The 55,656-nt window shown below is 56.2% G+C and carries 58 protein-coding genes and 1 pseudogene (1 of these 59 only partly in view); 27 read left to right on the top strand and 32 right to left on the bottom strand.

Features of this window, described 5'->3' with window-relative positions; all coding sequences use genetic code 11:
• The 6 genes from ACR0AM_RS18230 to ACR0AM_RS18205 all read right to left on the bottom strand — a co-directional run.
• Window positions 1–613 carry the 5' portion of an ABC transporter permease gene (locus tag ACR0AM_RS18230; protein WP_480555711.1) on the bottom strand. Its footprint begins 146 nt before the window's first position, so 613 of the gene's 759 nt are visible here — the first part of the coding sequence; it begins with the start codon at window positions 611–613; the stop codon falls past the left edge of the window.
• Between the two features lie 104 nt (window positions 614–717).
• Window positions 718–1,659 carry an ABC transporter permease gene (locus ACR0AM_RS18225; RefSeq protein WP_480623634.1) on the bottom strand — a complete coding sequence of 314 codons (942 nt, stop codon included), beginning with the start codon at window positions 1,657–1,659 and terminating at the stop codon, window positions 718–720.
• Between the two features lie 54 nt (window positions 1,660–1,713).
• Complete coding sequence (locus tag ACR0AM_RS18220) at window positions 1,714–3,300, bottom strand: ABC transporter substrate-binding protein (RefSeq protein WP_480623633.1); 1,587 nt, start codon at window positions 3,298–3,300, stop codon at window positions 1,714–1,716.
• 220 nt (window positions 3,301–3,520) lie between these two features.
• Window positions 3,521–4,090, bottom strand: a complete 570-nt coding sequence (locus ACR0AM_RS18215) for a helix-turn-helix domain-containing protein (RefSeq protein WP_480623632.1) — start codon at window positions 4,088–4,090, stop codon at window positions 3,521–3,523.
• A gap of 724 nt (window positions 4,091–4,814) precedes the next feature.
• Window positions 4,815–5,747 (bottom strand): phosphotransferase, encoded by a 933-nt coding sequence (locus ACR0AM_RS18210; protein ID WP_480623631.1) that lies wholly within the window; start codon window positions 5,745–5,747, stop codon window positions 4,815–4,817.
• A gap of 15 nt (window positions 5,748–5,762) precedes the next feature.
• On the bottom strand, window positions 5,763–8,186 hold the full coding sequence (locus tag ACR0AM_RS18205) for a GcvT family protein (protein WP_480623630.1): 2,424 nt from the start codon (window positions 8,184–8,186) through the stop codon (window positions 5,763–5,765).
• Between the two features lie 146 nt (window positions 8,187–8,332).
• On the opposite strand from ACR0AM_RS18205, the gene ACR0AM_RS18200 reads away from it, so the two are divergent.
• Entirely contained in the window at window positions 8,333–9,094 is a 762-nt protein-coding gene (locus tag ACR0AM_RS18200; protein WP_480623629.1) for a DeoR/GlpR family DNA-binding transcription regulator, read from the top strand.
• 346 nt (window positions 9,095–9,440) lie between these two features.
• Here the strand turns inward: ACR0AM_RS18200 and ACR0AM_RS18195 are convergent, their stop codons facing one another.
• The 3 genes and pseudogenes from ACR0AM_RS18195 to ACR0AM_RS18185 all read right to left on the bottom strand — a co-directional run.
• Window positions 9,441–10,172, bottom strand: coding sequence for an amino acid ABC transporter ATP-binding protein (locus ACR0AM_RS18195; protein WP_480623628.1), 732 nt, complete (start codon window positions 10,170–10,172; stop codon window positions 9,441–9,443).
• Window positions 10,169–10,423: an ABC transporter permease subunit gene (locus ACR0AM_RS18190; RefSeq protein ID WP_480623627.1), complete on the bottom strand. Its 255-nt coding sequence runs from the start codon at window positions 10,421–10,423 to the stop codon at window positions 10,169–10,171. The genes ACR0AM_RS18195 and ACR0AM_RS18190 overlap by 4 nt, the downstream gene beginning before the upstream one ends.
• Window positions 10,424–10,550: 127 nt before the next feature.
• Window positions 10,551–10,760 (bottom strand): annotated as a pseudogene (locus ACR0AM_RS18185) (ABC transporter permease subunit); the annotation flags it as partial.
• Window positions 10,761–10,813: 53 nt separating this feature from the next.
• On the opposite strand from ACR0AM_RS18185, the gene ACR0AM_RS18180 reads away from it, so the two are divergent.
• Window positions 10,814–11,074 carry a hypothetical protein gene (locus ACR0AM_RS18180; protein ID WP_480623626.1) on the top strand — a complete coding sequence of 87 codons (261 nt, stop codon included), beginning with the start codon at window positions 10,814–10,816 and terminating at the stop codon, window positions 11,072–11,074.
• 17 nt (window positions 11,075–11,091) lie between these two features.
• Here ACR0AM_RS18180 and ACR0AM_RS18175 read toward each other — a convergent pair whose 3' ends face one another.
• From ACR0AM_RS18175 to pobA, 10 genes are all read right to left on the bottom strand, one after another.
• Entirely contained in the window at window positions 11,092–11,250 is a 159-nt protein-coding gene (locus ACR0AM_RS18175; protein ID WP_480495854.1) for a hypothetical protein, read from the bottom strand.
• Between the two features lie 12 nt (window positions 11,251–11,262).
• Complete coding sequence (locus ACR0AM_RS18170; protein ID WP_480623625.1) at window positions 11,263–11,424, bottom strand: ABC transporter permease subunit; 162 nt, start codon at window positions 11,422–11,424, stop codon at window positions 11,263–11,265.
• 153 nt (window positions 11,425–11,577) lie between these two features.
• The gene (locus tag ACR0AM_RS18165) at window positions 11,578–11,925 is read right to left on the bottom strand and encodes a type 2 periplasmic-binding domain-containing protein (protein WP_480623624.1); all 348 of its coding nucleotides are present in this window, start codon (window positions 11,923–11,925) and stop codon (window positions 11,578–11,580) included.
• A gap of 421 nt (window positions 11,926–12,346) precedes the next feature.
• Window positions 12,347–13,408 (bottom strand): 3-carboxy-cis,cis-muconate cycloisomerase, encoded by a 1,062-nt coding sequence (locus ACR0AM_RS18160; protein ID WP_480623623.1) that lies wholly within the window; start codon window positions 13,406–13,408, stop codon window positions 12,347–12,349.
• A gap of 66 nt (window positions 13,409–13,474) precedes the next feature.
• Window positions 13,475–14,296, bottom strand: a complete 822-nt coding sequence (locus tag ACR0AM_RS18155; protein WP_480484628.1) for a 3-oxoadipate:acetyl-CoA acetyltransferase — start codon at window positions 14,294–14,296, stop codon at window positions 13,475–13,477.
• Between the two features lie 48 nt (window positions 14,297–14,344).
• A complete protein-coding gene (pcaG, locus tag ACR0AM_RS18150) occupies window positions 14,345–14,962 on the bottom strand; it encodes a protocatechuate 3,4-dioxygenase subunit alpha (RefSeq protein WP_480484629.1) in 618 nt (205 codons plus the stop codon).
• Between the two features lie 2 nt (window positions 14,963–14,964).
• On the bottom strand, window positions 14,965–15,693 hold the full coding sequence (pcaH, locus tag ACR0AM_RS18145; RefSeq protein ID WP_480484630.1) for a protocatechuate 3,4-dioxygenase subunit beta: 729 nt from the start codon (window positions 15,691–15,693) through the stop codon (window positions 14,965–14,967).
• A gap of 52 nt (window positions 15,694–15,745) precedes the next feature.
• Window positions 15,746–16,123: a 4-carboxymuconolactone decarboxylase gene (pcaC, locus tag ACR0AM_RS18140; protein ID WP_480477645.1), complete on the bottom strand. Its 378-nt coding sequence runs from the start codon at window positions 16,121–16,123 to the stop codon at window positions 15,746–15,748.
• Window positions 16,116–16,904, bottom strand: a complete 789-nt coding sequence (pcaD, locus tag ACR0AM_RS18135) for a 3-oxoadipate enol-lactonase (RefSeq protein ID WP_480484631.1) — start codon at window positions 16,902–16,904, stop codon at window positions 16,116–16,118. The genes pcaC and pcaD overlap by 8 nt, the downstream gene beginning before the upstream one ends.
• Entirely contained in the window at window positions 16,904–18,073 is a 1,170-nt protein-coding gene (gene pobA / locus ACR0AM_RS18130) for a 4-hydroxybenzoate 3-monooxygenase (protein ID WP_480623622.1), read from the bottom strand. Before pobA ends, pcaD begins: the two co-directional genes overlap by 1 nt.
• A gap of 97 nt (window positions 18,074–18,170) precedes the next feature.
• Between pobA and pcaQ the strand changes: the two genes are divergently transcribed.
• From pcaQ to ACR0AM_RS18085, 9 genes are all read left to right on the top strand, one after another.
• Entirely contained in the window at window positions 18,171–19,112 is a 942-nt protein-coding gene (gene pcaQ / locus ACR0AM_RS18125; RefSeq protein ID WP_480623621.1) for a pca operon transcription factor PcaQ, read from the top strand.
• Window positions 19,113–19,156: 44 nt separating this feature from the next.
• Window positions 19,157–19,864 (top strand): class II aldolase/adducin family protein, encoded by a 708-nt coding sequence (locus ACR0AM_RS18120; protein WP_480520860.1) that lies wholly within the window; start codon window positions 19,157–19,159, stop codon window positions 19,862–19,864.
• 197 nt (window positions 19,865–20,061) lie between these two features.
• Window positions 20,062–21,087, top strand: a complete 1,026-nt coding sequence (locus ACR0AM_RS18115; RefSeq protein WP_480520858.1) for a LacI family DNA-binding transcriptional regulator — start codon at window positions 20,062–20,064, stop codon at window positions 21,085–21,087.
• A gap of 93 nt (window positions 21,088–21,180) precedes the next feature.
• The gene (locus tag ACR0AM_RS18110; RefSeq protein ID WP_480477635.1) at window positions 21,181–22,485 is read left to right on the top strand and encodes an ABC transporter substrate-binding protein; all 1,305 of its coding nucleotides are present in this window, start codon (window positions 21,181–21,183) and stop codon (window positions 22,483–22,485) included.
• Between the two features lie 106 nt (window positions 22,486–22,591).
• Entirely contained in the window at window positions 22,592–23,458 is an 867-nt protein-coding gene (locus tag ACR0AM_RS18105; RefSeq protein ID WP_480477633.1) for a carbohydrate ABC transporter permease, read from the top strand.
• 12 nt (window positions 23,459–23,470) lie between these two features.
• On the top strand, window positions 23,471–24,301 hold the full coding sequence (locus ACR0AM_RS18100) for a carbohydrate ABC transporter permease (protein ID WP_480477631.1): 831 nt from the start codon (window positions 23,471–23,473) through the stop codon (window positions 24,299–24,301).
• Between the two features lie 12 nt (window positions 24,302–24,313).
• Window positions 24,314–25,318: an ABC transporter ATP-binding protein gene (locus tag ACR0AM_RS18095; RefSeq protein ID WP_480623620.1), complete on the top strand. Its 1,005-nt coding sequence runs from the start codon at window positions 24,314–24,316 to the stop codon at window positions 25,316–25,318.
• Window positions 25,315–26,088, top strand: a complete 774-nt coding sequence (locus ACR0AM_RS18090) for an L-iditol 2-dehydrogenase (RefSeq protein WP_480623619.1) — start codon at window positions 25,315–25,317, stop codon at window positions 26,086–26,088. The genes ACR0AM_RS18095 and ACR0AM_RS18090 overlap by 4 nt, the downstream gene beginning before the upstream one ends.
• A complete protein-coding gene (locus ACR0AM_RS18085) occupies window positions 26,088–27,587 on the top strand; it encodes a mannitol dehydrogenase family protein (RefSeq protein ID WP_480623618.1) in 1,500 nt (499 codons plus the stop codon). The genes ACR0AM_RS18090 and ACR0AM_RS18085 overlap by 1 nt, the downstream gene beginning before the upstream one ends.
• Window positions 27,588–27,677: 90 nt before the next feature.
• Here ACR0AM_RS18085 and ACR0AM_RS18080 read toward each other — a convergent pair whose 3' ends face one another.
• Genes ACR0AM_RS18080 through ACR0AM_RS18070 form a run of 3 tightly spaced genes read right to left on the bottom strand, consistent with a single transcriptional unit; the run spans window position 27,678 to window position 30,905 of the window.
• Entirely contained in the window at window positions 27,678–28,556 is an 879-nt protein-coding gene (locus tag ACR0AM_RS18080; RefSeq protein WP_480623617.1) for a DMT family transporter, read from the bottom strand.
• A 3-nt stretch (window positions 28,557–28,559) separates the two neighbouring features.
• On the bottom strand, window positions 28,560–29,717 hold the full coding sequence (argE, locus tag ACR0AM_RS18075; protein ID WP_480623616.1) for an acetylornithine deacetylase: 1,158 nt from the start codon (window positions 29,715–29,717) through the stop codon (window positions 28,560–28,562).
• A gap of 3 nt (window positions 29,718–29,720) precedes the next feature.
• Window positions 29,721–30,905, bottom strand: a complete 1,185-nt coding sequence (locus ACR0AM_RS18070) for a M24 family metallopeptidase (protein WP_480623615.1) — start codon at window positions 30,903–30,905, stop codon at window positions 29,721–29,723.
• A gap of 492 nt (window positions 30,906–31,397) precedes the next feature.
• On the opposite strand from ACR0AM_RS18070, the gene ACR0AM_RS18065 reads away from it, so the two are divergent.
• The 7 genes from ACR0AM_RS18065 to ACR0AM_RS18035 all read left to right on the top strand — a co-directional run bounded on the left by ACR0AM_RS18065 (window position 31,398) and on the right by ACR0AM_RS18035 (window position 38,666).
• Window positions 31,398–31,772: a hypothetical protein gene (locus ACR0AM_RS18065; protein ID WP_480488825.1), complete on the top strand. Its 375-nt coding sequence runs from the start codon at window positions 31,398–31,400 to the stop codon at window positions 31,770–31,772.
• Window positions 31,773–32,075: 303 nt separating this feature from the next.
• Window positions 32,076–33,659 carry an ABC transporter substrate-binding protein gene (locus ACR0AM_RS18060; protein ID WP_480495867.1) on the top strand — a complete coding sequence of 528 codons (1,584 nt, stop codon included), beginning with the start codon at window positions 32,076–32,078 and terminating at the stop codon, window positions 33,657–33,659.
• Window positions 33,660–33,727: 68 nt separating this feature from the next.
• Window positions 33,728–34,822 carry a M24 family metallopeptidase gene (locus ACR0AM_RS18055; RefSeq protein WP_480495869.1) on the top strand — a complete coding sequence of 365 codons (1,095 nt, stop codon included), beginning with the start codon at window positions 33,728–33,730 and terminating at the stop codon, window positions 34,820–34,822.
• Window positions 34,822–35,829 carry an ABC transporter permease subunit gene (locus ACR0AM_RS18050; RefSeq protein ID WP_480477613.1) on the top strand — a complete coding sequence of 336 codons (1,008 nt, stop codon included), beginning with the start codon at window positions 34,822–34,824 and terminating at the stop codon, window positions 35,827–35,829. The genes ACR0AM_RS18055 and ACR0AM_RS18050 overlap by 1 nt, the downstream gene beginning before the upstream one ends.
• Entirely contained in the window at window positions 35,829–36,731 is a 903-nt protein-coding gene (locus ACR0AM_RS18045; protein WP_480488831.1) for an ABC transporter permease subunit, read from the top strand. The genes ACR0AM_RS18050 and ACR0AM_RS18045 overlap by 1 nt, the downstream gene beginning before the upstream one ends.
• A gap of 4 nt (window positions 36,732–36,735) precedes the next feature.
• On the top strand, window positions 36,736–37,713 hold the full coding sequence (locus ACR0AM_RS18040) for an ABC transporter ATP-binding protein (RefSeq protein WP_480555657.1): 978 nt from the start codon (window positions 36,736–36,738) through the stop codon (window positions 37,711–37,713).
• Window positions 37,710–38,666 carry a dipeptide ABC transporter ATP-binding protein gene (locus ACR0AM_RS18035; protein ID WP_480623614.1) on the top strand — a complete coding sequence of 319 codons (957 nt, stop codon included), beginning with the start codon at window positions 37,710–37,712 and terminating at the stop codon, window positions 38,664–38,666. The genes ACR0AM_RS18040 and ACR0AM_RS18035 overlap by 4 nt, the downstream gene beginning before the upstream one ends.
• Before the next feature lie 73 nt (window positions 38,667–38,739).
• Here ACR0AM_RS18035 and ACR0AM_RS18030 read toward each other — a convergent pair whose 3' ends face one another.
• A complete protein-coding gene (locus tag ACR0AM_RS18030) occupies window positions 38,740–39,510 on the bottom strand; it encodes a transporter substrate-binding domain-containing protein (protein WP_480520836.1) in 771 nt (256 codons plus the stop codon).
• Window positions 39,511–39,631: 121 nt separating this feature from the next.
• Between ACR0AM_RS18030 and ACR0AM_RS18025 the strand changes: the two genes are divergently transcribed.
• From ACR0AM_RS18025 to ACR0AM_RS18015, 3 genes are read left to right on the top strand one after another with little or no spacing between them, the layout of a single operon-like run.
• Window positions 39,632–40,372 carry an amino acid ABC transporter ATP-binding protein gene (locus ACR0AM_RS18025; RefSeq protein WP_480520834.1) on the top strand — a complete coding sequence of 247 codons (741 nt, stop codon included), beginning with the start codon at window positions 39,632–39,634 and terminating at the stop codon, window positions 40,370–40,372.
• A 9-nt stretch (window positions 40,373–40,381) separates the two neighbouring features.
• A complete protein-coding gene (locus ACR0AM_RS18020) occupies window positions 40,382–41,140 on the top strand; it encodes an amino acid ABC transporter permease (RefSeq protein ID WP_480520832.1) in 759 nt (252 codons plus the stop codon).
• 11 nt (window positions 41,141–41,151) lie between these two features.
• Window positions 41,152–41,487, top strand: coding sequence for a carboxymuconolactone decarboxylase family protein (locus ACR0AM_RS18015; protein ID WP_480477599.1), 336 nt, complete (start codon window positions 41,152–41,154; stop codon window positions 41,485–41,487).
• 31 nt (window positions 41,488–41,518) lie between these two features.
• Here the strand turns inward: ACR0AM_RS18015 and ACR0AM_RS18010 are convergent, their stop codons facing one another.
• On the bottom strand, window positions 41,519–42,451 hold the full coding sequence (locus ACR0AM_RS18010; RefSeq protein WP_480520830.1) for a hydrogen peroxide-inducible genes activator: 933 nt from the start codon (window positions 42,449–42,451) through the stop codon (window positions 41,519–41,521).
• Window positions 42,452–42,558: 107 nt separating this feature from the next.
• Here ACR0AM_RS18010 and katG point away from each other — a divergent pair, with 107 nt between their 5' ends.
• On the top strand, window positions 42,559–44,739 hold the full coding sequence (gene katG / locus ACR0AM_RS18005; protein WP_480623613.1) for a catalase/peroxidase HPI: 2,181 nt from the start codon (window positions 42,559–42,561) through the stop codon (window positions 44,737–44,739).
• Between the two features lie 69 nt (window positions 44,740–44,808).
• Here katG and ACR0AM_RS18000 read toward each other — a convergent pair whose 3' ends face one another.
• From ACR0AM_RS18000 to ACR0AM_RS17975, 6 genes are all read right to left on the bottom strand, one after another.
• On the bottom strand, window positions 44,809–45,651 hold the full coding sequence (locus ACR0AM_RS18000) for a fumarylacetoacetate hydrolase family protein (protein ID WP_480623612.1): 843 nt from the start codon (window positions 45,649–45,651) through the stop codon (window positions 44,809–44,811).
• A gap of 18 nt (window positions 45,652–45,669) precedes the next feature.
• Entirely contained in the window at window positions 45,670–46,425 is a 756-nt protein-coding gene (locus tag ACR0AM_RS17995; RefSeq protein ID WP_480623611.1) for an SDR family oxidoreductase, read from the bottom strand.
• A gap of 139 nt (window positions 46,426–46,564) precedes the next feature.
• On the bottom strand, window positions 46,565–47,395 hold the full coding sequence (locus tag ACR0AM_RS17990) for an amidohydrolase family protein (RefSeq protein WP_480520821.1): 831 nt from the start codon (window positions 47,393–47,395) through the stop codon (window positions 46,565–46,567).
• A complete protein-coding gene (locus ACR0AM_RS17985; RefSeq protein WP_480623610.1) occupies window positions 47,392–47,820 on the bottom strand; it encodes an RbsD/FucU family protein in 429 nt (142 codons plus the stop codon). Before ACR0AM_RS17985 ends, ACR0AM_RS17990 begins: the two co-directional genes overlap by 4 nt.
• Window positions 47,810–48,862, bottom strand: coding sequence for an aldo/keto reductase (locus tag ACR0AM_RS17980; RefSeq protein WP_480623609.1), 1,053 nt, complete (start codon window positions 48,860–48,862; stop codon window positions 47,810–47,812). The genes ACR0AM_RS17985 and ACR0AM_RS17980 overlap by 11 nt, the downstream gene beginning before the upstream one ends.
• The gene (locus ACR0AM_RS17975) at window positions 48,859–49,596 is read right to left on the bottom strand and encodes a GntR family transcriptional regulator (RefSeq protein WP_480623608.1); all 738 of its coding nucleotides are present in this window, start codon (window positions 49,594–49,596) and stop codon (window positions 48,859–48,861) included. The genes ACR0AM_RS17980 and ACR0AM_RS17975 overlap by 4 nt, the downstream gene beginning before the upstream one ends.
• Window positions 49,597–49,677: 81 nt before the next feature.
• On the opposite strand from ACR0AM_RS17975, the gene ACR0AM_RS17970 reads away from it, so the two are divergent.
• Genes ACR0AM_RS17970 through ACR0AM_RS17955 form a run of 4 tightly spaced genes read left to right on the top strand, consistent with a single transcriptional unit; the run spans window position 49,678 to window position 54,792 of the window.
• Window positions 49,678–51,231, top strand: coding sequence for a UxaA family hydrolase (locus ACR0AM_RS17970; protein ID WP_480495888.1), 1,554 nt, complete (start codon window positions 49,678–49,680; stop codon window positions 51,229–51,231).
• Between the two features lie 41 nt (window positions 51,232–51,272).
• Entirely contained in the window at window positions 51,273–52,796 is a 1,524-nt protein-coding gene (locus ACR0AM_RS17965; RefSeq protein ID WP_480623607.1) for a sugar ABC transporter ATP-binding protein, read from the top strand.
• Entirely contained in the window at window positions 52,796–53,803 is a 1,008-nt protein-coding gene (locus ACR0AM_RS17960; RefSeq protein ID WP_480477577.1) for an ABC transporter permease, read from the top strand. Before ACR0AM_RS17965 ends, ACR0AM_RS17960 begins: the two co-directional genes overlap by 1 nt.
• 44 nt (window positions 53,804–53,847) lie before the next feature.
• Window positions 53,848–54,792 (top strand): substrate-binding domain-containing protein, encoded by a 945-nt coding sequence (locus tag ACR0AM_RS17955; RefSeq protein WP_480623606.1) that lies wholly within the window; start codon window positions 53,848–53,850, stop codon window positions 54,790–54,792.
• A 54-nt stretch (window positions 54,793–54,846) separates the two neighbouring features.
• Here the strand turns inward: ACR0AM_RS17955 and ACR0AM_RS17950 are convergent, their stop codons facing one another.
• Both ACR0AM_RS17950 and ACR0AM_RS17945 read right to left on the bottom strand, forming a co-directional pair.
• Window positions 54,847–55,146 carry a CcdB family protein gene (locus ACR0AM_RS17950; RefSeq protein WP_480623605.1) on the bottom strand — a complete coding sequence of 100 codons (300 nt, stop codon included), beginning with the start codon at window positions 55,144–55,146 and terminating at the stop codon, window positions 54,847–54,849.
• Window positions 55,146–55,376 carry a type II toxin-antitoxin system CcdA family antitoxin gene (locus ACR0AM_RS17945; RefSeq protein WP_480623604.1) on the bottom strand — a complete coding sequence of 77 codons (231 nt, stop codon included), beginning with the start codon at window positions 55,374–55,376 and terminating at the stop codon, window positions 55,146–55,148. Before ACR0AM_RS17945 ends, ACR0AM_RS17950 begins: the two co-directional genes overlap by 1 nt.
• On the opposite strand from ACR0AM_RS17945, the gene ACR0AM_RS17940 reads away from it, so the two are divergent.
• Window positions 55,364–55,656: hypothetical protein (locus tag ACR0AM_RS17940; RefSeq protein ID WP_480623603.1), on the top strand; the 293-nt coding region annotated here is incomplete at its 3' end. The genes ACR0AM_RS17945 and ACR0AM_RS17940 overlap by 13 nt on opposite strands.

Here is a 55,656-nt window from a genome sequence, read left to right as displayed (position 1 = left end):
ATTCCGCCTGCGGTGGCTGTGCGCCAAGACCCAGATACCCAAGCGACGAACCCAGCAGAATTGCCAGCGCCATATCTGTCATCCAGTAGACGATAACCGGCGTAATCGCATTCGGCAGAAGGTGGCGAAAGATAATGCGCCTGTCAGAGTATCCCATGACGATGCCCGCAGCGGCGTAGTCGTTTCCCATCTGCGCAATGATCTCGGCTCGCATTAACCGGGCATAATAGACCCAACCAACAACCGTTATCGCAATGTACATATTGACCAAGCCCGGCCCAAGTACGGCGACGACCGCAATGACTAGAACCAGAAATGGGAACGTGATGATCGCGTCCACGACACGCCCGAAGATCATATCAGCGATCCCGCGGTAGTAGCCGACAAGCGCGCCAACTACGACGCCAATGATCAGGGCAAAGACTGTGGCAAGGACTGCCATCTGCATGTTTACCGAATAGGCTGAAATAACGCGGCTCAGACTGTCGCGCCCCAGCAGGTCGGTGCCGAAGGGATGGGCCCAGCTTGGTGGCTGTCGGACCGCGGTGTAATCGATGAAGTTTGGATCATACGGGGCAAACGCATTTGGCATGATCGCAAGCAAAGTCGACATTCCAATGATGCAGAGGCCTATTATGAAACCCGGTTTTCGTAGCGCCGCTGGTATGCGCGTCTTTGGCGGTACGCCCGCCCCACCAGGAGAAGTGGCAGTGTCGGTCATGTCAAACGCATCCTCGGGTCCAACGAGCTTTGAAACAGGTCAGTAAGCAGGAATACGACCGAGACCAGAACCGCAAATGTCAGCGTCAATCCCTGGATGAGCGGGTAGTCGCGCGCGAAAATCGCCTCAAGCATCAAGCGTCCGACACCGGGTACGGCGAAAACTGTTTCGGTAACCAGCGTTCCACTCATGAGGTTGCCGATAGACAGACCCAAAAGTGTAACGGTCGAAATCAGTGCGTTACGTAACACGTGGCGCCCCAAGATCAGCCTGTCGGGCAAACCCTTGGCTCGGGCAAACTGAACGTATTCGGCATCAAGGACCTCGATGATGGCGGCGCGCAGGTTTCGCATGATGATCGCCGACGTGTACAACGCCACCGCTACGGCAGGCAGGAACAGATGATACAGCCTGTCCATAAAGGTGTCGCCATAGCCGCCAACCGGAAACCACCGCAGTTGGGCGGCAAGAAAAGTCAGCAAGATCAGACCGATGTAAAACACAGGCATCGATAACCCTATCTGGAACACTGTACGGATCACTGCGTCGGGCCACCGTCCGCGGTTCAGAGCTGCAACAAACGCCAGTGGTCCTGCAATCAACAAAGACATGAGAACTGCATAGATCGTCAGAAAAGCCGTGGTCGGCAGGCGGTTGATGATGACTTCAGTAACCGGTGCGCGCATCAGGATTGACCGGCCCAGATCGCCTTGCAGCGTATTTGTCAGAAACAGCCAGAACTGCACCAAAAGCGGCTCGTTCAGTCCCAACCGTTCGCGGATAGCAGCAAGATCTGCATCCGAAGCCCGGTCTCCTGCGATGGCGATGGCCGGGTCCCCCGGTAGGAGACGAACCAGAACAAAGATGATGATCATCACGAGGATGAATGTCGGGATCATCAACAACAAGCGTTTGAATGTGTATTGAAGGGTTGCCATCAAGGCCTCCGTCAAATGAACCGCCGGCAGTACCTGCCGGCGGCATTTAAGCGATCAGCGGCTGACGGTCGCCTGATCGAAGACGTTATTTCCCAGTGGTGTCTGAACGTATCCGTCCACGCTGGTCGATACTGCCACCGCAAAGGGCGTCTCATACATGAAAAGCAAAGGGGCTGCATCTGCATATATTTCCTGCATTTCAGCATACTGGGCCGCTCTTTTTTCAGCGTCTATTTCTGCTGCCGAAGCCTCAAACAGAGCATTGAATTTCGCGTTTTCCCAACCAGTGCCGACCGCATTGGCTGTAGGGGTATAACCTAACCAGCCGACGACCTGGCTGGGGTCGTTTACGTCGTTCACCCAGCCATAGGTGTGGATGTCAAATTCGCCTGAGCGGTTCTTGGCGCCACGTGTCGGCCCATCCACCTGTTCGACTGACAGATTGATCCCCAACGGAGCCCACATCTGCTGAAGGGCCGCAAATATGGTGCTGTCATCCGCAGAGCCAGCCAAAGTCGTAAAGGTGATTTCGGTTCCCGGCGCTACGCCTGCCTCGGCGATCAGAGCTTTGGCCTTGTCAAGGTCGTAGGCATACAACGGACCAAGATTTGCGGAAAGCTGGGTCGCCGCTGCCATCAGAGGTGAGGTCATTGGCTTGCCGGCGCCTTGCAGCACAAGCCCGATCAGTGCCTCTTTGTTGGTGGCATAGTTGAGTGCCTGCCGAACCCGAGCGTCTGACAACGGGTTAGGCGATCCGTCAGCACGGGTTTCACGCGTGTTGATCGGCGAATATATGATCCGTGTTGACGGATAGAGGTTCATGTTGATCGCTTGGTCTGCTTCAAGCTCCGGCACACGTGAAAACGGAATGAATTCAGCGGCATCCACTTCACCAGCCTGAAGCTTCAGAATCCGGGTTGCGTCATCAGGTATGATCTCAAAATGCACGCCGTCCAGGTAAGGCAGCGCTTTGCCGTCGGACCCTTTGCGCCAGTAGTTCTTATTGGCACAGAACTCCATGGAGGTTCCCTGCTCAAATCCACACAGATAGAAGGGGCCGGACCCGACACCGGGACCTTTGGCTGCAAAGATTGCGGCGGACTTTTCCTGGTCAGTGGAACCTTCGGCCGCCTCAAAGACGGCTTTGGAGACAATACCGGTTGTGAAAGTGGCAAGCATTGAGAGGATTGTCGGGTCAGCCGCTTTCAGACTGATCGAGACGACATTTCCTTCCGCGCTTACATTGTCGATGGATCCCAGAAGTCCGGCCCAGGGGCTTAGATCGGGATTGCGGGCGCGATCCAGCGAAAAGACAACGTCTTCTCCGGTCAAAGGCGTTCCATCCGAAAAGGAGACGCCGCTGCGCAAGGTAAGCGATACAGACTGTCCATCATCGGAGATACTGTATTCTTCGGCCAGTCCTGGGATGACAGAGTTTCCATCTTCACTGGGGCGCAATAGCGTGTCGAAAAGGCTGCCAACCATCCAGATGTCAGGGTTTCGATCCGCATAAATCGGGTCAATCAGGTTTGATCCGTCATATCTGGCGAAATTCAGAATGCCACCACGCTCTTGTGCGAACAAAGGTAGGGCCATTGCGGTAGCCACGACGGCAGTCGCTGCCATCAAATTACGTTTCATTGATGAGTTCCTCCCAAAGCGATTCTCGATCGCATGAAGGCGGTATACATTAATTTCAATACTGCTAAAACAATTTTTAGTTTGACGTAAACTGCATATTGCGATCACAGGAGCATTGATTGGAAACCCAGGATGCGCCACGACATTTTGGGCAGCACTTTCAAGTGCGACCCCGCGATAGAACTCGGAGAACTGTCGATGAACGGTTCGGCCGACCTGATTAGTTGGAGGAATTATTGATCGGCGTTGTATTTACCCACAATTCAACTGCTTCAGTGTCTCCTAGGACAATCGAATAATGCGGCTTGGAGGTGTCGTGATGTATCGTGTCACCGCTCGACATGATGTGGACTTCGTCACCCAGATGGTATTCCAACTGACCCGAAATCAGATAGCAAAAGCTCTCGCCTTCGTGGCACATCTTCTCGGACATGTGGCCCGCAGGACGATGAACGATGCACGGATACAAAAGCGCCCCCGAAAACCCCGGACCCAACTTTTCATAGAACCGCCCGTTGACTCCCAATGCATAGGTTTGACGTCGATCTTTGCGAACGTATTCGATGTATTCCTCGGGAACGCTGACAAGCTGTTCAATGCTGGTCTTTAAAGATGCAGCAATTGCCATAAGCGAAGACAGGGACGGGGCACTAATGCCGCGCTCGACCTGTGATATGAACCCTGTGGTCAAACCAGCTTCATCCGCAACCTCGACAAGTGTTTTGCCAAGCGCTTTCCGGCGGCGTCGAATTGCTTTCCCCAGTTGAGACGGGTGATTTTTCTGATCCATCATTTCTTCTCTAGTGGTCGAGCTCGACGGCTCTCAGGGGCCTTGTTTCAGCAAATCCTGTACCTGTGACCGACGGGAACAGCGATTCGCTTACTAGGCGAACTTCATAACCGGTACGGTTATCATTGGCTAAGTTTCTACTAAAAGCGTTTTTAACCCGGAAAAGCAAATTAGGTTCCTTCCTTCGTGTCGCTGCAAACTTCTGAATGAGAGGCTTAGTCTCGGCGATCACGTGGGAGGAAGGTAGCCAAAATCAGCTCTCCGCTATGACTGGCTCAGATCTGACGAAGGATCTTGTTGCTGCCGACTTACTTCACCGCGCGCACAGAAGAAAATCAGTGAATTTGACGCCTTCATCCCAGAATGGAAGAAGCAGCAGCCGCGTGCCCGTTGCGTTGAAGTATCTTAGGGTCAATTGCCAGGAATTCTGCACTGAGCGTACCTTCGAATGCGCCCGTGCAAAGACCAACGGTGAAAAAAACTCGATTGTTGAGGGTCGCCTGATCAACTCTCGGACTGCGTTCGGCCATGATCTCTGTTCGATTGCGACAGGAAACTGTGTGCCTCAAGTGGAATTGCGCAGTATATTGAGCCGTCGTTATTGGGACGTTGCGGCCCCTCAAAGAGCTCATTGTAAAACCTGTTCGAAACCCATTTGTCCGAACCAATCTTTCATTTCCACATGCCAGTCATTCACCAAAAGATTGCAACTTATCCATCTGCTTTATTTGGTCGCAACTGCCTGAACATGCGCTGCGAAAGCAGGATCAAACATCAGTGCCTTGCACCTGTCGAACCGACCCGTTGCATAGGCCCAGAAATCATCGGCCGGGTTATCATCGGCATGTTGGATCAAGCCCCAGAGTGTCCACAGAAGATCGCACATCGCCTTGTAGATCACCATTCGCCCGAATTGATCCGCTGTTGGTGCCGCGCCGAAATAGGACGTCAGCATCTCGATTTCTTGCGCCTCGGTCAGCCCGGCTTCGACCGACAAATCGCCGAGGTCCCAAAGGGCATCATTCATGCCGGAATATTCGAAATCCACGATCCACATACGGTCACCGTTGTCGAGAAAGTTCTCGCAAAGCGGATCGCAATGGCTGGGAACCAGCATGCCCGGCCTGTCTTGCAGCAGCAGTTTGATCGGCGCAGCTTCCGCGACAATTTCTGTATAGCCTTCGGGCAGGGAAATATCCTTTGTTGACAGGACTTTCAGGTATTCATCGATCATCGAAAAAAGTTCGAACCGAAATTCGAAAGGGCGGGGTGACTCGTGTAGTTGCCGCAGGGCATGCCCGGCACGTGCGGCCGCTCCGGAGCGCGTTGCGAAAAGCTCGGGTGTCATGGTGACGATACCGTCAATGCAATCACTGATCATCACACCGGTATCTGCATCCGCCCAAAGCACAGCAGGTCCGATACCAGCTTCGGCTGCGACCTTGGCATTGTGAATCTCAACGCCGCGATCAATGTAATCCGCGGTGCCATCTCCGGGGATACGAACGATCATGGTGTGCCCGCCGGTTTCCACTCTGTAGACCAGATTGGTCAACCCACCCAGCCGTTTGATTTTGCTGTCTTGTGCTGAGATTTCCTCAAAACCTTTCAGGTTGCGAAGTTCACTCAGGACACGATCAGTGTTTCCGTCAGTCATTTTCTGCCCTCCCACTCAGGCTTTTAGCCGCTCATTGGTCGGATCGTACAGAGGCCCATCCACCCGGTGGATCTGTTTGCGGTCTCCGAACAATTCGAGTTCGAATTCCGTCTGGTCCATCAGCGCCACCGGAAGATAGCCGTAGATGATCGTTTTCCCGACATGGTGCCCATAGCCACCGCTGCTGGCGCGCGAAACGGTTACGCCATTGTGCAGGATGGTTTCCCCCCCGGTCATCGGCAGTTTTTCCTCGGTCACGAAGGTACAGAGTTTCTGTGCTGCGCCATTGGATTTCTGGCCCTCCAGAACATCGCGCCCGAAAAAACTTCCCTTGGATTTCAGGTGGACGCGAGAGCTCAGGCCCGCTTCTACAGGTGTATAGTCCGGGGTGATATCGGTGCTCCAGTAAAGATACCCCTTTTCCAGGCGCAGCGAGTCTATGGTCCGGTAGCCAATGTCGCGGATGCCATAGGCCTGTCCTGCCTTCCAAAGTTGATCATAGACATGAAGTGCAAATTCGGTTGGGATGTGCAGTTCCCAGCCCAATTCGCCGGTATAGCCGATGCGCACCGCACGCACTTTTGCTGCTCCGACCGTAATGTCGCGCGCTGTTGCAAAGGGAAACGCAGCGTTTGAGATATCCTCTTCGGTTACCGCCTGCAGGACGTCGCGCGCTTTTGGTCCGCAGATATTGATCACCGCCCGGGATGAGGTAACCTCGATCAGATGTGCCGATCCGTCTTGCGGCAGATGGCGTCGGATCCAGTCAGAATCGTGCGCCCCGAATCCGGCGCCGGTCACGATATAGAAATGGTCGCGCCTCAGGCGGGTGATGGTGACATCCGCCTCGACTCCTCCTTTGTCGTTACAAAGCTGGGTATAGATTACGCTGCCATCCGGCTTGTCCATGTTTGAGACCGCTAGGTGTTGCAACACACCCAACGCGCCAGAGCCGATCAGTTCGAACTTGGAAAAGCTCGACTGGTCGATCAGAACGACACCTTCGCGCGCAGCGCGGTGTTCTTCGGCCGCGAAGACATGCCAACCGGGATTGAGAAAATCGAGTTGATCCACTGGGGTGACCCCAGCTGGGGCGAACCACAAGGGCCGCTCCCACCCGTTCTTTGACCCATAGACCGCCCCGTGTTCTTTCAATCGGTTGTATAGCGGAGACAGTCGCAAATTGCGTGCGGTCTCGGCCTCCTGGCCCGGATAGCGCATCTTGTAGTGATGCGCATAATGCTCGACGGCTCGGGGATACATAAAGGCCTTGGTCGCATGATGTGGGCTGAACCGCCGCACGTCCAATGGCCAAAGATCCAGGCTTGGACGCCCGTTCAGAATCCATTCCGCGATCATTTCCCCCGCGCCCCCGCCAGCCGCAATGCCGTAGAGGAACCCGGTCGAGAGCATCAGGTTCTTGACCTCAGGGGCCCAGCCCATGACAAAATCACCATCGGCGGAGTAGGGGATTGGTCCATTGATGATTTGCCGGATGCCGACCTGGTTCACGACAGGCGTGACGACACCGGCAAGTTCAGCCAGCGGCGCAAAACGGTCAAGATTGTCCGGCAGCAACTGGCGCACGAACTCTCCGGGAATGCCCCGTTCTCCAAATGGCAATGTGTCGTCTTCGTAACCTCCGATGACCAGACGCCCGCCAGCATCGGGCTTGTAATAGACCAGACGCTCAGGGTCGCGCAGCGTGGGCAGGCCCTTGACCAATTCCGGCTCTGGCAATGGTTCTGTTACGACATATTGGTGCTCGACAGCGCAGGCTGGCACCACGACGCCCAGTTTTGCGGCCAGTTCACGGCTCCACATGCCCGAGGCCAGTACAACGGTTTCCGCCTCATAGTCGCCGTTGGTTGTCATCACTTTGGTTATGCGGCCATTGCGGATTTCGAAATCCTCGACCTTCACCCCCTGCCTGATCTGTGCGCCGTGGTTCCGTGCACCGGCTGCAATCGCCAGACACAGGCCAGCGGGGTCAACGTGGCCATCAGATGGAATAAAGGCAGCCCCCTCTAAACCGTCGGCATCGATATAGGGAAACAGGGCTTTCGCTTCGGCTGGTGAGATGATTTCCATCTCCAGGTCAAAACTGCGTGCCATTGTCGCCAGACGTTTTGCCTCCAGCAGCCGTTCCTTGGTTGCCGCCAGCCGCAAGCTGCCGACTTTCTTCCAGTCGAACTCCATACCGGTCTCGTCGGCCAGCCGGTCATAGAGCGCGACCGATCGTTTCAGCATCCGGGTCGTATTTCGGGAAGACCGCAGTTGCCCAACCAGCCCGGCAGCGTGCCATGTTGCCCCCTCTGTCAGAGATGCCTTTTCCAGAAGGACGACATCCGTCTCACCTGCCCGGGCCAGATGATAGGCGATTGAGCATCCGATGATGCCGCCGCCAATAATAAGGTGTTTTGCAGAATGGGTTGTCATGGCCTCGCCCCTGTCGACAAATTTGATGCCAGATCATCGTATCGACCAACAGAAATCAACAAAAATTAAAAAAGAGCGTTGAAATATGGTGATTTAAGGAGGTATCAACAATTCATCCTGTTAGAATCCAACATCCGAGTGGCTGAATGTCGAAATACGAAAAGGACATCCTAAGCGCGGTTAACATTCATGGCCGAATCTCGGTCATGGATCTGGCGCAGAGGCTTAACGTTTCCGATCAGACAATCCGTCGAATTGTGAAGCCGTTGGTGGATGCGGGGCACATCGACAAGGTTCACGGCGCGTTGGTCAGCACCCAAAAGGTTCTGGATCCCCCTTTCATCGCGCGTATGACAACCAACCGCGCGGCGAAAGTCGCCATTGCAAAGTCCATTTTGAACCTTGTGCCTGATAACGCGTCCATTGCTATTGATACAGGATCTACGTCGGGTTTTGTGGCTCAGGCTCTCAAGGCGCGCAGAGATCTTACCGTGGTGACGAATTCAGCGTTCATTGCAACAACTCTGGCGATGGGGAACGGCAACCGGGTCTTTATGGCGGGCACACAGCTTCGAAATCATGACGGCGCAGCGTTCGACCGCGCGGCCTTTGACGTTATTGCGAATATGTCGGTGGAATACTCGATCCTGTCGGCGTCACGTGTGCATCCGAAACAGGGTTTTTTGGTGTTCGAACAATGCGAAGTCGATATTGCGGTCGCAATGAAGGCGATCAGCGAACGATGTTTCATGGCAGTGGACTCGACCAAGTTCCAGGCATCCGAACCCAAACCGGCCTTGCGTCTTCCAGCTCTTTCGGCAAGTGACTTCCTGATAACCGAGCGGAAGCCTACGTCAAAATTTGAAGGCGTTATAGGTCGGGCAAAGACAGTAATCGCCGCAGATTAGTTTCAAGCTTTTGACGAATGAGCGGCTAAGAAAGGACGCGGCCCACCTGCACGCCGCGTTCAGTCATGTTCTGGACAGAGTGTACCGGGGTTATAAGTTAACAGCGTGCAAGACTGTATCCTTGGGGAAGTGACAGGGCTTCAATGTGATCAAGTTGCGAACTGTTAACGAACTGTTTTATGGGAACAAACGTCAGATCACCTATGCTCCCCAACTGTATTTCAAAGTTGGCAACATAGTCTTCGTCCGCAACTGCGCGGCGTACGTCGCTCCGCCGCGCGTGTTTTCGGGCATCTAGGTCCGGATTAGAAGATAAATTGGCCAGCTGTAGACATCCGGATCTGCTTCAGTGGCTGAGAATCTTGGAAAGGAAATCCTGAGCACGCGGGCTTCGCGGGGAACCAAAAAACTCGGCCGAAGGCGCGTCTTCGACGATTTCGCCATGGTCCATAAAGACCACGCGGTCGGCCACCTTCTTGGCAAACCCCATCTCATGCGTGGCGACCATCATCGTCATGCCTTCCTTTGCCAGTTCCACCATGACGTCCAGAACCTCGTTGATCATCTCTGGGTCGAGCGCCGATGTTGGTTCGTCAAAGAGCATTGCCATCGGCTCCATCGCAAGGCCGCGGGCAATCGCCACCCGCTGCTGCTGGCCGCCGGACAACTGCGAGGGGTATTTCTGCGCATGTTCCGTCAGGCCCACGCGCTCAAGAAGTGCGAGCGCCTTTTCCTCCGCCTCTTTCGGATCGCGCCCCAGCACCTTGATCTGGCCGATCTTGAAGTTCTCGGTCACGTTCATATGAGGAAACAGCTCAAAATTCTGAAAGACCATACCGATCTTGGAGCGCCTCTTGTCGAGATTTGTCGATTTCGCGGTGATCGAGGTGCCCGCGACGGTGATCTCGCCATCATTGATCGGCTCAAGCCCGTTCACCGTTTTGATCAACGTGGACTTGCCCGAACCAGAAGGGCCGCAGACCACGATCACCTCGCCCTTGGCGACGCTGAGGGTATAGTTCTTCAGAACCTGAAAGGTCTTGCCGTACCAATTGTTGACATTCTTCATCTCGATCATGTGGCAAGCCTTTTTTGCAGATACCGGACGCCCATGGAGGCAAGGAAACAGAGGGTGAAGTAGACCGCAGCGACGAAGAGGAACATCTCCACCAGCTTCTGGTCACGGTTGGCGACAATCTCGGCACTGACAAGGAAATCGCGCAGGCCGACGACATAGACGAGCGATGTGTCCTGAAAGAGGATGATCACCTGTGTCATCAGGATCAGCGTCATCGCCCGGAAGGCCTGAGGCAGCACGATATAGCGCATCGACTTGCTGTAGGTGAGGCCGATGGCGCGCGGCGGCCAGTTGTCCGGGGCGGACAGAGTTGATGCCGGCCCGGATGATCTCGGAATAATAGGCGGCCTCAAACAGGATGAAGGCCACGAGAACTGAGGAGAAGGCGCCGACAGGTCGACCAATGATAAGCGGCACAAGGAAGAAGAGCCAGAAGATCACGAGGATCAGCGGCAGCGAGCGGAAGAAGTTGACATAGGCCGCAGCGAACTGGCCCAGAACCGGTACCTTTGCGATGCGCAGAAGGGCAAGGACCGTGCCAAGGACGATACCCCCTGCCACTGCGAGGCCCGTCAGCAGGAAGGTCATCTTCAAGCCGTCCCACAACAGTTCGCCATTGGCGGGAATGACGGAGAAATCGAGTGTCATTGCGCAGCCCCTTTTGCGAAGGTGCCGGGCAGGGCGGTCATCCTGTCGACCCGCCGCATAACCGCCATCACCGTGAAAGTGACAAGGCTATAGACCACAGTTGCGGCGGTGAAGGCTTCAAATCCCTGGAACGTAAATCCTCGATCTGTCGTGTCATCGCCGTCAGTTCGACGACACCTATGGTCAGCGCCAGCGAGGAATTCTTGAAGATCGTCAAAAACTCGCTTGTCAGCGGCGAGATGATGATGCGGTAGGCATTGGGCAGAAGAATTTATCGATTGACCTGTACCTCGGTCATGCCGATGGCGCGGCCTGCCTGGCGCTGCCCACGGCCCACGGCCTCGATTCCCGAACGGACCTGTTCGCAGACACGCGAGGCGGTATAAAGGCCGATAGCGACAATGGCGGTGGTCATTGCCGGGAAGGGCATGTCGCGCTTGACCTAACGCGACCAGTCATCCGGCAGGACTTCGGGGAAAGCGAAGTACCACAGGAACAGCTGTACCAGCAGCGGAACATTGCGGAAGATCTCTACATAGGTGGTGCCAACGGCCCTGAGGACCGGGTTGGATGAGGTGCGGAAGATACCGAGCGCTGAGCCCACCGAAAAAGCGATTGTCCAGGCCAGAAGCGAGATAACTATGGTCCAGCCGAAATAGGGCTCGCGGGACAGAACGCCCCAGTCCCAATTATAGTTCTTGTCATCCCCCTGCCGCAGCTGGGGAGGGGCGGATGTACCCGCCCCTTCTTTTGTTGCTTATTCTGGCAGTGCCTGAATTTCGAACGCGGTCGCCAGCGTATCGGAAAGCGGCATGTCGATGTTTGTCGGGCCCGGCTCGAACCAATTGGCGTAAATCTCCTTGATCTCACCAGAGCGCATCAGACCGGCCATGACCGTACGTCCAAGACGTTCGAACGTGGAGTCGTTGCGCTGCACCATCAGGGCATAGGGATCGAAGGACAGGTACCGCCCGGTGACCTGATAGCCAGTCGGATCGGACGCCTTTGAGATCAGGTCATAGAGCAGAACATCGTCCGAGCCATAAGCGTCGATGCGGTCCGTTTCCAGCGCCAGCCAGTACCGGCTGCGATCTTTGACCGGCACGATTTCGACGTTCAGGCCCTTTTCTTCGATGATGGCCTTGATCGCCTTTTCGTTGGTCGTGCCCGCAGACAGGCCAATGACCTTTCCTTCCTGATCCTCGATCTAGACTTTCCGACCGCCTTGATCGACCTGACCATGATGCGGCTCAAGACGCGCAGCTTTTCCCAGCACGAAAAAGTGGTTGAGGCGATCTCTGCCGAAATATCGGCAATCTTGTCGCGGCAGGCCTGACGCCTGTTCGTTGCCGTCGGCGGTTTCGGCGGCCTTGTCGAAATCCGTCCGTTTCAGCAGTTCGCCTAACTGACAGCGTAGTCGAGACAACAGCTCCGCCGATGCTGGCATCTAATGAGTATCGCGACGGAACCGGCGACGCCTAGTCGACGCACCGCCTGAGTAACGTCGGGCTCAGAGGCCAGTGCAGTCACTCAACCATGCCTATCCGTTCGATCTGTTGCACTAACGTACCACAGCTGATCAGGGCCTGTCCCGTTGCCAGGATCATCTGGGGCAGGATCATCCATTCTAGCGTCCAGGCAACGCCGGAACGTTCCTGCTCGTGCACCAGCGCCTGATGCATGCCCGACAGTTGGGTTGCGTTGAAACGAGCCAGTGCGACCAGCAGTTCCGCACGGACCGGGTTGCGCTTGTGAGGCATCGCCGAAGATCCGCCGCCACCTGTCAGCGAAACCTCGTCCACCCCTTGCTGGGCCATGAGCGACACGTCCTGACCAATCTTCCCCAGCGATCCGGTTATCAATGAAAGCCATGAGGCAAGTTCTGCAAGATTGTCCCGGCGGGTATGCCAATTTGCATTGCAGCTGGCCAGGCCAAGCCTGTCGGCCATATGATCTGCGATTGCCTGTCCGGATCCGAGCATCCCAACGCGGTCGCCAACGGCGCCGCCAAGTTGCAGCACAAGCAATCTGGGCTGCAATTCGGTCAGGCGTTTCTGGTGATCGGCCAATGGCAACCGCCAGTTTCGCAGGCGCGTGGCAACCGAAATCTGCAATGCCGCCTGCATTCGGGTTCGCCCTATCATCACGTGTTCGCCATATGCCTGCTCCAGCACCAAAAGCGCATCTACCAGGTCTGAAAGACGGGCCGAAAACACCTCCAGAATGTCTTTGATTGACAAAACCAGAGCGGTGTCGACAACATCCTGCGACGTCATCCCCTTATGCAGCGCGACGTGGCAATGATCAGGCAATGCCGCTTTGAGTGACCGCACCAGCGAGGGCACCACCACGCCATCCAATGACGTCCCGTCGCGCAGCGCCCGCATGTCGGGACGGTGTTGTCGGATAAGTTTAGCCGCGGTATCCGCCACCTCTGTTGGTACCTTGCCGACCGCCGCCAAAGCCTCAGAATATGCGGCCTCGACGGACAGCATGTGTCTTAGCTGAGTCTCTGCGCCCAGCATCTCTGAGGTCTGCGGGTCCTCAAACAGCCCGCTGAGCCAGGGATGAGTGGAAAGCTGTTCCATCCTATATGTGGCCTTTGAATTGAAGCGGGCGGATATCAATCGTCATGGCGCCATTACTCCCTGCGCTCAAAGAGCCAAAATCTCGCGGGCCTGTTGCCAGGTGGCGACCGGACGTTCGTGCTTTGCGCATAACTCGGTCACGCGATTGACCAGCGCAGCATTCGAAGGCGCAAGCGTGTTGCGGTCCAGCCGGACATTGTCTTCCAAACCTGTCCGCGTGTGCCCGCCCGCAGCAACGGCCCATTCATTTACCACAATCTGGTTTGGACCGATCCCGGCGGCACACCATTCGGCACCCGGTGCGCGATCCTGCATGGATTTCACGTAAAAGTCGAACACGGCCCTGTCGACCGGCATCGCGTTTTTGACACCCATGACAAATTGAACATACAGCTTGCCATACAGCTTGCCTTCCTTGTGCAATCTGATCGCTTGCAGGATGTGGGACAGGTCAAACGCCTCGATCTCGGGCGTGACTTTGTATTTTTGCATTTCGGCTGACAGCCAGTCCACCAGGTCGGGTGGATTTTCATAAACCCGGGTGGGAAAGTTGTTCGATCCAACCGACAGCGACGCCATGTCAGGGGCAAGGGGCAGCATTCCGCCTCTGGCCTGACCGGCGCCTGACCGCCCACCAGTGGAAAACTGGATGATCATTCCGGGACAGTGTTTTTGCAAACCCTCTTTCAGGAGAGCGAATTTGTCGGGGTCGCTGCTGGGCGTCTGATCATCGTTGCGAACATGGGCGTGGACAATGCTGGCACCGGCCTCGAACGCCTCTTGCGTGCTTTCGACCTGTTCCGCAACCGAGATCGGCACCGCTGGGTTGTTCTTCTTGGTGGGCAGGGAACCGGTGATAGCCACGCAGATGATGCAGGGTTTGGTCATGGTGACTTCCTGAAATGAGTGCGGCCTTGGCAAGGCAGCACCAAGTAGTCAGATATCAAAAAAGACGGTCTCATCTTCGCCTTGTATCTTGATATCGAAGCGATAGACAACTTGACCGTCCCGATTGGTGCGTCTGGCCAGCAGCGTTGCGCGGCGGCGTTCCCATTCGATGAGATTAAGGACCGGGTCCTTGCTGTTGGCCTCTTCCTCGTCCTCGAAATAGATACGCGTATTCAGACCGACATTGATGCCCCGGGCTACAACCCAAAGGTTTATGTGAGGCGCTTGCTGGCCCACGTTTCGTCCCGGTGTCGGGCCGGGTTTGACAGTGTCGAACGCCCATTCGCCGGTTTCAAAATTGGTGATGACGCGTCCCCAGCCGCGAAAGCCGTCTTCGACATCGCCGCCGCCCTCAGGATGGGCATAGACGCCCCTGGCATTTGCCTGCCAGGCCTCGAGCAAAACATCCTTGATGGGCGATCCTGCCCCGTCCACGACCAGTCCTTCGACCCGAATACGCTCACCTTCGGCATTTGGTCCGGCTATATCCCAGCCCAGTTCCTGCCTGTAGATCTCAAATCCGGCAGCCCCAGGCGCCAGACCGATATGGACGTAAGGCCCGGCTGTTTGCGAGGGGGTTTCCTTCAGATAATTCAGCTGTTGCATCTTCAGTTCCCCTCCAGACGGTTTTCAAACAGGGTCGAGCGCCGACCGCGCAAGACCACGTCAAATTTATAGGCGATGGTATCCAGTGGGATCGTCGAATTCATATCGAGCCGCGAAATCAGGCGGCTGATCGCATCGGCGTCAGGAATAGTTTTCACGATCGGGCACCTGTCAATCAGCGGGTCACCTTCGAAATAACATTGTGTGATCAGGCGTTGCGCAAAACCTGTTCCGAATATCGACATGTGGATATGGGCGGGACGCCAGCTGTTCACCCAATTGCGCCAGGGGTAGGCACCGGGTTTTACGGTGCGGAAGAAATAATACCCGTTTTCATCTGTCAGGGTGCGGCCACAACCACCGAAATTGGGATCGATCGGTGCCAGATAGGTATCCTTCTTGTGGCGATAGCGCCCACCCGCATTCGCCTGCCAGATTTCCACCAACGTGTTTGGCACCGGACGTCCGTTTTCATCCAGCACCCTGCCGTGCAGAATAATTCGCTCGCCAATCGGGCTTTCACCGGGCTGCGCATAGTTCGAGATCAGGTCCTTATCCAGAGGATCAACATCGTTGTGGCCAAAAACCGGGCCGGTGACCTCACTGATCGAGTTTTGCAGCGAGATCAGCGAATATTGCGGTGAACGGGTCACGCTGGTCTTGTAGTCGGGCGTCAGTGCAGGTGGGTGCCACTCGCGGTCACGCTGGTAGAATTCACCTTGTTTCAACATTGTCGGATCACACTTCCTTTTTCTCTGACTGGGGTTTCTGCGCGTTTCCCATTCAGTCCTGTTCCATTTCGTCATACGTTTGTTTTGCCAGCCTGAGGGCCTGATTGGCGCGCGGTACGCCCGCGTAAATTGCGACGTGCTGAAACGCTTCAAGTACATCCTGCTTGCTGGCGCCGGTACGGGCTGTGGCGCGGATATGCATCGGGATTTCTTCGAAATTGCCCAACGCAGCCAGCAAAGCCAGCGTCAGCATGGATCTCTCACGGTCGCTGATCCCGTCCGAAGCCCAGACAGTGCCCCACGCGCCTTCGGTGATAAGCGTCTGAAATGGACCGTCCAGATCAGATTTGGCGGCTTCGGCACGATCCACATGGGCATCGCCCAGAATTCTGCGCCGCACTCGCATACCGGACGCGTATTTGTCACTCATTGCGGTTCTCCATCAGGAAGGCGGACAAGTGTTCAGCATAGGTGGCGGGGGCTTCCACGCATGGCAGGTGCCCGGTGTTGGGTATTTCGGCATAGCGCGCCCCGGGGATCATAGCACAGGTCTGCCGGACCAGTTCGGGCGGGCAGGCGCGGTCATCTGATCCGGCGATGGCCAGAACTGGCAATCGCAGCGCCCAGGTCATGGATTCAAGATCAACATTTGAAATCGCGTTGCAGCATCCCAGGTACCCAGAAACAGGGGTACGCACCAGCATGTTGCGCCAAAGCAGCACGTTATCGGTTGCCCTGAAACCCGCTGCAAACCAACGGTCCAGAATTGCGTCAGCCACAGGCTCGATGCCGGACGATCGGATTGCGCCCATCCGGTCACGCCACATCTGGGGCGTCCCCATTTTCGTGGCGGTGTTGGAAAGAACAAGGGCGCGGATCAGGTCTGGTCGGCGCGAAGCCAGCGCCTGACCGATCATGCCGCCAATCGACAGGCCGACAAACACCGTGTCGCGAACCCCGATATGGTCAAGCAACGCCTCGGCGTCATCTGTCAGCTCAGCCAAGCTGTAAAGCGCCTGAGGGCATTCCGACAGGCCGTGACCACGCAGATCGAACCGGATCAGGCGCAGCCCCTTGGGCAGTAAGGGCAAAACTTTGTCCCAAAGGCGCAGGTCAGTTCCCAGCGAGTTGGCAAACACCACAGGCGTGCCATCTGGATCGCCATCCTCACGCCAATGCAGGTGAATGTTATCCAGCGCCGCAATCTGCATCAGTAGGGCAGCCCGACGTAGTTTTGTGCAAACACCGATTGGGCCTCTTTGTTTTCGCGCAGGAAATCAATGTCAGCCTTCTGCATTTTCAGGTCAAAGCCGTTCTGTTCCGGAAAACGGTGCAACAGGTTGGTCGTGGACCAACTGAACCGCTCGGCTTTCCAAATTCGGGCCAACGCTTTTTCGGAATAGCGGTCGATGCCTTCGCTGTCGTGGTCTTTATAGAATTGCAGCAGGGCGTTGTGCAGATAGTGGATGTCGCTTGCCGCCGTGTTAAGCCCCTTGGCCCCGGTGGGGGGCACGATATGCGCGGCATCCCCACACAGGAACAAACGGCCCCAGCGCATTGGTTCGGTCACAAAAGACCGCAGCGCTGCAATTGATTTTTCGACCGATGGCCCGGTGATCAGTTTCTCAGCATATTGCGTGGGAATCCTGCGTTTCAGCTCCTGCCAGAAGGCTTGATCAGTCCAGTCATCGGCACTGTCAGACAGCGAGCATTGAATGTAGTAACGGCTGAGGTTCTCATTGCGCATGGAACAAAGCGCAAAACCGCGTTCCGACCCGGCATAGATCAGTTCGTCATGGACCGGGGGAGTTTCGGACAAAACGCCCAGCCAGCCAAACGGATAGACCTTTTCATATTCCCGGCGCACGGTCAGCGGGATGGTTTGACGCGACACCCCATGAAACCCGTCGCACCCGGCGACAAAATCGCAATCAATCCGGTGTCCGGTCCCATCCGCTTGATACGTCACATAAGGTGCATCGCTGTCAGCCCCATGAATCTGAAGATCATCGACGTTAAAAGCAATCTTGCCGCCCATCGCATCGCGTACATCATACAGGTCGCGGGTTACTTCCGTTTGTCCGTAAACAACCACATGTTTGCCCGTCAGCTCTTTAAAGTTGATGCCGAATTCGATATCGCCATACGAGATCACTGTGCCGTCATGGACAAAACACTCCTTGTCCATCCGATCTGCTACACCGGCTTCGCGCATCAGCTCCACAAAACCGGTTTCCAGAATGCCAGCGCGAATGCGACCCAGAACATATTCCCTGGTTTTGCGCTCTAACACGATGGTGTCTATGCCGTTGCGGTGCAACAACTGGCTGAGCAAAAGACCTGAAGGTCCACCGCCGATGATCGCGACCTGAACGCGCATGTTGGCTCTCCTGATTTCGCGTGTCTAATAATTGAACGTCATTTCTCGATATGTAAAATGAGTTCTACTTGGACTTAGTTGCTATAATTGGAAAGTAATGATAGATCGCCGCATCAAAGTTAGGCATATTCATTGTTTTATTGAGATATGTCGCGAGAAAAGCCTGAAAGTTGCGGCAGAGAAGCTGTTTCTCACGCAACCGGCGATATCCAAGACGCTTAAGGAGCTTGAGGATATTCTGAGCACTGTGCTGTTGTCCCGTAACCGGTCCGGTGTTTCTCTGACGCGGCAGGGCGAAGTGTTTCTGCATTTCGCCGAAATGTCGCTGGCCGCTTTGCAGCAGGGCTTTTCTGGTGTGGAGCAGATCGAAGCGCGCGGCAGGGCCAGTCTTCGGGTCGGGGTGCTGCCTTCGGTTGCGGCCCGTTTGATGCCAGCCGTTGCCACCGAGTTTTCCGAACTTGCGGGCAATGCCCGACTGAGCGTTTTCGACGGTCCACATGGCCATTTGATGGAGCGTCTTCGTCTGGGCGACCTGGAGCTTGTTATCGGGCGTTTGGGTCGCCCTGAAACCATGCAGGGCATTTCCTTTACCCAGCTTTACGAGGAGAAGGTCGTCTTCGTCGTGCACGCGGATCACCCGCTGCTGAAAGCCCCCGATCTCAGGCGGATTACCGAGTGGCAAGTGCTTTATCCACCTGAAGGATCGGCAATCCGGCCCTTGGTGGATCGCCTCATGATCGCGCATGGGATTGGTGAAATCGAAGATCGTCTGGAAACTGTCTCGGGTGCTTTCGGACGGGTGTATACCCGACAGACCGATGCGATCTGGATTACCTCGGCAGGGGTGGTCGCCAATGAAATCAGCGATGGCCACCTTGTAGCGCTGCCGTTTGATACGTCGATCACACGCGGGCCCGTTGGGCTGATGCGTCGGCCTGACCAGGTTCTGTCACCTCAGGCGCAGGTTTTCGGGTTGGCTTTGGACAATGCAATTGCGAGGTTGGGCTTGTCGCCTGATGGTGCGACCTCTGATAACTAAGGCTGGTCCATTCTGCCGGGGTGGCGCGAGGACAGGAGCACAAGATGGATGACAAGGAACGCAGAATCCGTGAGGCGATTATCGAGAAATGCCTTTTTCTGAATTCCAGTGGTCTTAGCCAGGGAACATCCGGCAATATCTCGGCCCGATACGAGAACCGGATGCTGATCACACCTTCGGCGACGCCATATGACAAGCTGACCCCCGAGATGATCGTCTCAATGCCATTTGATGGAGACTATGGGAGTTGGGATGGCCCGCTCAAACCTTCGACCGAATGGCGGTTCCACTTCGACATCCTCAAGACCCGCCCCGATATGGGCGCTGTTGTCCATGCACATCCGACCTATTGCACGGCGCTGGCGATTGCACACAAAGAGATCCCGGCAGCGCATTACATGGTCGCGGCCTTCGGTGGTACTAATGTTCGCTGCGCACCCTATGCGCGCTTTGGAACGCCCGAGCTGTCGGAGCTGGCGATCGAAGCGCTGCAAGACCGAACCGCCTGTTTGCTTGGCAATCATGGGTCCATTGCCATGGGTGAGGACCTGGACAAGGCCATGTGGCGCGCGGTTGAGCTGGAAACCATTGCCCGGCAATATTACCTTTCCTTGGCCCTCGGTCCGGTAATCCTGACCGATGAACAGATTTCTGAAACGCTATCCGGTTTCGCTTCTTACGGCATTCATGACGACTACAAGGACGTCGCAGAAGGTTCTGCCGGGAAGCAAAATGAGCCTGAACAGACCTGACGACCAAGGTGGTTGCGCTGGGGGTCGATATATTGGGCTCAAGTCCAAAACGCCGCGACTTGATCAGGAGGTTTTCGGCTGTTCGGCGTTGGCGTCACGCGTCTTACCATTCGCGCGGATACGGCAGCCTATTGATTTATTGCCGCGCGTAAAGAAAATGTAAGGTCAAAGCAAAAGAATTCCGTAAGCGGGTAGGTATGGCAAAAATAAGAAATATGGAGGAGTTTGCGGCCCTCAGCGGGATTTCTCGGCCAACGGTTTCCAAATATTTTCACGACCCGGAAAGCGTTCGTTCCTCTACGCGGGCGCGTATCGAAGAAGCTTTGGAAAAGTTCGATTACCGTCCGAATATCTATGCGGTGAACCAGAATCGAAAGCTGACCAAGAATATCGGCATCGTTGTTCCCTATCTAGCCGATCCGTTTTTTGCCGAGATGGCCAGATACCTTGAGCAGAGCTGTATTGCCGCCGGGTATCGTCCATCTCTATTCAGCTCGCACGGTGAGCAGGAACTCGAGAACGAAATACTCGACAGCCTGCGGTCGCTCAAGCCGGCCGGAGTACTTTTTGCCCCTTTGGGTCGCGGGTCGGATCGCGCTCACATCGAGAAATTTTGCGCCGAGGTGCCAACGGTTCTGTTTGACAGCAACCTCGAAGGTTTGGGTGCAGCCTTTATAGGGTCGGACAATTTCAGTTTTGTGTCCCAAACCGTGGAATACATGACCCGGACGGGTGAACCTCCGTCTTTCTTTGAAATGCGCACACCAGCAAATCCAAACGCCAACAAGCGACGCAAGGCATATATAGAGGTTATGGAACGTCTGGGGTTCGAGCCCCATGTCATTAAAATTGATGGCGAAGGCTGGGCGTTTGAAGAGATTGGGCATCAAGGTGCTTTGAGAGTGTTGGAGAAAGGCGCTCTCAGGACGAACTCGGTTTTGTGCAGCAATGACCGTCTTGCGATCGGATTTCTGGCAGCCTGTTATGAGCAGGGGATTCGGGTTGGGCGAAAGGAAGATTGCTCACTCCGCGTCGCATCAAATGACGACCACCCCTTTGCAAGATTTACTTGTCCATCGCTGACAACAGCTGCGCATGATTATGACAACGTGGCTGGGCGCAGTGTGGATACCTTGTTTGAACTCATTGAAAGCGGGGGAAAATTTGACGATCGGACGGAAACTCTATTTCCGGCACGGCTTGTCTTGAGGGAATCTGCATGAGCTAAAAGTTAACGCGCGTAAAGTTTATATTGACGCCGCGACAATTTATAAACTAGGGTCTCTGTACAGCATCCAAGCTCAGGGAGGACAGGGATGTATTTGAAGAACGCACTTCGTGCGGCGACTGCGTTGACTTTCGTCGTTACGGCAGCAGCCCAAGCGGAAACCATCACGATCGCGACCGTCAACAATGGTGACATGATCCGGATGCAGGGCTACACAGACAACTTCACCAATGCGACAGGCATTGATGTCGAATGGGTGACGTTGGAAGAAAACGTTTTGCGTCAGCGCGTCACGACCGACATCACCACCAAAGGCGGTCAGTTCGACATCATGACCATCGGCATGTACGAAACCCCGATCTGGGGTGCGAACGGCTGGCTGGTACCGCTGGACGGTTTGTCCGATGAGTATGATGTTGGTGATCTGCTGCCTGCGATGGCAGGCGGGTTGAGCCATGATGGCACGCTTTATGCTGCGCCTTTTTATGGCGAAAGCTCGATGATCATGTACCGCACCGACCTGATGGAAAAGGCCGGTCTGGAAATGCCAGAAGCACCAACATGGCAATTCATCCGTGAAGCTGCGGCTGCCATGACTGATCGCGACAACGACATCAACGGCATCTGCCTGCGCGGTAAGGCGGGCTGGGGAGAAGGTGGTGCCTTTATCACCGTAACCGGCAATTCCTTCGGTGCGCGCTGGTTTGATGAAAACTGGAAGCCCCAGTTCGATCAGCCCGAGTGGAAAGAGGCGCTGACGTTCTTCGTCGACATGATGAGTGAATCCGGCCCGGCTGGCTATGCCACTAACGGTTTCAACGAGAACCTGTCTTTGTTCCAGCAAGGCAAGTGCGGCATGTGGATTGACGCCACCGTTGCCGCGTCTTTTGTGACAAATCCGGAAGACTCAACCGTAGCTGACAAAGTTGGCTTCGCACTTGCACCAAATTCGGAAGGCGTCGACAAGCACGCCAATTGGCTTTGGGCTTGGGCGCTGGCGATCCCGGCGGGAACTCAGCGGGAAGATGCGGCCAAGCAGTTCATCGAATGGGCAACCTCGAAAGACTACATCGAGCTGGTGGCTGAAAACGAAGGGTGGGCCAATGTGCCTCCGGGCGCGCGGACCTCGCTTTATGAGAATGACAACTACAAGGCAGTCCCATTCGCAAAAATGACCCTGGAATCGATCCTGAAGGCTGACCCGCAGAATTGCTGTGTGCAGCCGACGCCCTATACCGGTGTCCAGTTCGTGGCCATTCCGGAATTTGCAGGGATTGCCACACAGGTAAGTCAGGAATTCTCGGCCGTTTATGCCGGGCAGCAAACAGTGGACGAGGCGCTTGCCAAAGCGCAGGCCTTCACAGCAGAAGAGATGGAAGCCGCAGGGTACTGAGGCAACCTTCCCAGCGGGGGGCAGATCTTCTGTCCCCTGCTCCCACTTCCACAATTCGTGTTTTTCTCGCAGGCTGTCTTACGCCTGAACAGAGAGGTCTTGCGCAATGGCAACTCAACATTCCAGATCAGTTGCACGCCTGATGATGGCACCCGCAGTGGTGCTGCTGCTTGGCTGGATGCTCGTGCCGCTGACGATGACCCTGTATTTTTCCTTCAAGAAATATCTTCCCTTGCGGGGCGGTGATCTCGGATGGGTGGGTTTCGACAACTATATCCGATTTGTTTCGTCCAGTTCGTTCTGGCCCGCCGTTCAGGCAACGCTTGTCATTGTTCTCGGCGTGTTGGCGATTACCGTCATTCTGGGCATCCTGCTGGCGATGCTATTAGATCAACCGATGTGGGGCCAGGGGGTGGTGCGCATCCTTGTCATTGCGCCATTCTTCGTTATGCCGACCGTTTCGGCTCTGGTCTGGAAAAACATGTTCATGGACCCGGTCAACGGGTTGCTGGCCCATCTGTGGCGCTTTTTTGGGGCTGAACCGGTCTCGTGGTTGTCCGAAGCTTCAATGACCTCGATAGTCATGATCGTGTCGTGGCAATGGCTGCCATTTGCGACACTGATCCTTTTGACCGCAATCCAGTCGCTGGACAGTGAGCAACTGGAAGCTGCTGAAATGGACGGTGCGCCGCCGCTCAAGCGGTTCTACCACATCATTCTGCCGCACCTGAGCCGTGCAATCACAATCGTAATCCTGATCCAGACAATCTTTCTGCTTTCGATCTTTGCCGAGATTTTCGTCACCACAGGTGGCGCGTTCGGCACCCGTACACTCACCTACCTGATCTTCCAGCGCGTTTTGGAAAGCCAGAATATCGGTCTCGGATCAGCCGGAGGTGTCTATGCAATCATTCTCGCCAATATCGTTGCGGTCTTCCTGATGCGCATTGTCGGCAAGAACCTGGACGCGTGAGGAGATAAAACCATGGCCCGCTCCGTCACAATCCAACGCAAGTCGCTGAACACAGCCCTGGCTTGGGCCGTCGGTCTGCTGATCTTTTTCCCGATCCTCTGGACGATCCTGACCAGCTTCAAAACCGAAGCGCAGGCCATTGCGAGCCCGCCACTGTTCCTGAACTTTGACTGGACGCTTGAGAACTATGCTGTCGTACAGGAACGCTCGAATTACATGCGTTTCCTTTGGAACTCGGTCATCATTGCAGGTGGGTCAACCCTGTTGGGGGTGATCATTGCCGTACCGGCAGCATGGGCAATGGCGTTCGTTCCTTCGAAACGTACAAAGGACATTCTGCTTTGGATGCTCTCTACCAAGATGTTGCCGGCAGTCGGTGTCCTTTACCCGATCTACCTGCTGTTCATCCGTCTGGGGCTGCTTGATACACGAGGTGGACTGGTCGTCGTTTTGATGCTGATCAACTTGCCGATCATCGTCTGGATGCTCTACACCTACTTCCGTGAAATTCCCGGTGAAATCCTTGAAGCCGCACGGATGGACGGGGCGACACTGAAAGAAGAAATCCTGCACATCCTGACACCCATGGCTGTACCGGGCATCGCTTCGACTGTTTTGCTGAACTTCATTCTTGCCTGGAACGAGGCGTTCTGGACCCTCAACCTGACAGCCGTTGACGCGGCCCCGCTGACCGCATTTATCGCCAGCTATTCCAGCCCCGAGGGCCTGTTCTTTGCCAAGCTCAGCGCGGCTTCGACAATGGCGATTGCACCGATCCTGATCCTTGGCTGGTTTAGCCAGAAACAACTTGTCCGCGGCCTGACTTTTGGCGCTGTGAAATAAGGAAAACTTATCATGGGACGTATTCAACTCAGGTCCGTGACCAAAAGCTTTGGCGACGTGCAGGTTATCCCGCCACTGGATCTGACCATCGAAGACGGAGAGTTCACGGTGTTCGTCGGGCCATCGGGTTGCGGCAAGTCCACTTTGCTGCGTCTGATTGCGGGGTTGGAGGACATCACGTCAGGTTCCATCGACATTGACGGGGCCGACGCGACAAACGTACCACCTGCAAAACGCGGTCTGGCGATGGTGTTCCAGTCCTATGCCTTGTATCCGCACATGTCCGTTCGCAAGAACATCGCCTTTCCCTTGCGCATGGCAAAACTGGATCAGGCCGAAATCGACAAACGTGTGAAAGGGGCCGCGCAGGTTCTGAACCTGACCGACTATCTGGATCGCCGCCCCGGCCAGCTGTCCGGTGGCCAGCGTCAGCGCGTTGCTATCGGGCGTGCCATTGTCCGTGAACCCGCAGCGTTCTTGTTCGATGAGCCGCTGTCCAACCTGGACGCTGCGCTGCGCGTTGGCATGCGGTTGGAGATCAGCGAGTTGCACGAACGGCTGGCGACCACCATGATCTATGTGACCCATGATCAGGTTGAAGCAATGACGATGGCCGACAAGATCGTCGTGCTTCAGGCTGGTGTGATCGAGCAGGTCGGAAGCCCGCTGGACCTGTATCGTACGCCACGAAACCTTTTTGTCGCCGGGTTCATCGGTTCGCCCAGGATGAACTTTATCGAAGGCGAAGAAGCTGCAAAAAACGGCGCACATACAATCGGCATCCGCCCCGAACATATTGCTGTGTCCGAGAGCGACGGAACCTGGAGCGGTGTTGTAGGCGTGTCCGAGCATCTTGGATCAGATACGTTTTTCCACATACATGAAACCGGTCTGGCGGAAACAATCACGGTGCGAGCAGACGGAGAGGTTGGATTTAGGCATGGCGACCGCATCTACCTGACACCACGTGCCGACGTGCTTCATCGTTTTGACGCGCAAGGGCTGCGGATCGAATGAAGCGACTGGACGGAAAAACCGCGCTTATCACTGGTGCTGCGCGTGGAATCGGGCTGGCCTTTGCAAAAGCTTACGTCGCCGAAGGTGCGCGTGTGGCCATTGCCGACATAGATTTCGCGCGGGCGCAATCCGCAGCCTCGGAAATTGGTGACGCTGCAATGGCGGTCGAAATGAATGTCGCTGATCAGGACAGCATCGACAATGCTGTTGCGTGCACCGTGGATCAATTCGGTCAGATTGATATTCTGATCAACAATGCCGCCGTTTTTTCAGCAGCGCCAATCATCGAAATCGACCGCTCCGATTACCAGCGCGTTTTTGATATCAATGTTTCGGGCACCTTGTTTACGATGCAGACCGTTGCGCGGCACATGATCGACGCCAATGTCAAAGGCCGGATCATAAATCTGGCCTCACAGGCTGGTCGGCGTGGCGAACCTCTGGTCGCCGTTTACTGCGCCAGCAAGGCTGCCGTTATATCTTTGACGCAGTCAGCGGGGCTCAATCTGATCGCTCACGGGATAAATGTGAATGCGATCTCACCCGGTGTTGTTGATGGAGAGCATTGGGACGGCGTCGACGCCTTCTTTGCGAAGTACGAAAATAAAAAACCGGGGCAGAAGAAGCGTGAAGTTGCATCAGCGGTACCGTTCGGCCGTATGGGACGGGCCGAGGATTTAACCGGGATGGCGGTGTTTCTGGCGTCTGATGAAGCGGAATACATCGTGGCCCAGACTTACAATGTCGATGGCGGAAACTGGATGAGCTGATGACCCCTTTGGCGGACATAACACCGGTAGAGCTGTGCCTCGAACGCCTCGGATCGCTTCCTGCGGATGTCAAAATACCCGGATACCGGCGTGAAGACCTGACCCCTGGAATTGTTCATATTGGGCTTGGGAATTTTCACCGTGCGCATCAGGCGTGGTACATCCACAGGCTGATGCAAAAAGGGCAGGCCCTGGACTGGGCGATCATCGGGGCCGGCGTTCGGGCTTTTGACGCGGACATGCGCGAAAAGCTGATTGGGCAGGACTGTCTGACAACTTTGATCGAGCTTGACCCGTCCGGTGTTTCGGCCGAAGTCATCGGTCCGTTGATGGACTATCTGCCCATTGAACCCGAAAATGCGCCTCTGATCCGGAAAATGTCCGATCCCGCCATTCGGATCGTGTCCCTTACCGTAACGGAAGGTGGCTATTTTCTGGATGCCAAGTCGGGTGTTTTCGACGTGGATCACGATGATATTCGACACGACGTGCAAAACCCGCAACAGCCTCGCACGGTCTTTGGTGCCATTGTGGCGGCACTTGGCAATCGCCGTGCCGCCGGGCATCTGCCCTTTACGGCATTAAGTTGTGACAACCTTCAGGGCAACGGTACTATCTTGCGCAACTGTGTTGTTGAACTGGCGCGCCGGACGGACCCTGATCTTGCGGATTGGATCGATCAGAACGGGGCGTTTCCGAATTCAATGGTGGATTGCATTGTTCCCGCCACCTCTGATCAAGTTCGGTCGCAGGCTCGAGCCCTAGGAATTGAAGACTGCGTTCCGGTGTCACACGAGAATTTCCGCCAATGGGTGATTGAGGATGATTTCTGCGCCGGGCGGCCAATGTTGGAGAATGTCGGCGTTACGATCACCAAGGACGTACACGCATATGAAACACTGAAACTGCGCATTCTGAACGGCGGGCACCAGATTCTGGCGAATGTGGGCGAGGTTCTGAACATCCCCACAATCTCGGACTGCATGAACGACCGGGAAATTTCGGCATTCTTCCTGAAAGTCCAGACCGAAGAAATTCTTCCTCATGCCAGTGCGGTTCCCGGGATGACACCGGAACAGTATCTGGATCTGGTCAATCGCAGATTTTCGAATACGGCTATTCACGATACCACGCAACGCGTGGCCTTTGACGGGTCTGCACGCCACCCCGGTTTCTTGCTTCCGTCCATTCGCGATGCTCTGGCCTCGGGTACATCTGTTACTGGGCTGGCGCTGGTTGAAGCTTTCTGGTGCCGTATGTGCGCCGGTCTGCGTGAGGATGGATCAGAGATTGCGCCCAATGATCCCATCTGGAGCGATTTGCAGAGTGCGGCCCTTGCCGCCAGGGGACGGCCCGAAAAGTGGCTTGAGGCAGCAAACCTGTACGGAAGTACTGGCCGTGAAGCCCAGTTTGCAGAATCCTTCACACGCTGGTTGCCACGGATCTGGCAGCACGGATGCCGGTCGACGATCAAAAGCTATGTGAATGCGCTTTCCTGACGGTTGTGATCTCGGTTCAGGTGGTTTCCGCTATTGAACTGGTCGTGGGCTTTTAAATTCCGGTTGTCCGATCGAAAACTGCCATAGGCGTCAATCTTTCGATCTCCGCACGACATAGACGCCTGCGAGGCAGAGAACAAAGCCAAAGGCGGTGCGCCAAGTGACCGGCTCGCCCAGGATCATCCAGGCCAGTGCAATTGCCAAAGGTGTGACAAGGTAAAGCAATGTGGACACGCGGGTCGCGTCGCCGCGCTGAACAAGTGCGACATAGAGGCTGATCGAGATCAGGGAGTTGGCGATGACCAGATACGCCAGAGAAAGGATCAGGTTTGGATGCCAGGTGACTTCCATCGTTTCGGTCGCCATTGCGATAGGTAGCAGCACGGCAAATCCTATCACATATTGAACAGCACCACCCAACACCGGGTCGCTGCGCCGCCCGTGATGTTTTTCCAGCAAAGTGGCGGCAGTCAGGCCGACCAGTGCACTAACCGCAAGCAGCCCGGCGGAAAGGGGTACTGCGCTGGTCTTGTCAAAGACACTGATTGCGACCCCCGCGAAACCCAGCGCCAGGCCAATCCACATCACGGGTCGTCCACGCGCTTCTCCGACCAAGGGAGAGAGAGCGGCGACAAGGGCGGGCTGCAAGGCCATCACGATGGCAGTGGTACCGGCACCCAGTCCCTGTTTCATCGCCTGATAGGCCAGACCGAAGTAAACACACTGAATTAGAAACCCACTTGCCGCCATCGCGGCCCAGTGCGCCGGATCACGCGGTAGGGCAGGGCAGAACACCGCCAGCAGCGGCAGAAGACACAGAACAGCCAGACCATAACGGATCGCAAGCATGGTCATCGGTTCCACATAGGGCAGCCCCAGCTTGGCAAAACTGTAGCCACCCGCCCAGAACAGCACGAACAGAACCGGTGCACCCAACCAGAATAACGATACCGCGCGGACCGAGGTCATCATCTACTCCAGCTTCGAAGATAACCGCCGAAGCATATCAAGGCACTGGGCCATCTGTTCGACCGAGACGTATTCATCCGGTTTATGCGCCTGATCGATTGATCCGGGACCGCAAACAACGACGTTCATCCCCAACTGCTGGAATATCCCGGCCTCGGTGCCGAAGGGTACTACGTCGGCTCTGTTCGCCCCTGTCAGTTCCATCACAAGGTCACGCGCCTCGTTGTCGTCCACTGGTTCTAGCCCGTCGACCTCACCGATAATTTCGGTCTTGATACCAGCATCGGGGTGAATAGCCTGCATTGCCGGGATCAGGGTTTGCGCGCAAAACCGGTGCAGTTCGTCTTTGACGTAATCCACATCCGCCTTTTGCACTGGTCGCATCTCCCAATCGACCCGCGCCTTACCGGGGATCACATTATGGGCCACCCCGCCCACCAACGTACCGGTATTTATTGTCGTCCATGGTGGGTCGAACGGGCTGTTTGCCGGTGCTCTCCCTTGCAAATCAGCCTTCAGCGTCAACAGTTTCGAGACGTATTGCACCGCGTATTCGACGGCGTTTACACCGCGCTCGGGGGCCGAGCCATGGCCTTCGAACCCGGTAAAATGCGCTGTATATTCAAAGCAGCCCTTATGGCCCTCGATGATGCGCATCGAGGTGGGTTCCCCGATGATGACCACAGCGGGTTTGATCGCTTTCTTCCGCAGGGTCTTGGCCAAAGCCTGCGCGCCAAAACAGCCGATTTCTTCATCATATGTAAAGGCGAAATGCAATGGGCGCTGAAGATCCAGCTTTGCGTAATACGGGGCCATGACGACTGCCGCCGCGATAAACCCTTTCATATCGCAGGTGCCGCGACCAAACCACTTGCCGTCCCGCTCCTCCATCACGAATGGGTCCGAGGACCAGTCCTTATCCGTAACAGGCACCACATCGGAATGGCCTGATAGGACGATACCACCGTCGCGCTTGGGGCCCAATGAGGCAAAAAGATTGGCTTTGGTGCCGGTTTCGTCATGCCATATTTCTACCTCTGCACCGCAATCGCTCAACCGGTCCGCGAGGTGCTTGATCATGTCCAGGTTACTGTCTGACGAAACCGTGGGGAAGCTGATCAGTTCGCCCAGCAGGGTCTTGGCGTCTTCGAGGGTGCTCAAGGCTTAGTCTTTCACAAAGAGCTTTCGCTCGATATTGCATAGGGCTTCGGCGGGGCCGTTTTCAGTGATAAGAATGGTTTCCGTGGTCTCAAGGCCCCAGCTGTCCATCCACAACGCAGGCATGAAATGGAAAACCATGCCCGGTTGCAGAATGGTCTCGTCTTCGGCGCGGATCGACGCTGTCCGTTCGCCCCAATCTGGCGGATAGCTCAAACCGATAGGGTATCCCATGCGCCCCTCCCGTTCGATTCCGTGACGGGCAAGAACCTTAAGAAAAGCGTTTGCAATGTCGCTGGTCCGATTGCCAGCCCGGGCAGCCTCTAGACCCGCAGCTATCCCTTCGATCTGTGCGTGTTCCGCGTCCCGCATTTCCGGCGGCGGAGTGCCAAGATAAACCGTGCGGCAAAGCGGAGCGTGGTAGCGCCGATAGCAGCCTGACAGTTCGAAAAATGTTGCTTCACCTTTCTTCATCGGTGCGCCATTCCATGTCAGGTGCGCGGCTGTGGCATCCAGCCCTGAGGGTGTCAAAGGGACAATGGCTGGGTAATCCCCCCAATCATCCTCAACCCCGGTAATCCCGGCATGAAAGATATCTGCGACAAGGTCGTTCTTGCGCACTCCCACTGCAGCGCGATCAATGGCCGTTTGGATTACTTTTTCCGAAATCCGGGCCGCCTTGCGAATAAATACAATTTCTTCTTCCGACTTGATCAGACGCTGCCAGTTTACCAGTGCCGTCGCATCCACCAGCGTCGCTTCGGGCAATTCCGTGCCCAAAACCTCGTGTGCCTTTGCGGAATAGTAATAGTTCTCCATCTCAACGCCGATGCGGGTTGTACCCAGCCCGAGCGCGCGAATGTGGCCTGCCAGATCCTGCATGGGATGGCGTACGGTTGATTGAACGTAGTGGTCTTCATAGCCGCGAATGTTGTCCTTGGACATCCAGCAAGTGCGCAACCCACCCAATGCATCCATCTGGCGTCCCCACCAAATCGGCTCACCTTCCATGCCGAGCAATACGCCCTGATGCACATAAAAGGACCAACCATCATAGCCAGTCAGCCAAGCCTGGTTCGAAGGGTCGGTGACAAACAGTAGCTCTAGCCCCGCTTTTTCCATAGCGCTTCGGGTCTTGGCGATCCTGCGGTCATATTCCGCTTGGCTGAAGGGGGCGTGTTCAATCGGCATGGCATCCTCGGAGGCTGGATATGACACGTACTTGAGCGCAATCTTTCCAATTTGTACACAAATGAACTTGTAAGCGATACCTGAACCGAAACCCCTATTAGAAGTTAATGGGTTATCTAACGAGGAGATCATGGTACGGGTACAGGGTATTCGCCTTCAGCATCGAAGGACGCAGTAGAATAGAGCGCTGGAAGCATGCGAAGTCCCTGTTCGGCGGTTAGTGCGTTTCCGAAACCGCGCCAAAAGTCATGAGCCACCGAGGGTCATGAGAAATTTCTTCAGACCTCATCTGATCGCGGTTTTCGCGGGCCAATCGACTATTTGTGCGGTTTTATGCTGCGCCTGAGCGAGGATCGGCATTTCTCCGCTGGATATGATTGCAAGACGGCAACGGTGGAACCTGATCTCGCGCGCGGCATGGTGCAGGGGGTCGGTGTCTTGGGGCACAGTGAAGGCTCGCTGCCAAACCCCAGATGTCCAAGGACTCAATCAATGCTACACACTGCGCCCACCTGTCGAGAGGCGGCCCCTTGTTTCGATGCATGTCGATCCAGCGCGCTCGACACCAACGGCATTCTCAATTCAACGCGTGCCGCGTCCCCTGTGGTGAACGAGGCAGAGTGTCAGAGCCTGCGCAACTCGGCCGGTCAGAGGAAAGCGCGCAATCTTTGGGGAATGGTTGCGTGGGGTTTGTTGGTGATAGTCCAAATCGCTGCGTACGCCGCCATGTTCTATGGCGTGTTGGTTATGCATATCTCGCTGCTTCCCTACGTATTTCTGGTTGCACTGACAGTCTTATTCTGGCTGGGCTACGATTGCATTCGCGATATGCGCAAGGATGCTTCATCAGCTAACGGTCAAAGTTAGATTCCTTTCTTACCTGAATGACTTCGGGTCAATGACAGTCGATATCTGTGGCCAAACCGCCGGGCCCAGTGGAATGTAAGTGTTGCCCTTCGTGATTTCCTTGGGGCAGGGCGCTTTCAGGTTCAAGACACGCCCTGGCAACAGGAATCTTTCACGAAAGTCAGTGACAGAGCCGGTTGACAACAGGTTTTGTATTTTGGATACATTTGTCAGGGATATCGCAACGACCTGTATTGTCACTGAACGCTCTGACGACAAAGAGCCCTGCGATTGTCTTGCCAAGTCCATTTCTGGGAGAAAATCATGAAACTCAATCTTCTGGCCGCAACCACGGCAATAGCCCTGTCGGGTGCCGTGGCACAGGCAAATACCCTGGTGTATTGTTCCGAAGGTTCACCCGAGGGGTTTGACCCTGCACTGTTTACCGCAGGGACTACCTTTGATGCCTCGTCGCATCCCATTTATAACCGGTTGCTTGAATTCGAAACCGGTACAACCAATGTGATCCCCGGTCTGGCTGAAAGTGTCGAGGCCAGTGATGATGGCCTGGAATACACGTTCAAGCTGCGCCAGGGTGTTAAATTCCATTCGAATGACGAATTCACCCCGACCCGAGACTTCAACGCTGATGACGTAATCTTTTCGTTCATGCGCCAAAAGGACGAGAACCACCCCTATAACCAAGTGTCTGGCGGCACGTGGGAATACTTCCAGGGTATGGGGATGCCGGATCTGGTCTCTTCTATCGAGAAGATTGATGACTACACGGTGAAGTTCACCCTGTCCAAGCCAGAGGCACCCTTTGTTGCGAACATGGCGATGGATTTTGCTTCGATCATGTCAGCCGAATATGGCGATGCTATGATGGCTGCCGGAACGCCTGAAAAACTGAATACCGCGCCCATCGGGACCGGGCCTTTCTCGTTCGTGGCCTACCAGAAAGACGCGGTGATCCGCTATGCGGCCAATGGCGACTACTGGAAGGAACCGGCGCAGGTCGAAAACCTGATCTTTGCCATTACGCCGGACGCGTCTGTTCGCTACCAGAAGCTGAAAGCTGGCGAGTGCCATGTGATGCCTTACCCGAACCCGGCTGACATTCAGGCGATGAAGGATGATGCAGACATCAACATGATGGAGCAGGAAGGGCTGAACGTCGGGTATCTTGCCTACAACACCACGATGGCGCCGTTCGACAACCCCAAGGTTCGCAAGGCGTTGAACATGGCGATCGACAAGCAGGCGATCATCGACGTGGTTTTCCAGGGCTCGGGCCAGGCTGCCAAGAACCCGATCCCGCCAACCATGTGGGGCTATAACGACGCCATCGCGGACGATCCATATGATCCCGAAGCGGCCAAGGCCATGCTTGAGGCCGAAGGCGTCTCGGACCTGTCGATGAAGGTCTGGGCGATGCCGGTTCAGCGCCCCTATAACCCTAATGCCCGCCGCATGGCCGAGCTGATTCAGGCCGATTTTGCCAAGGTTGGTGTGGGCGTCGAAATCGTCTCGTACGAATGGGGCGAATACCTGTCACGATCGAAAGAACTGAACCGCGATGGTGCTGTTTTGCTGGGCTGGACCGGGGATAACGGCGATCCGGACAACTTCCTGGCCGTTCTGCTGGGTTGTGACGGTGTCGAAGCATCGAACCGCGCGCAATGGTGCCACCAGCCGTTCGAGGATCTGATCCTGAAAGCCAAGCAAAGCACCGATCAGGCCGAGCGGACCAAACTGTATGAAGAAGCTCAGGTCGTGTTTAAAGAGCAGGCCCCATGGGCAACCATTGCTCACTCGGTTGTATTCATGCCGATGAGCAACAAGGTGCAAGGCTACAAAGTGCACCCGCTGGGCGGCCACATCTTCTATGGTGTGAGCGTCGAGTAAGCCACCACTCACTCACCGGAGCCGCCTGTTTGGCGGCTCCGGCTTTCTTATTGAGGAGGTCGGCCTGAATGCCGGATCTGTCTGAATATCGTCAACTGGCACGGGACATGTCAGTCGACGCTGTTGCTCTTGTACCTGGCCCGAATTTCACCCGCGCTTTGGGAAAAGCTTTCATGAGCCACGAACGGCCCTTCGTGGTCGTTGTCCCGCCTGAGGGACAGGCCGCGGCGATTGTGCCCAATCTGGAACTGGCCTCATGGGATCTTGTCGGGTTCGAGGGCGCTGTTTTCGATTGGCGCGATCAGACCGGTTATGACGATGCGTTTACCGCATTGGCCGCACAAATGCCGATCCGCTCGCTTGCGGTGGAAGGTCAGGTGATGCGGGTTTTCGTCTCTGCGGCGTTCACCCGTGCTTTGCCGGGCTTACGGATCGTCGACGGTGAACGCGAAATCTCGGGCCTGCGCATAATTAAGACCGATGAAGACATTGCTGCGATGCAGGCGGCCATCGATATCTCGGAACGTGCTCTGGGTCGTGTGGTTGCAGATGTGCGTGTCGGCCAGACCGAAAAACAGATCGAGCAAGCCCTGATACAGGCGCTGTTTGCAGAAGGGGCCGAGTCACTGGCGTTTTCACCCATCGTAGCGGCTGGCGACAATTCGGCACGGCCGCATGGGAAAGCGCGCAACGACTACCAGATCAGGGCAGGCGACGCGTTACTGTTCGATTTCGGTGCCCGCAAAGATGGTTTCGCCGCCGATATTACGCGAACTTTCTTTGTTCAGGACGTGTCAGACGAGGGCAGGGAAGTCTACGATGCCGTTCTGCGCGCCAACAAAGCCGGGTTCGAAGCCTGCCGCCCGGGTGTAACGGCCCATGACATCGACGATGCGGTCATAAGCGTGCTCGAGGCCTCGCCATTTGCGGATCGTATTCGCACCAAAACGGGTCACGGGTTGGGTCGGGATGTGCATGAGGCACCTTATATCATGCGTGGGAATCATCAGAAAATCCTGCCGGGTATGGTCTGGACGAATGAACCAGGTCTGTATGCGCTCGAAAGTTTTGGCGTTCGCATCGAAGATGATGTGCTTGTCACTGAGGATGGCTGCCGGTCGCTGACCCATTTCCCCAAAGAGCTTACAATCATAGGTCGCTGATGTTTGGTTACTTACTCACCCGCATTGGCCTGTTCGTCCCGACCTTTCTGGGCGTGACGTTGATTTCATTCATGTTTATCAGGGTGCTACCGGGTGATCCGATCATCGTCATGGCCGGCGAGCGCGGCATGACTGAAGAACGCTACCAGGAAATGGTAGAAAAGCTGGGTTTCGACAAACCGGTGTTGCAGCAATACTGGGAATACCTTGCCGGAGTTTTGCAGGGCGATCTCGGCGAAAGCTTTGTCACAAAAAAACCGGTCTGGGAGGAGTTCTTTTCGCTGTTCCCCGCGACAATGGAACTTTCGCTCTGCGCCATGATCTTCGCCATCGCATTGGGTCTGCCTGCCGGTGTGATTGCGGCGGTAAACCGGGGGAAGTTTTTTGACAGGGCACTGATGTCTTCGGCATTGGTCGGATATTCGATGCCCATCTTCTGGTGGGCGCTGCTGCTGATCATCGTGTTTTCGGGCAATCTTGGCTGGACACCGGTGTCCGGCCGGATCGACCTGCTTTATTACTTCCCAAGTGTCACTGGCTTTATGCTGATCGACAGTCTTTTGTCCGGACAGGAAGGCGCATTCGGGTCGGCCGTTCGTCATCTGATCCTTCCGACGATTGTGCTGGGTACTATTCCGCTGGCCGTGATCGCGCGTCAGACCCGGTCGGCGATGCTGGAGGTTCTGGGCGAGGATTACATCCGCACCGCGCGTGCCAAAGGGTTGTCGCCGACCCGGGTAAACGGGCTGCATGCGCTACGTAACGCGCTGATACCGGTTGTCACGGTGATCGGGTTGTCGGTTGGTACGTTGCTGGCGGGGGCAATTCTTACTGAAACCATCTTCAGCTGGCCGGGCATCGGCAAGTGGATGGTCGACAGTATTTTCCGCAGGGATTACCCGGTGGTGCAAGGGGGTTTGCTGATGATCGCGGTGATCGTGATGCTGGTGAACCTGCTGGTCGATGTTTTGTACGGCATCATCAACCCCAAAATCCGGAGACGATGATGACCGAGCTTTCGTCGAACCAACCAATGGCCGAAAATCGTCCCAGCGCACTGCGAGAGTTCTGGTACTATTTCAGCGAAAACCGCGGTGCCGTGATCGGGTTGTGGGTTTTTGCCGCCTTTGTGTTCTGTGCGGCCTTTGCCCCTTTGTTGGCCCCCTATGATCCGACCGAACAGTTCCGGGACCATATCCTGCAACCCCCTGCCTGGCAGGAAGGCGGAAGCTGGGCCTTCCCGTTGGGCACCGATCCATTGGGCAGGGATATGCTGTCGCGGCTGATCATGGGTTCACGCTATTCCTTCTTTGTGGGGATCGTTGTGGTCTGTGTTGCCGTAACGGGCGGCGTAATGGTCGGCCTTCTGTCGGGTTTTGCGCCCAAATGGGTTGATACGTTGATTATGCGGGTGATGGACATCGTCCTGGCTTTCCCGTCTCTGCTGCTCGCCCTTGTTCTGGTCGCCATTCTGGGCCCATCACTGACCAATGCGATGATTGCTATCGCCATCGTGTTTCAACCGCATTACGTGCGCCTGACCCGCGCGTCGGTTCTGGCGGAACGGCAGAAAGACTATGTGACCTCGGCTCGTGTGGCCGGTGCTGGCAAGTCGCGGCTGATGTTCATCACGGTATTGCCCAACTGTCTGGCGCCAATCATCGTTCAGGCGGCCCTGTCTTTTTCGACTGCCATTCTGGACGCGGCGGCCCTTGGGTTTCTGGGCATGGGCGCGCAGCCCCCCACACCAGAATGGGGCACCATGCTGGCTGAAGCGCGCGAGTTCATCCTGCGCGCATGGTGGGTTGTAACCTTCCCCGGTCTCGCGATTCTGGTCACCGTGCTTGCCATCAATCTGATGGGTGACGGGTTGCGGGATGCCCTGGACCCGAAACTGAAACGGAGCTGATCGCATGAGCCTTTTGCAGATCCGTAATCTGACTGTCGAGTTCGCCACATCTTCGGGTAGTTTCCGCGCCGTGGACGGTGTTGACCTGTCGGTCGACAAAGGCGAATTGCTGGCCATCGTCGGCGAAAGCGGTTCGGGCAAGTCCGTGTCGATGCTGGCACTGATGGGCTTGCTGCCCTGGACCGCCACGATCACCGCCGATGAGATGAGCTTTGAGGGCCGTGACCTGTCCGGTATCTCGGCCCGCGAACGGCGCAAGATCATTGGTAAGGACATGGCGATGATCTTTCAGGAACCGATGTCCTCGCTGAACCCCTGTTTTACTGTCGGGTTTCAGATCAAAGAGGCATTGCGCATCCACCTTGGCCTGAACCGAAAAGAGCGTCACGAGCGTGCGGTCGAATTGTTCGATCAGGTTGGCATTCCCGCGCCTGAAAGCCGCCTGAATTCCTTTCCGCATCAAATGTCAGGGGGCATGAACCAACGGGTTGTGATCGCGATGGCCATTGCCTGCAACCCCAAGCTGCTGATCGCGGATGAACCGACCACGGCGCTGGACGTGACCATTCAGGCGCAGATTCTGGATCTGTTGATCCGGTTGCGTAATGAGCATGGCATGGGTCTGGTTCTGATCACCCATGACATGGGTGTCGTGGCGGAAACCGCCGAGCGGGTTCAGGTGCAATATGCCGGGCAAAAGGTTGAAGAACAGCCTGTCAGGGATTTGTTTCGAACGCCGCGTCATCCCTATACCACGGCCCTGCTAAGTGCTTTGCCGGAGCGGGCAACGTCCAAGATTCTGCCGACGATTCCAGGTGTTGTCCCTGGGCAATTCGACCGGCCAAAAGGATGCCTTTTCAGCCCACGGTGCCGCTTTGCCGATGCGACCTGCGCTCAGACCCCGCCGACCCCTCATGCCGAGGCATTTGGCAAGGCGCGCTGTCACCATGTTGAAAAGATTGCCGCCGGAGAGCTGGTATGACCACACCTATCGTTCAGGCCAACGCCCTGGCCCGGTTTTACACGGTCAAAGGCGGGTTGCTGTCCAAACCCGCAACCGTAAAGGCGCTGTCGGGGGTGGATTTCGACCTGCAACCGGGAAAAACATTGGCCATTGTCGGAGAGTCAGGCTGTGGCAAGTCTACGCTGGCCAGACTGATCACAATGATCGAAGAACCAACCTCGGGCAGCCTGACGATAAACGGGGTCGAAATTACCCCTTCGCAATGGAGCAAGATGCGAGAGACGGTGCAGATCGTCTTTCAGGATCCCTATAGCTCGTTGAATCCGCGTCAGCGCATCGGCCAGATCCTGCAGGAACCGCTGATCATCAACCGGCCTCAGATGACGGCCGCCGACCGTGAAATGCAGGCACGCAAGATGATCGAGATGGTGGGCCTGCGCCCGGAACATTATGACCGCTATCCGCATATGTTCTCGGGTGGGCAGCGCCAGCGGATCGCCATTGCGCGGGCGCTTATGCTGGACCCAAAGGTGCTGGTTCTGGATGAACCTGTCTCGGCACTGGATGTGTCGATTCAATCGCAGATCCTGAACTTGCTGGTCGATCTTCAGGAACGGCTGAACTTGGCCTACCTGTTCATTTCACATGACTTGTCGGTTGTCCGGCATTTCGCCGACGACGTGATTGTCATGTATCTGGGGCGCGCGGTCGAAAAAGGTCCGAAAGAGAAGCTGTTCGCTGCTCCCCGACATCCGTACTCCAAGGCGTTGCTCTCCACGACGCCCCGTGCCGACCCGGATGCCCGGAAAGAGCGGATCAAGCTGGAAGGCGAGTTGCCGTCACCCATGAACATCCCGAAAGGGTGCGCTTTTGCGCAACGATGCTGGCTCGCGACTGAACAGTGCAGGCAAACATTGCCTGAACTGGATGATGAAATCCTTCAGGTTGCGTGTCTGCATCCTCTTTTCTGAAAAACCAGATGGCCAGCGAAAACGCCCGGGCCTTAGGACCGGGCGTTAGAAAATCCGCACGTCCTTGAAGGCGTCAGAGCCCCCATTTATCGCGGTTTGCTTCAAAGAAGCCTTCCGCTTTTTTCACTTCGATCCAGTTGTTAACATAATTTATCCAGATCTGGTCGCCTTGTGGCAGGATCATTGCAATCGGCGAAGGTGATCGGGGGCCAGCGTTTTTCACGCGCTCTACTGGAAATTTCTCCTCTAGTGTCGATCCTTCGATGTTCGACGTGATGAACACATCAGCACGACCGGCGATAACTTCCTGAAAACCGCGGGCTGGGGCCTCGACCACCTTGATCTCGGCGTCAGGGAACCACTCGCGGACCCGTTTTTCAAACGTGGTGCCCAAAGTCGTCGCGACCTTAACTCCGGGTTGATTGATCGAGTCATATCCGTCGAATTTGTCGGCCTTTTCCTTGGTGGTGTAGGGGAAGAGTTCCACCGAGATATAGCTGTCGGAAAAACCCGCAACTTTCATGCGCGGTGGTGAAATCGATGCCGACCCGGTCAGGTGGTACTTGCCCGCGACCACACCATTCACCAGTGTTTTCCAGTCGGTGGGGACAAATTCGACCTCAACGCCAAGATCGGCGGCCAGTGCATTCATAATGTCGATGTCGTACCCTTTGTAGCTGTTGGTTGCCGGGTCGCGCAGTGTCATAGGGTTCCAGTCACCTGTGGTGCCAACCTTGAGCACGCCGGAATCCAGAATCTCGTTCAGCGCAGATTGCGCCTGTGCGGAACCTGACAATACAAGCCCCAACACGGCAGCCGCCGCGGCTTTCCAAAAAACGCTCATAGGTATCTCCCGTTGGTGGCGTTACGATCTTGTGATCGTATTCTTCATTGATTTAAGTCTAAAGGGAAAGACAACCTCAAGAAAATTTTATACTGAGGCTAAAATAGGGGCAATTCAGCTTATGCCAGACGCCGCAATCGAACTTGTGGATGTGAACAAGTGGTTTGATACCTTTCACGTTCTCAAGGACATCAATCTGACAGTCAACAGCGGCGAAAAGGTGGTAATATGCGGACCTTCCGGGTCAGGAAAATCGACCGTTGTGAGATGTATCAACCAGTTGGAAAAGCACCAGAAAGGTACCATTCGTGTAGACGGGATTGAGCTGACGGATGATGCAAAATCTGCGGCAACCATTCGGTCAGAAGTCGGGATGGTTTTCCAGCAATTCAATCTGTTTCCACATTTGACCGTTTTGGAAAACCTAACTCTGGGCCCGATCAAAGCGCGCGGCCTGAGCCGGAAGGACGCGGAAGAAAAAGCGCGCCATTATCTGGATCGGGTACATATTCCCGATCAGGCGGACAAAAAGCCCATGCAGTTGTCCGGTGGTCAGCAACAGCGCGTGGCCATCGCGCGGTCCCTGTGCATGGAGCCACGCGTGCTGTTGTTTGATGAACCCACGTCGGCGCTGGACCCCGAGATGATCTCGGAAGTGTTGGAAGTTATGGTGGAACTGGCGAATGAGGGCATGACCATGGTGGTCGTGACCCACGAGATGGGGTTTGCCCGCAAAGTGGCTGACAAGATGATCTTCATGGATGCTGGTGAGATCGTCGAAGAAGGCAAGCCGGAACATTTCTTCTCCAACCCTCAGTCTGATCGGTGTCGCAAATTCCTGTCACAGATACTGCAGCACTAAGAGGGGCAGATGAAAAAACTCTTTATGATAATGCCCCTGCTGATGCTCACAGGCTGTTCGTCGTCCCAGACCTGGGGTTGGTATGTGATCAACCCGACCACAGCATCGGGTTGGATCAATGTAAAATTCCTGATCTCAGGGATGGGGGCAACGATCCAGATTTCACTGATCGCGGCCGTGTTGTCGATCGTACTGGGGCTGATGGTGGCCCTGCCGGGATTGTCCGAGAAACGCGGCTGGCGACTGGTCAACCGTGTTTACGTTGAATTCATTCGCGCCATTCCCCTGCTGCCGATGCTGTTCTGGGTCTTTTACGGATTGCCCATCGTGTTCAAGTCGATGGGCATGAATGTCCCCATCGATCCCTTTTGGGGTGCGATCATCACATTGGCGATTTCTGACAGCGCCTTCACTGCCGAGATTTACCGCGCAGGCATTCAATCCATTGCGCGTGGTCAGAGCGAAGCGGCGCAGACCATCGGGTTGAACTATGTGCAGACCATGCGCTATGTGATCCTGCCGCAGGCAGTCCGGCGCATTCTGCCGCCCTTGGCAAACCAGTTCATCTACATCGTCAAGATGAGCGCATTCGCCAGCGTCATCGGGATGCAGGAACTGACCCGGCGCGCGAATGAGCTGGTGGTCACGGAATACCGCCCGTTGGAAATCTATACCCTGTTGATCTTTGAATACCTGATCCTGGTTCTGATCATCAGTGCCGGTGTGCGCTGGCTGGAGCGTCGCATGGGCGCGGACGAGCGCGGATAAGGAGAATGGATATGGACTGGAAAGCTTTCATGGCCGAGACCGAGGCCAATATCGGAACTTTTTCGAAGGAAGTGCCCGAAACCGTGCGCGGCTTTGGCATCATGGGCAAGGCCGCCAAGACCGATGGCGCGCTGAGTGAGAAAACCAAGGAATTCATGGCCCTTGGCATCGCCATCGCGACCCGCTGCGACAGCTGCATCGGATTTCACGTGCGTTCCCTTGTCCGGCTGGGTGCCACCCGAGACGAGATGTGCGAGGCATTGGCAATGGCGACCTATATGGGTGGCGGGCCGTCTTATGCCTACAGCGCCAAAGCGTTGAAGGCATATGATGTGTTTTCCGGGTAATTGCCGCGCATAGCACTAAAGCGGTTAGTGATCAGCCGTTTGGTTCCGGTTTCATTTGCCCCATGCCTCCAGCGTTTTCTTCGGCGGTTTTGCGAATAATTGCGCCAATTTTCAGGAGGTTTTCGCCCAGCGGGTTGGTCTTTCGCCAGATCAGGCCGATGGTCCGGGTTGGTGGAGTATCCTGAAAGCGGGCGATGGACACGTCGGCAGACCGGGTTTCCAGCCCCACGGCCATTTCCGGTATCAGCGTCACACCGATGCCCGCCCCGACCATCTGCACCAGTGTGGACAGAGAGCTGCCCTCCATAATGTGTTGCGGTTCGATATTGCGGATCGAACAGAACGAAAGCGCCTGATCCCTGAAACAATGCCCTTCTTCCAGCAACAGCAGCCGCATGGTTCTGAGCTGTGACGAACTTGGCATTGGCAACCCGGCGTCCCGCGCCGGGCGAACCAGCAGAAAGTCTTCGTTAAACAACGAAAATTCCCGAAGGCTAGGTTCCGAGACCGGCAAAGCGACAACGGCAAAATCCAGTCTGGAGTCCAGAATTTCGCCGATCAGGGTTTGGGTGATGGTCTCTTTGGGTTCGATCGTCAGCTGCGGGAATCGTTGCGACAGTGCCTTAATGATTGATGGCAGCAAATAAGGCGCGACCGTGGGGATGACCCCGATTCTGATGCGACCCGACAAGGGACCAGCGGAAGATTGCACAAGATTCCCCAAATCTTCGACCCGCGTCAGGATTTCGCGGCCATGTTTTAGGACATCTTCGCCAAGCGCGGTCAGGCGGGTTTCGCGTGCTGCGCGTTCGACCAAGGGGCCACCCATTATGGCCTCCAGCTCCTTGATTTGTATGGAAAGCGCGGGTTGCGATATCGCGCTGGCTGCCGCCGCCTTGCCAAAGTGGCCGTGGGTGGCAAGCGCTTCGAAGTAGCGCAGGTGTTTAAGTGTGAGTGACTTCATAGGAAAAATTAATCGCAATGATAGTAATTACAAATTTCCAATTATCGAAACCGTAAGGTACGAGTCAAGACATCTGAACCCCTCGGTAAATACTCAGGAGATTTACAATGGACGGTAATCCCCACAATCACCAATCCGGCGGCTGCCCAATCTTGCATGGCGGGAACACGGGCACGGGCAACTCTGTCACCAAATGGTGGCCGGATGCGCTGAACCTGGACATTCTGAGCCAGCACGACACCCGCACCAACCCGATGGACGCGGATTACAACCACCGCGAGGCAGTCAAAGGGCTGGATTTCAACGCTGTTCGTGCTGACGTCGAAGCGTTGCTGACCGACAGTCAGGACTGGTGGCCGGCCGATTGGGGCCACTATGGCGGCCTGATGATCCGACTGGCGTGGCACTCTGCCGGGTCGTACCGTCTGGGGGATGGTCGTGGTGGCGCAGGCTCGGGCAACATCCGTTTTGCACCGCTGAACTCATGGCCGGATAATGCCAGCCTTGATAAAGCGCGCCGTCTGCTCTGGCCGGTGAAAAAGAAATACGGCAATGCGCTGTCCTGGGCAGACCTGATTGTTCTGTCGGGAACGGTTGCCTACGAAGCCATGGGTCTGAAGACCTTTGGCTTTGGCTTTGGCCGCGAAGATATCTGGGGCCCGGAAAAAGACGTCTACTGGGGTTCGGAAAACCAGTGGCTGGCTCCGTCCGAGAACCGCTATGGCGATCTGGAAACCCCCGGCACGCTGGAAAACCCGCTGGGCGCGGTGCACATGGGCCTGATCTATGTGAACCCCGAAGGTGTGAACGGTAATCCGGACCCGGCGAAAACAGCGCTGCACATCCGCGAAACCTTTGCCCGCATGGCGATGAATGACGAAGAGACGGCGGCGCTGACCTGCGGTGGTCACACAGTCGGCAAAGCCCATGGTGCGATGGCAGGCGATCATATCGGCGCCGAGCCCGAAGCCTGCCCGGTCTCCGGTCAGGGTCTGGGTTGGAACAACCCCGATCAGAACGGCAAGGCAACCAACGCATTCACCTCTGGTATCGAGGGTGCGTGGACGAAAAACCCGACCAAATTCGACATGGGCTTTTTCGATTACCTGTTCGGATATGAGTGGGAATTGGGTAAATCGCCCGCGGGTGCACAACAGTGGCAGCCTATCGAAATGCCGGAAGATGAAAAGCCGGTCGACCCGACCGACCCTTCGGTTCGGCGTATGCCGGTCATGACCGATGCGGACATGGCAATGAAGATCGATCCGATTTACAATGCGATCTGTCAGAAGTTCATGGCCGACCCGGATTACTTTGCCGACACCTTTGCCCGCGCTTGGTTCAAGCTGACCCACCGCGATATGGGGCCACGCGTCAACTACTATGGCCCAAACGTCCCGTCAGAAGAGCTGATCTGGCAGGACCCGGTCCCTGCGGGTTCGACCGCGTATGACGTCGGTGCCGTCAAGGCAAAGATCGCCGACAGCGGTTTGACCGCGGTCGAGATGATCACCACCGCGTGGGACAGTGCCCGTACCTTCCGTGGCTCGGACAAACGCGGCGGCGCAAATGGTGCGCGTATCCGTCTGGCACCACAGAAAGACTGGGCAGGGAACGAGCCCGAGCGTCTGGCAAAAGTGCTGGGCGTGCTGGAGCCGATTGCAGCGGAAACCGGGGCCTCGATCGCCGACGTGATCGTTCTGGCGGGTAACGTCGGTCTGGAACAGTCGATCAAAGCCGCAGGCTTTGACGTGACGGTTCCGTTCTCGGCCGGTCGCGGCGACGCAACGGATGAGCAGACCGATGCCGATAGCTTCTCGGTGCTGGAGCCGCTGGCGGACGGGTTTAGAAACTGGCAGCTGAAGGAATTCGCGGTATCACCCGAGGCGATGATGCTGGACCGAGCGCAACTGCTGGGTCTGACCGCTGCCGAAATGACGGTTCTGGTGGGCGGCCTGCGTGTGCTGGGTACCAATCACGGCGGATCGGCGCATGGGGTCTTCACGGACCGCGTGGGTCAGTTGACCACCGACTTCTTCGTCAACCTGACGGATATGTCGCTCAGCTGGCACCCGGTTGACGGCGGCACATATGAGCTGCGTGATCGTGCCTCGGGTGAGGTCAGGTTCACCGCAACCAGCGCGGATCTGGTATTCGGCTCGAACTCGATCCTGCGTGGTTACGCCGAGGTCTATGCCCAGGACGATAATGCCCAGAAGTTCGTGCGCGACTTCGTGGCGGCCTGGACAAAGGTCATGAACAACGACCGGTTCGATCTGGTAGCCTAAGTCAAAAATTATCAGGCGAGGTTTCCCTCGCCTGATAATGTATTCGGGCTGACATCTGGTTGTGCCCGATTATCCCGCGATCACATTCTGTTCTTGAATGCCCAGACCTTCGATGCCCAGCTCCATCGTGTCGCCGGGTTTCAGATAGACTTGCGGGTTTTGCCCCATGCCCACCCCCGGCGGAGTTCCGGTCGAGATCACATCGCCCGGTTGCAGGGACATGAATTGCGACAGGTGTGAGATCACAGTTGCCACGCCGAAATGCATCGTCCGGGTCGAGCCGTCCTGATAACGGTGGCCGTTGACCTCAAGATACATCGGTAGATTCTGTGGATCTGCTATCTCGTCCCGCGTCACCAGCCATGGACCAATGGGGCCGAATGTGTCTGCCGACTTGCCCTTGACCCACTGCCCCGAGCGGTGAAGCTGAAAATCACGTTCTGACAGGTCATTGACCACACAATAACCTGCGACGTGATCCATTGCTTCGGCCTCGGAGATGTATTTCGCTTCCTTGCCGATCACCACGCCCAATTCGACCTCCCAGTCGGTCTTGACGGACCCGCGCGGGATTTCCACCGTGTCGTTCGGCCCGATAATGGCCGATGTCGCCTTGAAAAAGATCACAGGTTCCTGCGGCAATTCCATACCGCTTTCTGCCGCGTGGTCGGCATAGTTCAGGCCGATGCAAATGAACTTGCCCACATGGCCGACACACGCCCCTAAACGGGTGTTGCCTTCAACCATCGGCAAATCTTGTGCATTCAGCGCGCGCAGTCGCGCCAACCCTTCGTCGCTGAGAACGTCGCCCGAAATATCGTCGATGACGCCTGACAGGTCGCGAATTGTGCCATCGTCGTGCAGCAGCCCGGGCTTTTCAGCACCCAAGGCGCCAAACCGCAGTAGTTTCATATTGTGATCCCTTTCAGCTTAAATCGCCCATCCGCCATCAATGGCAAAGGGCTGACCAGTGGTAAATGCACTGCTGTCGCTCGCAAGGTAGAGCGCCAGATCGGCAATCTCGTCCGCGGTTCCAATGCGCCCCATTGGCTGGCGGGCGATGAAATCCGTCATCGCCTTTTCGTAGTCGCCCGTCGCCCGCAAACGCTCGTGCAGGCTGGGGCTGTCGACAGTGCCGGGACAGATGGCGTTGCACCGAATGCCTTGCGTGACGAAATCGGCGGCGATCGACTTGGTCAGGCCAATTACGGCAGCCTTTGATGCGCAATATACAAACCGGTTTGGAACGCCCTTCATCGACGAGGCGACCGAGGACATATTGATTATCGATCCTCCGCCGTTTCCTAACATCGCGGGCAGGGTCAGACGGATCATGCGATACATGGCCTTCACATTAAGATCGAAACTGAAATCCCAGTCGTCCTCTTCACAGTCAAGAATGGTTCCGTTTGCCACGTAACCCGCGCAATTGAACAGGATATCCAGCGGTGGCAACTCAGCCACGGCACGTTTCACGGCATGCGCATCTGTCACGTCGAGATGGATCGGAGAGATCCCGTCGATTTCCGAAAGCTCGGCCAATGTGGTTTCGTTGATGTCGCTGGCAAAGACATGCGCGCCTTCGGCTGCGAACAGTTCGGCCGTGGCACGTCCGATGCCCTGTCCAGCGGCGCTGATGAATGCGGTTTTGCCTTTTAGTCGGTCAGAAGGCTGATGCGATGTCATTCTGGTCCTCATGGTTTTCCCGAAACCGGGTGGTGTGTTGGGGATAACTACCCGTCTGTTCGCGCCTCAGGGAAAACACTGGGCAGGATCAGCGGGCGCAAAGCAGTGCGTCGCGTGTTTGGGGTCCGGTGCAGCACCATCAAATCCTGATGTGATAAGCCTTGGCCGCATTCCCTCCGAGGATGGTTTCGCAGTCATTGGAGGAAAGTGCGCTTAGCAGTTCAGCGGTTGCATCGATCCAGCGTTCATAGCTGCTGGCCAGTGTGCAGACCGGCCAGTCGCTGCCCCAGATCAACCGCGATGGTCCGAACGTGTTCAGTAAGTGATCTACATAGGGGTACAAGTCCCGAACCGTCCAGTCAGGCGCAGCTTCGGTGACAAGACCGGACAGTTTGCAGAACGCGTTGGTGTCCCGCGCGATGGCGGCCATGTCTTCGGCCCACCCGTCAAGTACACCCTCCCGGATCAGAGGTTTCGAACCATGGTCAATCACAACCCGCATGTTTGGGTGCCGCGCCACAAGTTGACGTAACGGGCCTAGGTGTCGGGGTAGGGTGAGGGCATCAAAAGTCAGATCGTTTGACTGGATGGCCTCAAAGGCAGGCGTCAGTGCCGAGTCGAGCATCCAGTTCGGATCAGCGATGTCTTGTATCATCGGCCGCAATCCAACCAAAGCGGGATGAGCGGCAAGTCTGGTGATTTGTGCACGCGCATCAGGGGCGTCAAAATCGACCCAGCCAACCACACCCTTGATAAAGGGTGTCTTGTCGGCCAGTGACAACAGGTACTCCGTCTCGGCGACGGTCGGCGCGGCCTGAACCAGAATTGTCCCGTCGATGCCCTGTGCTTGCAACAATGGCGCAAGGTCATCTGGCCCGAAGTCCCGGTAAATCTGGCCCAGGTTGGGTGTCAGCCACCCATAGTCACCACGCGACAGCGCCCAAAAATGCTGATGGGCGTCGATCTTCATGCGATCACGCCCTTCTTCAGAATGATGTTGCCGTAGAGCCTGCGCTCGCCGGTCTGAATGATGGCAAATGCGGATGCCGCGCGTTGGTAGAAGGCGAACCGGTCCAGACCCTGAATTTGCGCGGGGTTATCAGCCTGCGCGTCGATGATCTTTTGGAAATCTGCGACGGCCTCGGGCACGGCTTCGGGATCACCGACAACCTGCATGGTCAGCGCGGGGTCGGGCACGAATGTATCCAGCGGCATGACAGACAACACGGCGCCAAGCAGGTCGCTTGCTGTTGAACCATCCGCACGGATGCAGTCGGGCCCAAGGCTTGAGCCCGGGAAATTGGCGTCCGCAATAACGATTTCATCGCCATGGCCCATGGCGCGCAGGGCGTACAGCAATTCAGGAGACAGCAGCGGGTCGAGGTTACGCAGCATTGACAGGTTCCTTGGGCAAGGGGGCATCTGACCGGATCAGGCCTTCGGTACGCAGGTCTGACCAAAGCTGGGCGGGGATGGAGCGTTCCAGCAGGGCGACATTGGCTTGAACCTCGGCCGCGTTAACAGCGCCCGGAACAACCGTTTTCACGGCGGGGTGTCCCAGAACAAATTGCAGCGCGGCTGCGATCAGTGGTGTGCCATGGGCCGCACAGACGGCTTCGATCCTGCGCACCCGTTCAAGAATATCCTCAGGCGCATCGGAATAGTTATACTTGGCCCCTGGCACCGCTCCGGTAGCGAGGATGCCCGAATTATACGGCCCGCCCAGAATGATGCCCACATCACGCTTTTCGCAAAGCGGCAGAAAACTGTTCAAGGCTTCCTGTTCCAAAAGCGTATACCGACCCGCCAGAAGAAACCCGTCGAAATCGCCAAGACCCAGCAGTTTCTCGCAAACCTGCCATTCGTTCACGCCCGCGCCAATCGCGGCGATCTCGCCTGCGTCTCGCAGTTCAACCAGCGCCTTGTAACCGCCGTCATCGAACAACTCGCGCACTTTGGCGTCTGACATTTCCTGACTTCCCTGACTGAAAGCGCAGACGTCATGCACCAGAAGAATGTCTGCATTGGCAACACCGATCCGGTCCCGGCTTGCCTCATATGACCGCATGACGCCGTCATAGGTATAGTCGAACACAATGCGTTTCTGCGGAACGTCCACAAACGCTTCGGGCGTCACCTCATGTGGTTCGCAATCCAGCAGTAGACGACCAATTTTGGTCGATAGCTGGATGTTCTCACGTCCAAACCGCCTGATCGCTTCGCCAAAGCGATACTCGGACCGGCCCAACCCGTATTGCGGCGCGGTGTCGAAAAACCGGATGCCTGCGTCAAATGCGGATTGGAGCGCAGCTTGCGCATCAGCATCCGAGACCTTGCGATAAAGATTGCCCAAAGGTGCGCCGCCAAACCCCATGCGGGTCAGCGGCACGGGCCGGGACGTTCTGTTGTTCAGAAGAGCGGTTTGCGAAACGGTCATCCTGCCTCTCGGGTGGTTTGGGGCGTTAAGTTGAACAGCTGCGGTCTTTCCTGTTGCAGCCGTTCGATCCGAGGCATCAGTTGGCCAAGGTGATGGCGCATGGCGTCTTGTGCCGCACGTTCGTCATGGGCATTGATGGCATCGAATATCGCCCGGTGTTCGGCCAGTGTTTCCGCAATGCGGCCGGGTGTCGGCAACAGCAACATCCGTGCGCGGCTGACCTGTAGCGACACGGTCTGTGCCACATCCGGCAGGCGAAGCATCCCGGTGAACGCCATCAACAGGGCGTGAAATTCCTCATCTGCGTGATAGAACCCGGCAATGTCTTCATCTTCGATCAACAACTGTTGCAGGCGCACATTGCGGCTCAGCTTTTTGCGCTGATCTTCGGTCAGGTCACGCGCAACCTTGGCCACTGTTGCCAGCTCCAAGGCCTCTCGCAGAAAGGCGCCTTCGCGAATTTCATCCATCGAGAAAAAGGACACACGTGTACCCGATTGCGGCACCACATCCACCAGCCCTTCGGCGGAAAGCCTGGTTATGGCGTCCGCGACAGGTGCGCGGGACACACCCAACTGCGCGCAGATCGGCGCCTTCCGAAGGTTAGCGCCGGGAGGGAAATCCAATGCCAGGATCGCCTGTTTGATGGATTGGTAAACCCGCTGCGCGAGCGACCCCTCAAGTGTTGAAATGTCGGGCAGGCGGGTGGCGTCAATGTCGTATGGGTGGTTCATAAATCTGAACTATCATACTAACATGTTAGTTGACAAGAGCGGTTTATCCCCGTAGCTCTGTGGCGAACAAGCGGGGAATCCATGCACCCAGTTTCAGAGATCAAAGCCCCGGGCGGCCCGGCCCGTGACACAATCCGGCTGAACCCGGATGACAACGTGATCATCGCGTTGCGCGACCTGAAAGCCGGCGCGCAACCGGATGGGTTATCGGTGCAGCTTCCCACGGAAATCGCACGCGGGCACAAGATCGCCACCGCCCCGATTGCGGCAGGTGAGAATGTGATCCGCTACGGACAGATCATAGGTCAGGCCAAAGCGGATATCGCCGCGGGCGAGCATGTTCATGTCCATAATCTGGGTATGGGGGCGCATCAGCAGGACTACGCATATGCAAGCGCGAACACGCCGCTGCCCGAGATTTCAGGCTCCCGTATCTTCCAGGGCTTCCACCGCGCCGATGGCAAGGTCGGCACGCGCAACTACATCGGCATTTTGACAACAGTGAATTGCTCTGGCTCCGTGGCGAGGTTCATAGCCGAAGCCACCGAGAAACGGGGCTTGTTGGACGCGTACCCGAATGTGGACGGTATCGTCCCGATCGTTCATGGCACCGGATGCGGGATGTCGGGAAAAGATGAAGGCTATGCCACACTGCTCCGGACATTGGCTGGATATGCCCAGCACCCGAATTTCGCCGGTATCCTTCTGATCGGTTTGGGGTGCGAGGTGATGCAGGTAGCCGATCTGGTTGGGGGTCGTCCGATCCGTCCTGATGGCGTGCTGCGTTACATGACCATTCAGAGTGAGGGCGGTACGCGCCGTACCATTGAACGTGGATTGAACGAACTGCGCGGGATTGCCGAACTCGCGAACAAGGCCGAACGCGAACCTGCGCCGATCAGTGCGATAACGGTTGGAATGCAATGCGGCGGGTCGGATGGCTATTCCGGGATCACCGCCAATCCCGCTTTGGGTTATGCCTCGGATTTGCTGGTGCGGCATGGCGGTACGACGATCTTGTCCGAAACCTCGGAAATCTACGGTGCAGAACACCTTTTGACCCGGCGGGCCGAGACCGTTGAAGTCGGGGAAAAGCTGATAGAACGCATTCGCTGGTGGGAGGGGTATACTCACCGCAACGGTGGTGAGATGAACAACAACCCTAGCCCCGGCAACAAACGCGGCGGGTTGACGACCATTCTTGAGAAATCGCTGGGCGCTGTCGCCAAAGGCGGAACCGCGCCCTTGCGCGGTGTTTACAAGTTTGGCGAGAAAATCGACAGGACCGGGTTTGTTTTCATGGACAGCCCCGGTTTCGACCCATGCTCGGTCACGGGGCAGGTGGCATCAGGCGCGAACCTGATCGTGTTCACCACCGGGCGGGGCTCGGTTTCGGGTTATCAACCAACGCCCTGCATCAAGCTGGCAACCAATTCCGAAATGTATGCCCGGATGTCGGAAGACATGGATTTGAACTGTGGGGACATCGTCACAGACGGCGTGAGCATCGAGGCAAAAGGCGAAGAGCTGTTCGAAATGCTGATCCGCGTTGCATCGGGTGAACAAACAAAAAGCGAAGAACTTGGCTTTGGAGGGGTCGAATTTGTCCCCTGGCAAATCGGCGCGGTGATGTAGGCCGCACCACCCCTTGGGGAGAGGGGTGTTTGGGAGGGTAAATGACAAAATTGGTCGACATGTCGGGGATCGAGAAACACTTTCCCGGAGTCCATGCGCTGAAATCAGTGCAGTTCGATCTGGTGCCCGGTGAAGTCCATGCGCTGATGGGCGAGAACGGTGCAGGCAAAAGCACGCTGATGAAAATCCTTTCGGGGATCTATCAGCGCGACGGCGGCACACTGCAAATCGAAGGGCGTAATGCAAACCCAACCACGCCACGCGAGGCGCAGGCTTTGGGTATCGGTATCATCCATCAGGAACTGAGCCTGATGAATGATCTGACGGTGGCACAGAATATTTTTATTGGCCGCGAACCTCGTAAACGGTTTGGCCGACTGAACGATGCCGCGTTGAATGCACAGACAGCCGAGATTTTTGCGTCCATGAACCTAAACCTCGACCCTAGGGCGCAGGTCGGCAGTCTGACCATCGCCAAACAACAGATGGTCGAGATCGCCAAGGCCCTGTCTTTCCGGTCCAGGGTTCTGATCATGGATGAACCGACCGCGGCCCTAAACGATGCTGAAATTGCCGAGCTGTTCGTCATCATCCGCCGTCTGAAGGCCGAAGGCGTGGGCATTGTCTATATCAGCCACAAAATGGATGAGCTGAAGCAGATCGCTGACCGGGTCACGGTGATGCGCGACGGAGAATACGTTGGCACAGTTGACGCGGCAGCAACGCCGATCAGCCAGATTATCGCGATGATGGTAGGTCGCGAAGTCAAGGAAGAGCCGCTGGTTCCCCCCGATCTGAGCGATGCCGAAGTTTCGCTGGAAGTGACCGGGCTGTGTCGGGGTCACGAAATCCACGATGTCAGCTTCTCGGTTCTGAAGGGTGAAATCCTGGGCTTTGCCGGGCTGATGGGGGCCGGACGTACCGAAGTTGCGCGGGCAATCTTCGGGGCAGATCCCAAGGATAGCGGAGAAATCCGGGTGCATGGGCAAGTGGTCTCGATCCGCACGCCATCCGATGCCGTCAAGGCGGGCATTGGCTATCTTTCCGAGGATCGCAAGCATTTCGGCCTCGCCACCGGGATGAGCGTTCGTGACAATGTTGCCCTGGCGTCGATGGATATGTTCACCGGACATGTCGGTGTTTTGAACGACGGCGAAATCAGCACGACAGCCAAGGGTTACATCACGCAGTTGGGTATTCGCACACCTTCGGACACGCAGGAGGTACGGCTGCTGTCCGGGGGCAATCAGCAGAAAGTTGTCATTGCCAAATGGCTGCTGCGGGATTGCGATATCCTGATTTTCGATGAACCCACGCGCGGTATCGACGTGGGCGCAAAATCTGAAATCTACAAGCTGTTGGAAGAACTGGCCGGGCAGGGCAAGACGATCATCGTGATTTCATCGGAACTGCCCGAGATCATGCGCCTAAGCCATCGCATCGCTGTGATGTGTGAAGGCCGGCTGACCGGCGTTCTGCCGGGCGGCAAAGACACCACTCAGGAAGACATCATGCATCTGGCGACCCAGCGGGTGGCAGCGATGCAGGTAACAGGAACAGCGTAATGACCTCAGCAACGGATATCGAAAAGAAAAGCCCGCTGGCGGGTCTCTCCGAAAGCGGCGCCTATCAAAAGCTGCTGGCCTTCGCCAGCTTGATTGCCTTGCTGATCGGGTTTTCAATCGCGTCGCCGAATTTCATGCAAACCTCAAACATGATCGCCATTTTGCAGGCGACATCGGTCAATGGGGTGCTGGCGGTTGCTGCAACACTGGTCATCATAACTGGCGGGATTGATCTGTCCGTGGGAACTCTGATGACGTTCTGCGCCGTCATTGCCGGTGTCGTGCTGACCTATCTCGGAATGCCGCTGTTGCTGGGGGTTGTGGCAGCGATTGCGGCGGGTGCGTTCTGCGGGCTGTGTTCGGGCACCTTTGTCGCCAAGATGAAAATCCCGCCCTTCATTGCCACGCTAGGTATGATGCTGATCCTAAAAGGGTTGTCGCTGGTGATCTCGGGCACGCGGCCCATCTACTTCAACGACACGCCGGGTTTTGACCAGATTTCGCGCGGGTCGCTGATCGGAGAGGTTTTCCCTGCTTTGCCGATCCCAAATGGCGTGCTGATCCTTTTCCTTGTTGCCATTGCAGCTTCGTACATTCTGGGGCGCACGGTTCTGGGCAGATACACCTTTGCGCTGGGATCGAACGAAGAAGCGGTGCGCCTTTCGGGGGTGAATACCGATCTTTGGAAGATGCGCATTTACGCTCTGGCAGGTGCGATCTGCGGTATCGGTGGAATCCTGATCGCGTCGCGTCTGAATTCGGCGCAGCCCGCGCTGGGGCTTGGCTACGAGCTGGAAGCTATTGCTGCCGTCGTGATCGGGGGCACGTCCCTGTCCGGTGGGCGCGGTACGATCCTTGGCACCCTGATCGGTGCCCTGATCATGGCAGTTCTGACCAATGGTTTGCGGGTGCTGTCCGTCGCGCAGGAATGGCAGACCGTTGTCACCGGCGCGATCATCATTCTGGCCGTTTACGCCGATATGGCGCGGCGCAGGAAGACAGGTTGAACATTCACAAAAATTAGAAACGAAGACCAACTGGAGGAGAAGACATGCTAACACGTCGTTTCATTTTGGGGGCCCTGAGTGCGGCCAGCCTTTCGATACCTGCATCAATGTCATCAGCGGAAGACATATATATTCCGCTGGTGTCCAAAGGGTTTCAGCACCAGTTCTGGCAGGCGGTAAAGTCGGGTGCGGAACAAGCCGCCGAGGAATACGGTGTCACGATCACCTTTGAAGGCCCGGACAACGAAACCATGGTGGATCGTCAGATCGACATGCTGGCGGCGGCCTTGGCCAATAACCCCAAGGCCATCGGTTTTGCCGCTCTGGACAGCCAGGCCGCCATTCCACTGTTGAAGCAAGCTGATGAAAAAGGCATTCCGATCATCGCCTTTGACAGTGGCGTTGACAGCGACATTCCGGTTTCTACAGCAACCACAGACAATCAGGCCGCGGCTGCGCTGGCTGCGGACAAGATGGCCGAGATGATTGGCGGCAAAGGCAAAGTGGCCGTTGTTGCGCATGACCAGACCAGCCGCACAGGCATTGATCGGCGTGACGGCTTCGTCAATCGTATTGCTGAAAAATACCCGGACATCGAAGTTGTCACGGTTCAATACGGTCAGGGTGACCACCTGAAATCGACCGAGGTGACCAAAGCAATCCTTACGGCGAACCCCGATCTGAATGGCATCTTCGGCACCAACGAGGGCTCGGCCATCGGTGTGGTGAACGGGGTGCAAGAACTGGGGACCGAGGGGCTGGTCATCATCGGGTATGACAGCGGTAAGGCCCAGAAAGATGCGATCAAAAGCGGGTTGATGGCGGGTGCAATCACTCAGAATCCCGTGGGCATCGGGTATGAAACCGTCAGGGCTGCTGTAGCTGCGATGAAGGGCGAAGAAGTTCCTGCCCTGATTGATACCGGGTTCTACTACTACGACGCATCCAACATCGACGATCCGAAGATCGCGGCAGTGCTGTACGACTGATTTTCATTGTCATACTTATTTCTGGCTCTTGGTTCTCCAAGGGCCAGAAGCTTGTCAGAATCCCTGCATCAGCATGTCGATGCCGGCGGTGATCTGCGCAAAGTGATCATCAAGGTTGTCGACTGGCGATTTTAGAATGCCCACCGGAACGGCAGCCATGAATTGGGTCGCCATTACAAACGGTTTGCCCTGGATATCAAAGACGGGATTGAGCCGGGTGGCTGGGATCGGCGCCGTCGCTTCGGGAAGCAGGGGCACGACGACGCGTGTGTTCAACCCGCTCAGCAGATCGCTCTGGATGTCCAGAAGATACCCGTCACCTGACGGGTCGGGGAACACGTCGTATTTTGGCATCAGAACTGTCTGTAGGCATCCAGCGGTAAGCCATTATGCTCGACATACGCGTTGGAACTCTCAAGTGCGGCCTTGTTTTCGGCTTTCCAGCGTTCAGCTTTTGCGCTGGCGACTGCGGCCCGAATGCCGTCTTCGGCTGCGCGGGATAGGTTGATCTTCAGATCCCGCGCCTCGGACAGCATATCGCCATCCAGTGATAGATTTGTCGGTCTACGAGATGGAGCATTCATTTGGTTACCCTCAAGACTGCGCCATTTTACCACTACGCCATATGCGCGTCAAACATGCGCATATTGCTCGACGCGCGGAAAATCTCTGTTCAACGGCACGTGGCAATCAGGAAGTTATTGGCCTGAAAAGAGCATTGCGCTCTGTTCTTGAGCTCCCCCTATTACTGTGCGACTTTTTGTTTGTGTTTGTTGAACTGTTGGTCGAAGAGGTTTTTGAAGGGGCCGTTTTTCTGCATGAGTTGGTCGAGGTTTCCCTGTTCGGCGATAGCGCCGTCCTGGA

It is taken from the genome of Ruegeria sp. AD9 (assembly GCF_056542305.1).
This window is presented reverse-complemented; position numbering and strand designations above follow the sequence as displayed.

Excerpts from the sequence above, each read along its gene's own strand:
- ACR0AM_RS18225 (WP_480623634.1), bottom strand. The coding sequence starts at position 1,659 with ATGGCAACCCTTCAATACACATTCAAACGCTTGTTGTTGATGATCCCG.
- ACR0AM_RS18220 (WP_480623633.1), bottom strand. The coding sequence starts at position 3,300 with ATGAAACGTAATTTGATGGCAGCGACTGCCGTCGTGGCTACCGCAATG.
- ACR0AM_RS18215 (WP_480623632.1), bottom strand. The coding sequence starts at position 4,090 with ATGGATCAGAAAAATCACCCGTCTCAACTGGGGAAAGCAATTCGACGC.
- ACR0AM_RS18210 (WP_480623631.1), bottom strand. The coding sequence starts at position 5,747 with ATGACTGACGGAAACACTGATCGTGTCCTGAGTGAACTTCGCAACCTG.
- ACR0AM_RS18205 (WP_480623630.1), bottom strand. The coding sequence starts at position 8,186 with ATGACAACCCATTCTGCAAAACACCTTATTATTGGCGGCGGCATCATC.
- ACR0AM_RS18200 (WP_480623629.1), top strand. The coding sequence starts at position 8,333 with ATGTCGAAATACGAAAAGGACATCCTAAGCGCGGTTAACATTCATGGC.
- ACR0AM_RS18195 (WP_480623628.1), bottom strand. The coding sequence starts at position 10,172 with ATGATCGAGATGAAGAATGTCAACAATTGGTACGGCAAGACCTTTCAG.
- ACR0AM_RS18190 (WP_480623627.1), bottom strand. The coding sequence starts at position 10,423 with ATGCGCTATATCGTGCTGCCTCAGGCCTTCCGGGCGATGACGCTGATC.
- ACR0AM_RS18175 (WP_480495854.1), bottom strand. The coding sequence starts at position 11,250 with ATGCCCTTCCCGGCAATGACCACCGCCATTGTCGCTATCGGCCTTTAT.
- ACR0AM_RS18160 (WP_480623623.1), bottom strand. The coding sequence starts at position 13,408 with ATGGAACAGCTTTCCACTCATCCCTGGCTCAGCGGGCTGTTTGAGGAC.
- ACR0AM_RS18155 (WP_480484628.1), bottom strand. The coding sequence starts at position 14,296 with ATGACCAAACCCTGCATCATCTGCGTGGCTATCACCGGTTCCCTGCCC.
- pcaG (WP_480484629.1), bottom strand. The coding sequence starts at position 14,962 with ATGCAACAGCTGAATTATCTGAAGGAAACCCCCTCGCAAACAGCCGGG.
- pcaH (WP_480484630.1), bottom strand. The coding sequence starts at position 15,693 with ATGTTGAAACAAGGTGAATTCTACCAGCGTGACCGCGAGTGGCACCCA.
- pcaC (WP_480477645.1), bottom strand. The coding sequence starts at position 16,123 with ATGAGTGACAAATACGCGTCCGGTATGCGAGTGCGGCGCAGAATTCTG.
- pcaD (WP_480484631.1), bottom strand. The coding sequence starts at position 16,904 with ATGCAGATTGCGGCGCTGGATAACATTCACCTGCATTGGCGTGAGGAT.
- pobA (WP_480623622.1), bottom strand. The coding sequence starts at position 18,073 with ATGCGCGTTCAGGTCGCGATCATCGGCGGTGGACCTTCAGGTCTTTTG.
- pcaQ (WP_480623621.1), top strand. The coding sequence starts at position 18,171 with ATGATAGATCGCCGCATCAAAGTTAGGCATATTCATTGTTTTATTGAG.
- ACR0AM_RS18120 (WP_480520860.1), top strand. The coding sequence starts at position 19,157 with ATGGATGACAAGGAACGCAGAATCCGTGAGGCGATTATCGAGAAATGC.
- ACR0AM_RS18115 (WP_480520858.1), top strand. The coding sequence starts at position 20,062 with ATGGCAAAAATAAGAAATATGGAGGAGTTTGCGGCCCTCAGCGGGATT.
- ACR0AM_RS18110 (WP_480477635.1), top strand. The coding sequence starts at position 21,181 with ATGTATTTGAAGAACGCACTTCGTGCGGCGACTGCGTTGACTTTCGTC.
- ACR0AM_RS18105 (WP_480477633.1), top strand. The coding sequence starts at position 22,592 with ATGGCAACTCAACATTCCAGATCAGTTGCACGCCTGATGATGGCACCC.
- ACR0AM_RS18100 (WP_480477631.1), top strand. The coding sequence starts at position 23,471 with ATGGCCCGCTCCGTCACAATCCAACGCAAGTCGCTGAACACAGCCCTG.
- ACR0AM_RS18095 (WP_480623620.1), top strand. The coding sequence starts at position 24,314 with ATGGGACGTATTCAACTCAGGTCCGTGACCAAAAGCTTTGGCGACGTG.
- ACR0AM_RS18090 (WP_480623619.1), top strand. The coding sequence starts at position 25,315 with ATGAAGCGACTGGACGGAAAAACCGCGCTTATCACTGGTGCTGCGCGT.
- ACR0AM_RS18085 (WP_480623618.1), top strand. The coding sequence starts at position 26,088 with ATGACCCCTTTGGCGGACATAACACCGGTAGAGCTGTGCCTCGAACGC.
- ACR0AM_RS18080 (WP_480623617.1), bottom strand. The coding sequence starts at position 28,556 with ATGACCTCGGTCCGCGCGGTATCGTTATTCTGGTTGGGTGCACCGGTT.
- ACR0AM_RS18070 (WP_480623615.1), bottom strand. The coding sequence starts at position 30,905 with ATGCCGATTGAACACGCCCCCTTCAGCCAAGCGGAATATGACCGCAGG.
- ACR0AM_RS18065 (WP_480488825.1), top strand. The coding sequence starts at position 31,398 with ATGCTACACACTGCGCCCACCTGTCGAGAGGCGGCCCCTTGTTTCGAT.
- ACR0AM_RS18060 (WP_480495867.1), top strand. The coding sequence starts at position 32,076 with ATGAAACTCAATCTTCTGGCCGCAACCACGGCAATAGCCCTGTCGGGT.
- ACR0AM_RS18055 (WP_480495869.1), top strand. The coding sequence starts at position 33,728 with ATGCCGGATCTGTCTGAATATCGTCAACTGGCACGGGACATGTCAGTC.
- ACR0AM_RS18050 (WP_480477613.1), top strand. The coding sequence starts at position 34,822 with ATGTTTGGTTACTTACTCACCCGCATTGGCCTGTTCGTCCCGACCTTT.
- ACR0AM_RS18045 (WP_480488831.1), top strand. The coding sequence starts at position 35,829 with ATGACCGAGCTTTCGTCGAACCAACCAATGGCCGAAAATCGTCCCAGC.
- ACR0AM_RS18040 (WP_480555657.1), top strand. The coding sequence starts at position 36,736 with ATGAGCCTTTTGCAGATCCGTAATCTGACTGTCGAGTTCGCCACATCT.
- ACR0AM_RS18035 (WP_480623614.1), top strand. The coding sequence starts at position 37,710 with ATGACCACACCTATCGTTCAGGCCAACGCCCTGGCCCGGTTTTACACG.
- ACR0AM_RS18030 (WP_480520836.1), bottom strand. The coding sequence starts at position 39,510 with ATGAGCGTTTTTTGGAAAGCCGCGGCGGCTGCCGTGTTGGGGCTTGTA.
- ACR0AM_RS18025 (WP_480520834.1), top strand. The coding sequence starts at position 39,632 with ATGCCAGACGCCGCAATCGAACTTGTGGATGTGAACAAGTGGTTTGAT.
- ACR0AM_RS18020 (WP_480520832.1), top strand. The coding sequence starts at position 40,382 with ATGAAAAAACTCTTTATGATAATGCCCCTGCTGATGCTCACAGGCTGT.
- ACR0AM_RS18015 (WP_480477599.1), top strand. The coding sequence starts at position 41,152 with ATGGACTGGAAAGCTTTCATGGCCGAGACCGAGGCCAATATCGGAACT.
- ACR0AM_RS18010 (WP_480520830.1), bottom strand. The coding sequence starts at position 42,451 with ATGAAGTCACTCACACTTAAACACCTGCGCTACTTCGAAGCGCTTGCC.
- katG (WP_480623613.1), top strand. The coding sequence starts at position 42,559 with ATGGACGGTAATCCCCACAATCACCAATCCGGCGGCTGCCCAATCTTG.
- ACR0AM_RS18000 (WP_480623612.1), bottom strand. The coding sequence starts at position 45,651 with ATGAAACTACTGCGGTTTGGCGCCTTGGGTGCTGAAAAGCCCGGGCTG.
- ACR0AM_RS17995 (WP_480623611.1), bottom strand. The coding sequence starts at position 46,425 with ATGACATCGCATCAGCCTTCTGACCGACTAAAAGGCAAAACCGCATTC.
- ACR0AM_RS17990 (WP_480520821.1), bottom strand. The coding sequence starts at position 47,395 with ATGAAGATCGACGCCCATCAGCATTTTTGGGCGCTGTCGCGTGGTGAC.
- ACR0AM_RS17985 (WP_480623610.1), bottom strand. The coding sequence starts at position 47,820 with ATGCTGCGTAACCTCGACCCGCTGCTGTCTCCTGAATTGCTGTACGCC.
- ACR0AM_RS17980 (WP_480623609.1), bottom strand. The coding sequence starts at position 48,862 with ATGACCGTTTCGCAAACCGCTCTTCTGAACAACAGAACGTCCCGGCCC.
- ACR0AM_RS17975 (WP_480623608.1), bottom strand. The coding sequence starts at position 49,596 with ATGAACCACCCATACGACATTGACGCCACCCGCCTGCCCGACATTTCA.
- ACR0AM_RS17970 (WP_480495888.1), top strand. The coding sequence starts at position 49,678 with ATGCACCCAGTTTCAGAGATCAAAGCCCCGGGCGGCCCGGCCCGTGAC.
- ACR0AM_RS17965 (WP_480623607.1), top strand. The coding sequence starts at position 51,273 with ATGACAAAATTGGTCGACATGTCGGGGATCGAGAAACACTTTCCCGGA.
- ACR0AM_RS17960 (WP_480477577.1), top strand. The coding sequence starts at position 52,796 with ATGACCTCAGCAACGGATATCGAAAAGAAAAGCCCGCTGGCGGGTCTC.
- ACR0AM_RS17955 (WP_480623606.1), top strand. The coding sequence starts at position 53,848 with ATGCTAACACGTCGTTTCATTTTGGGGGCCCTGAGTGCGGCCAGCCTT.
- ACR0AM_RS17950 (WP_480623605.1), bottom strand. The coding sequence starts at position 55,146 with ATGCCAAAATACGACGTGTTCCCCGACCCGTCAGGTGACGGGTATCTT.
- ACR0AM_RS17945 (WP_480623604.1), bottom strand. The coding sequence starts at position 55,376 with ATGAATGCTCCATCTCGTAGACCGACAAATCTATCACTGGATGGCGAT.